We start from the raw sequence: 57,025 nt of genomic DNA, 5'->3' as shown, positions 1-57,025 counted from the left end.
ACCGTGTTCTTGGTGGTGTCGGTCGGCAGGCAGTTGGCGTTCGACCCGGACAGATGCACGTCGGACATGTCACCGGAGAGGGCGACCGAGACGTTCAGGTCCTTGATGTGGTGGGTGTCGCCGTCCCGCGTGATCCTGACGACGCGGTTCTCTGCCTTGCCGTACTGATTCTGGCCGAGAATCGTGGGCATGTCTGCTAGCTCCCTCGGTAAACGGAGTAGCCGAACGGGTTGAGCAGCAGCGGTACGTGGTAGTGCTCGCCCGGTACGACGGCGAAGGTGATCGCCACCTCGGGGAAGAACACGCCGCTGTCCCGTAGCGCGGGGGCGTCCTGCTGTGCCTCGGCTTGCTTCTTCTTCACGAAGTACGTCTCGGTCTCGAAGTCGAGACGTACATGGGTCGTTCCCTCCGGCAGCGCCGGCAGGTCCTTGCAGCGCCCGTCCGCGTCGGTCGCCGATCCGCCGAGCGGCGCCCACTGCGCGTCCGGGCCGCTGCGGGCCGACAGCGCGATGGCGACGCCCTCGGCGGGGCGGCCGATGCTGGTGTCCAGGATGTGCGTCGACACCGTGCTGTGCGGCGATGCCGCGGTTTGCGTGCTCATGCGCTTGCTTCCTCTGCGAGCTCTACGAGGCGGGTCAGCCGGATACGGTTGATCTTGCCCAGTTCGGTGCGGACGGTCTCCCGCTCCTGCTCGGGCGAGTTCTCGATCCGCTCGCGGACGGCGTCCCTCATCTGCTCACCGGTACGACCGGTGGCGCAGATCAGGAAGACATGACCGAACTTCTCCTGGTAGGCCAGGTTCAGTTCGAGCATCTCGGCCTTGAGCGCCTCGGACGCCCCGGCCATGCCGCTCTGTTCGCGGGAGGAGGTCGGGTCACCGGGCTTCGGCCTGCCGATCGGCGGGTGACCGGCCATCGCCTCGGCCAGGTCGTCGGCGGTCAGCTCGGCCATGGCGGCGTCACTGGCCTCGAAGAGGGCTTCGATGTCGGCGTACGGCCGCTGGGCGAGGATCTTGCTCCCCCAGGCCGAGCTGGCGCACACCTCGTGCAGCGCGGCCTGGGCCGTGCTGTCCTCGGAGGCGTTGAACCGGGCGAGGCCCGGGTTCGAGAGTGAAGTCACGGGAGCCTCCGTGGCTTGTTCATCGTGGTGCGTCGGACGGGCTGCGGATAGCTAACGCCCTCCGGAACACGACGTCAACACTTTGTTGAAAACTCGCGTACACAAAAGCCGCCGCCCGAAGAGCCGGACGGCGGCGACAGCCGGCCGGCGCTCAGTCGCCCTTGGCCGCGTTCTCCCTGTTCAGGTAGTTGTAGACGGTGAAGCGGCTGACGCCGAGAGCGCCCGCCACCGTCTCGACGCCGTGGCGTACGGAGAACGCGCCCCGCGCCTCCAGTGTCCTGACGACCGACTGCTTCGTCTTGCGGTCGAGTTCGGCGAGGGGCTTGCCGTGCTGCCGCTCCAGCGCCGCGAGAATGTGGTCGAGGGAGTCCGCGAGCTGCGGCAGGCGCACGGCGACGACCTCCTCGCCCTCCCAGCTCAGCACGACATCGTCCTCGGCGGCCTCACCGGGGGTGATCAGCACTCCGCCCATGGCGTCGACGAGAGGCTTGACCGCCCGGGCGAGCGCGTGGTCCGCAGGCCCGGTCATTCCTCCCCCTCCACCACGTTGACCTGCAGGGACACCCGGGTCGCACCGGTCTCCAGCGCCTTGCGCAGCAGCGCGTCGACAGCGCCGAGCACCTGGTCGGCCCCACCCTCGGCGGTGTTGCCGAAGGGGCCGACGTCCACCTTGTCCAGACCCGCGCCCTGGACGACCTCGCGGACGGCGATCGCGTGGGCGGGCGGTTCGTCCAGGTCGAACGGCTCGGTCGTGAACTCCACTCTCAGTCGCACCATGCCCCCACGGTAGCCGCGGCCCTTCCGCGCGGGGACCCGGCCCCGGAACCCTGCTCCGGGGCCTGCCCGGGGGGCCTCTGCCATGCGGAACGCGAAAAACGTGCGGGGCATGCGACGGACCCGCGGCGGCTGTGCGTAGAGCAGGTGACGGGAGCCGCGGACGGACGTCCGGTGGGCGGAGGCAGGAGGGGTCTGCAGATGGCAGGACGTACGCGCAGAGGCGTCAGGGCGACAGCGGTCGCGACCGCGGCGATGGCGGCGCTCACCGCGTCGCAGGGGCCGGGGGCCGCCGCGCCCTCGGGGCAGCGGAGCGCCGAGCCCTCGCAGGGGCCGAGCGTGTCCGGGGACGGCACGTACCGCACCGAGCTTCCACCGCTGCGGGTGCCGGGCGCGGGCGGTGCCGGGGAACGGCCGGCGGGGACGCCGGCCACGGCGTCGGTCGGCTCGCTGCCCGCCACGGTGTTCGCCGCGTACCGGGCCGCCGAATCGGAGCTGGCCCGCAGCGCCCCCGGCTGCGGGCTGCGCTGGCAGCTCCTCGCGGCAATCGGGCAGGTCGAGTCGGGACAGGCTCGCGGCGGCCGGGTGGCCGCGGACGGCACCACGCTCACGCCGATCCTCGGGCCGCGCCTGGACGGCAACGGCTTCGCTCTCATCCGGGACAGCGACGGCGGCCGGTACGACGGGGACACCGAGTACGACCGGGCCGTGGGCCCCCTGCAGTTCATCCCCTCCACCTGGGCGAGTTGGGGCGCGGACGGCAACGGCGACGGGCTCCGCGACCCGGGGAACGTCTTCGACGCCGCACTCGCCGCGGGGCGCTACCTGTGCGCGGGCGGGCGCGACCTGTCCGACGCGGGCGACCTCGACCGGGCCCTGCTCGGCTACAACCGCTCCACCGCGTACATGCTCACCGTGCGGGCGTGGTTCGCGTACTACCTCGACGGGCACACGGTGGTGCCCGACAGCGCGGCCGCCGGAGGGCCGCGCGGCGAGGCACGTCCCTCGCCGGAGCCGACACGCACCGCGAAACCGGCGGCGTCCGGCACCAAGAAGCCGTCGCCCGCGCCGTCGCCGTCGTCCGCGGGCCCGTCGCGGTCGGCGACCCCCTCGCCGTCGCCGTCCGCGCGCCCGACCGAGCCGGCCGGCACAACCGGTCCCGCACAGCCGCTGCCGTCCCTGCCCGTCCCTGTCCCAGTGCCTCCTGGAGCCACTCTGCCCACCTCACTGACCAGCGGAGACTGATCCCCACGCCCCCTCCGGCAACAGAAAGGACTCGATGGGGCTCTCCCCCTCCACAACTCCGGATACCGGGCGGTAATGTCGCCATCCGCCGGACAAGCACGCGGACGGTGGTGAGAGCAAGGGGGCCCTCATGGCGACGGACACACAGCCTGAGCACTCCGGTGGACAGGGCGCCGAGCAGGCGCACGAGCGCTGGCAACGCGCCTGGAGCCACCGGGAGCAGTTGCTTCGGGTCGCCCGGCGCCGGTCCGTCAGCATGGAGGACGCCGAGGACGCCGTGCACGAGGCGATGCTCCGTGCCGCGGAGCAGCCCCACCTGGACGACGAGCGGCTGGGCGCCTGGCTGACGACGGTGACGATGCGGCTGTGCGTCGACCGGCACCGCCAGGTCAGCCGCGAGGCCGAGGTCCGCACGAGCCCGACGCTGCACCCGCCGCGGCCGGCGCCGGTGGACGAGGCGGTGTGCGACCGTGCGGAGGCGCGCTGGCTGGCCGTACGCAGCGGTGAGCTGCCCGCCCGGCAGGCCGAGGCGCTGTGGCTGAAGTCGGAGGACCTCGACGTCGGGCAGGTCGCCATGAAGATGGGCCTGAGCTACCGGACCGTCGAGTCCCTGCTGGCCAGGGCCCGGCGGACGCTGCGCAACTCACTGGCGGCGACGCTCGGTCTCGCGCTGTGGCTGTGCGGCCGCGGCCGGCCGCGGGGTGGCCACGCGCAGGCGGTCGCCGTGGCGTCGACGGCGGCGACGCTGGCGGTCGCCGGTCTCGTTCTGCCGTACGCGCCCGGTGGGGACACGCCCGGCCCGCGCCCGGCGACGCCGGCGGTCGCGACGTCGCAGGAGCCGGGGCCGGGTGGGCCCGGTCCGACCGCGCCGTCGCCTCTCGGCTCGCGGGAGGAGCAGCCGGTGCCGTCGGGCGGCGCGAAACGGCGGTCGGAGCCGGTGCTGCCCGAGCTGCCGCTGCCGGAGGTGTCGCTGCCCCCGCTGCCGCTCAGGACGTCGTCGGTGCCGCGGCTGCCGGTACTGCCGGAGGGCGTCGAGGTCCCCGAGGTCCCGGTCCCGGACGTCCCGTCCGCGACCTCGCAGCTCCCGGAGCTCACGCCTCCGCCGGTGCCGACGCCGTCGGTGCCGGTCCCGGTGCCGACGCTCCCGTAGGTGACGTTTTCCCCTCCCGGCCCTCCCCCTACGGCCTCGCGGCCGTGGGCGGTACCCACATCCCGCACGTGGGGCCCCGACCCCAGACCCCGCACCGTGCCTCGCGCGCCGGAAGGGAAAGGCGCACGGGCCCGGCAGCCCGCGCCGCCGGACTCTTTGCGTTCGCGACGCCGTGACTCCGCCCGGGCCCCTGCGCCCTGCCGGCCACGCCTCTGAGCCCCCGCCCCGGCCCGTGCCGCGCCTCGCGCGGTGTCCCCATCCCCTTCGGCCTCGCGGCCGTGGGCCTTCAGGGCTCCGCCGCGGTCCCGTACCGCGTCTCGCGCGGTGGCCTCGCGCCGGACGCGCTGACTTCGCCCAGCGAAATGCCAGCCCCGCCACCGCTTGACGCCTCGGGCCTGGGGCGGAGCCCCAACGAGCGCGCCTCGGACAACAAGCCCCGCCGGCGATTGAGGCGCGGGGCTTGGGGCGGCGCCCCAACGGGGGCGGTGGCGCGAAGCCAGAGATTGGGGCGCGGGACGTCCGGAGCAGCGCCCCCGGAGGCGTCGCCCGGCATCCTCCCGTAACGCGCCCGAAAAAAATTTCGCCTCGTCGCGACGGACGCGGCGGCCCTCCCCGTAGAGCAGGTGTCGGACCGCTCCACAGCTGAAGGGTGAACCGGATGGGTGTCGAGATCTGTGTGGAAGGGCTCACGAAGTCCTTCGGGCACCAGGTCATCTGGCAGGACGTCTCCCTGACCCTGCCCGCCGGTGAGGTCTCGGTCATGCTCGGGCCCTCTGGCACCGGCAAGTCGGTCTTCCTCAAGACCCTCGTCGGGCTGTTGAAACCCGAACGCGGATCGATCCGCATCGCGGGCACGGACATCACCACACTGCGCGAACACGAGCTCTACGAGGTCCGCAAGCTCTTCGGCGTCCTCTTCCAGGACGGCGCGCTGTTCGGGTCGATGAACCTCTACGACAACATCGCCTTTCCGCTCCGCGAGCACACGCGCAAGCCGGAGAGCGAGATCCGCCGGATCGTCCTCGAGAAGATGGACATGGTCGGCCTCATCGGCGCCGAGGACAAACTGCCCGGCGAGATCTCCGGCGGCATGCGCAAACGCGCCGGACTCGCCCGCGCCCTCGTGCTCGATCCGGAGATCATCCTGTTCGACGAGCCGGACTCGGGACTCGACCCGGTGCGCGTGGCCTACCTCAACCAGCTCATCGTCGACCTGAACGCCCAGATCGACGCCACGTTCCTCATCGTCACGCACGACATCGCCTCGGCCCGGCAGGTGCCGGACAACATCGGGCTGCTGTTCCGGCGGGAGCTGGTGATGTTCGGCCCGAGGGAGCAGCTGCTGACCAGCGACGAACCGGTCGTGCGGCAGTTCCTGAACGGCCGCATGCAGGGCCCGATCGGGATGGCGGAGGAGAAGGACGCCGCCCAGGTCGAGCAGGAGCTCGCCCAGCTGGGCGACGCCGACGACGAGCAGCAGGGCATACCCGACCTGACACCCCGGCTGCTGCCCACCAAGGGCATCGACCGGCCTCCCCGCTGGGAGGCGATCGCCGAGCGCGAGTCCCTGCGACAGATGCGCGCAGCCGTGCGCGGGAAGGCGGCGGGCGCATGAGCTTGTCCCCCACGGGTGCCCTGCGGCATTCCGGCAGTCTGTTCGCGATGGGACTGGACGTCCTGCGGACGATCCCCAAACGGCCTTTCCAGGTGCGGGAGTTCATCCAGCAGGCCTGGTTCGTCGCGAGTGTGACGATCCTGCCGACCGCCCTGGTGTCCATTCCGTTCGGCGCGGTGATCGCCCTGCAGATCGGCAGTCTCACCCGGCAGCTGGGCGCACAGTCGTTCTCGGGCGCGGCCTCGGTGCTGGCCGTGCTGCGGGAGGCGTCACCCATTGTGACGGCGCTGCTGATCGCGGGGGCGGGCGGCACCGCGATCTGCGCGGACCTCGGCGCGCGCAAGATCCGCGAGGAGATCGACGCGATGCAGGTGCTCGGCATCGATCCGATCCACCGCCTGGTGGTGCCGCGGGTGCTGGCCACGATGCTGGTCGCGGTGCTGCTCAACGGCCTGGTGTCGGTGGTCGGTGTGGCCGGCGGCTACTTCTTCAACGTGGTGCTGCAGAACGGCACTCCGGGCGCCTATCTCGCCTCGTTCACCACACTCGCCCAGCTCTCCGACCTGTGGGCGGCGGAGCTCAAGGCACTCGTGTTCGGGGCGATCGCCGCGATCGTCGCCTCGTACAAGGGCCTGACCGCGAAGGGTGGTCCGAAAGGCGTCGGTGACGCGGTGAACCAGTCGGTGGTCATCACCTTCATGTTGCTGTTCGTGACGAACTTCGTGATGACCGCCGTGTACTTCCAGATCGTTCCGCAGAGGGGCTGAGCGATGCCGCTGATGAACCGTCTGCTGCCACCTCAGCTCGAGGAGCTGGGCCGGCAGCTGTCCTTCTACGGCCGTTCGCTGGCCTGGACCGGGCGCACCGTGCGCCGCTACAAGAAGGAGATCCTGCGACTGCTCGCGGAGGTGAGCTTCGGCCGTGGCGCGCTCGCCGTCGTCGGCGGGACCGTCGGTGTGATCGCGTTCCTGTCGTTCTTCACCGGCACCGAGGTCGGCCTGCAGGGATACGCGGCGCTCAACCAGCTCGGCACGTCGAACTTCGTGGCGTTCCTGTCCGCGTACTTCAACACCCGTGAGATCGCCCCTCTGGTGGCGGGCCTGGCCCTCTCCGCGACGGTCGGGGCCGGGTTCACCGCGCAGCTGGGCGCGATGCGGATCAGCGAGGAGACAGACGCGCTCGAGGTGATGGGCGTCCCGTCGCTGCCGTTCCTGGTGACGACGCGGATGATCGCCGGGTTCGTCGCGGTGATCCCGCTGTACGTGATCGGGCTCCTGTCCTCGTACTTCGCCGCCCGCACCATCACCACCGGCTACTACGGACAGTCCACCGGCACCTACGACCACTACTTCCAGCAGTATCTGCCGCCGGTCGACGTGCTGTGGTCCTTCGGCAAGGTGATCGTCTTCGCCGTCGTGATCATCCTGGTGCACTGCTACTACGGCTACTACGCGAGCGGTGGCCCGGCCGGTGTCGGCGTCGCGGTCGGGCGTGCGGTGCGGACCTCGATCGTGGCGATCAACATTCTCGACTTCTTCCTCAGCCTGGCGATCTGGGGCGCCAACACGACCGTACGGATAGCGGGGTAGGGGCCGATGAGCATCCAAGGAGGCGCCGCGGCGCGCAGTGGCAGGCTGCGGCTGTACGGCATCGTGTTCCTCGCCGTCATCGCCCTGCTGCTGTCGCTCTCCGTGGCCGCGTACCAGCAGGTGTTCACCTCGGTGGTGCGCATCACGCTCGAGGCCGACACGCTCGGCAACCAGCTCGACCCGCGGGCCGACGTGAAGCTGCGCGGACTGCTCGTCGGCGAGGTGCGCGAGGTGCGGGCCGACGGGCAGAAGGCGACGCTCGACATCGCTCTGAAGCCGGAGCACGTCGAACGGATCCCGGCCGATGTGCAGGCACGGCTGCTGCCGAAGACGCTCTTCGGTGAGAAGTTCGTCGATCTCGTGGCGCCGCCCGGCTCGTCCGGCCGGCACATCCGGGCCGGTGACGTGATCACCCAGGACCGCACCAGGGCCGGCATCGAGGTGCAGCACCTGATGAACGACCTGCTCCCGCTGCTGCGCGCCGTGCGGCCCGCGGATCTCAACGCCACGCTGCACGCGTTCTCCACCGCGCTGGAAGGACGCGGGGACCGCATCGGCGACAACCTGGTCCGGCTGGAGCGCTATCTGCGCGAGCTCAACCCCCATATGCCGTCCATGCAGGAGGACATCTCCCGCTTCGCCGATGTCGCCGAGGTCTACGGGGACGCGGCACCGGACCTGATGAACATCCTGCGCAACTCCGTCACCACGAGCCGCACGATCGTGGCGAAGCGCGAGCAGCTGGCCGCCGCCCTGACGGGAACGGCAAAGGTCGCGGGCACGGCGGAGAAGTTCTTCGACGACAACGGGGAGCGGCTGATCACCCTGGGCCGTGTCTCCCGCCCGACCCTCGACCTGTTCGCCCGCTACTCGCCCGAGTACCCGTGTCTCCTGGACGGCCTCGAGCGCCAGACCAGGGAATCGGAGAAGGCGTTCAGGGGCGGCGAGATGCGTATCACCCTCGAATTCGTCCATCCGCGACCCGCGTACCGACCCGGTGAGGAACCGCGCTATGCCGATCGCTCCGGCCCCAACTGCAGAAGCATCCCCAACCCTTCCGTACCGTCGGGACACACCAAGCTCGACGACGGTACGAAGGATGTCGCTGCCGGCGGCCCGCCCGGAGCCGGGCCGGTCTCGGCGACTGCGGCCGAGCAGCGGGCCGTCGGCTCGCTGGTCGCGCCGGTCCTCGGGGTGCCTGCCGACCGGGTGCCGGCCGTGGCGACGCTGCTCTTCGGGCCCATGGCGCGCGGGACGGCGGTGAGTGTGGCATGAAGGCATCAGGAGCCACCGCGACCGCGGCACCGCTGGTCAAGTTCCTTCTCTTCGCCGTGGTGACGATCCTGGCCACGACGCTGCTCGCGGCGACGATCGTCAACCTCTCCTTCACTCCGGAGCACACCTACCGTGCGGTGTTCAGCGATGTCACCAGCCTGGAGGAGGGCGACGACATACGCGTCGCGGGAGTGCGGGTCGGCGAGGTGCAGGACATCCGCATCAAGGACCGCACCCTGGCGGAGGTGACCTTCACCGTCTCCCACGACCGGCCGCTGCTGACCAGCACCGGTGCGGTCATCCGCTACCGGAGCCTGGTCGGCCAGCGCTATGTGGCGCTCACCGAGGGCGCGGGCGACGGGACGCGGCTGAAGCCGGGCGGGACGATCCCGCTGGCCCGGACGCAGCCGGCGCTCGACCTCAACGCGCTGCTGGGCGGCTTCAAGCCGCTGTTCGCCGCGCTCAGCCCGAAGGACGTCAACCAGCTCGCGACCGAGATCATCAAGACGCTGCAGGGCGAGGGCGGAACGGTCAACAGCCTGCTCGCGCACACCGCGTCCCTGACCACGACCCTCGCCGACCGGGACGAGCTGATCGGCTCGGTGATCGACAACCTCAACACCACGCTGCAGACCCTCGACAAGCGCGGCGCGCGTTTCTCCGGGCTGCTCAAGCAGCTGCAGCGGCTGATCTCCGGACTGTCCGCCGACCGCAAGCCGATCGGGTCCTCACTGGAGAACATCGGCTCGCTGACCGAGGCGACCTCCGGTCTGCTCGAGGATGCCCGGCCGCCGCTGAAGGGCGACATCGCCGAGCTGAGGGACCTCACCAAGACGCTGAACGACAACGAGAAGACCGTGGAGGGCGTGCTGAAGCGGCTGCCGAACAAGCTCAACAAGCTGACGGGGACCGCCTCGTACGGTTCCTGGTTCAACTTCTACCTCTGTGACTTCGACGGCCGGATCGTGCTGCCGAAGACCCGAGAGGTGATCACTCCGGAGCTGCACGTGGCGCGAGCGAGGTGCGGCGGATGACGACACGGCTCCTGCCCAGGCTCGGCCCGTTCCGCGACAGGAACCCGGTGGTGATCGGCGCGGTCGGTCTCACCACGCTCGCCCTTCTGGCGACGGCCGCGTTCAACGCCGACGACCTGCCGGTCATCGGCAGCGGCGACACCTACAGCGCCGCGTTCTCGGAGGCCGGCGGGCTCAAGCCCGGCGACGAGGTGCGCATCGCCGGGGTCAAGGTCGGCAAGGTCGACGAGGTCGATCTCGACGGCGACCATGTGAAGGTCGTCTTCCGCGTCAAGGGGGACCCGAAGTTCGGCACGAGGACCGGCGCGGCCATCCGGATCAAGACGATCCTGGGCTCGAAGTACCTGGCCCTGCAGCCGAAGGGGTCCGGGCAGCTGCCGCCCGGCAGCGAGATCCCGCTGGAGCGCACGACCCCGGCGTACGACGTCGTCCAGGCGTTCAGTGATCTGACGACCACCAGCGAGAAGGTCGACACCGAGCAGCTGGCGAAGGCCCTGGACACCATCTCGACGACCTTCGAGGACTCGCCGGAGGAGGTACGCGCCTCGATCAAGGGACTGTCGAAGATCTCGAAGACGGTGGCCTCGCGTGACGAGGACCTGCGCGAGCTGCTGAAGCACTCCAACTCGGTCACCAAGGTGCTCGCGGAACGCTCCGGTGAGTTCACCACCCTGGTGAAGGACGGCGACGCACTCTTCAAGGAGATCTCCCGCCGCCGGGCGGCCATCCATGCGCTGCTCAAGAGTTCGGCGGCGCTCGGCATCCAGCTGTCGGGCCTCGTCAGGGACAACGAGAAGGAGATAGGCCCTGCGCTCAAAGGGCTGAACCAGGTGGTGCGGATGCTGGAGCGCAACCAGGCCAGTCTCGACCGCAGCGTCGCCCTGCTCGCCCCGTACGTGCGGGTCTTCACCAACACCCTCGGCAACGGCCGCTGGTTCGACAGCTACATCCAGAACATGGTCGCCGCACCGGTGGTCCCCCGGACAGGAGGGTCGCGATGAAGGGCCGCATCCGCTTCAACCCGAAGGGCCGTACGGCCCGGCTGACGGCCGCCGCCGTCGCCACGGCGCTGCTGGTCTGCGCCGCGGTCGTGCTGTGGCCGCGCGAGGAACCGATGCGCGTCACGGCGTACTTCCCGCGCACGGTGGGCATCTACCCGGGCTCCGACGTGCGGGTGCTCGGCGTACGCGTCGGTGAGGTCATCGAGATCGTCCCCGAGGGCGGCCGGGTGCGCGTGGAGCTCGCGTACGAGCCCGGGCGCAGGATCCCCGCCGATGCCCAGGCCGCCATCATCAACTCGTCGGTCGTCAGCGACCGTTACGTACAGATGCTGCCGGTGTACCAGGGCGGGCCCGTGATGCGCGACGGCGCGGTGATCCCCGAGAGCCGCACGGCGGTGCCGGTGGAGCTGGACCGGGTCTTCGACAGCCTGCACACGACGGCCGAGGCGCTCGGCCCGAAGGGTGCCAACAAGGACGGCTCGCTCTCGCGGCTGCTGGGGGTGAGCGCCGACAATCTGGACGGCCAGGGCGAGCAGATGCACCAGACGGTGGAGGACCTGTCCCTCGCGGTCACCACGCTGTCCGACGGCCGGCAGGACCTGTTCGGCACCGTACGCAATCTGCAGGTGTTCACCGCGGCGCTCGCCGCCGACGACAAGAGCGTGCGGTCGTTCAACGACAGTCTCGCCGCCGTCGCCGATCAGCTCGCCGGGGAGCGCAAGGACCTCGCGGCGGCGCTCAAGCACCTGGGGGTGGCGCTCGGGGACGTGTCGAGGTTCGTGAAGAACAACAAGAAGGCGCTGACCGACGACGTGAAGGGACTCAGCAAGGTCACCAAGGTGCTGGTCACCCAGCGGGCGGCACTGGCGGAGCTGATGGAGGTCGCGCCCACCGGCCTGTCGAACCTCCAGAACGCGTACAACCCCTCGTCGGGCACTCTCGACACCCGCAACAACCCCGACCATCCGCAGGACCCGGCGGCGCTGCTGTGCTCGCTGCTGAAGACCACCGGCGACGCCGGGGGCAAGAACCCCGACTGCGCGGAGCTGGACAAGCTGTTCGACTCGCTGCCGAAGGTGCCGCATGCCGGCCCTGTGTCGGGCACCGGCCAGGTCGACCGGACGCTCGGCGGAATCCTGGAGGCACGCGCATGAGTGCACCCCGCAGGCGCAGGGCCGTGGCCCTGGTGACGGCCATGGGCTCCGTGCTGCTCACCGGCTGTGAGTTCAACGGCCTGTACGACGTGAACCTGCCCGGCGGCGCGGCCGCCGACGGCAACGCCTACCACGTGACGGCCGACTTCAGGGACGTCCTCGACCTGGTCCCGCAGTCGGCGGTGAAGGTCAACAACGTCACCGTGGGCGCGGTCGAGAAGGTGGAACTGGTGGGCTGGCACGCCCGGGTGCGGCTGCGTATCGCCGACGATGTGAAGCTGCCCGGCAACGCGATCGCCGAGCTGCGGCAGACCAGCATGCTCGGGGAGAAGTACGTGGCCCTGTCCCCGCCGGTGGGCATCGAACCCAGCGGGCGGCTCACCGACGGTGCGCGCATCCCGCTGTCGCGCACCGGGCGCAACCCCGAGATCGAGGAGGTGCTCTCCGCTCTCTCCGCGCTGCTGAACGGCGGCGGTGTGGCGCAGCTCAAGACGATCACCGTGGAGCTGAACAAGGCGCTGGAGGGCCGGGAGAACCGGGTCAAGGACCTGCTCGGCGAGCTGGACACGTTCATCGGCGGGCTCGACAAGCAGCGCAAGGAGATCGTCCGGGCGCTCAAGGGCATCGACCGGCTGGCGAAGCGGCTGGCCGCGGAGAAGAAGACGATCGCGCAGGCCGTGGACACGATGCCCGGCGCGCTGAAGGTGCTGGCCGACCAGCGCCGCAATCTGACGGCGATGCTGACCTCGCTCTCGGAGCTGGGGAAGACGGGCACCAAGGTGATCAACACTTCCCGCGCGGACACGGTGGCCAACCTCAGGAGCCTGCAGCCGATCCTGCAGGAGCTGAACAAGGCCGGCAGCGATCTGCCCAACTCGCTGGAGATCCTGACGACTTATCCGTTCCCACGGAACGCGACCGGCGCCATCAAGGGCGACTACGTCAACCTCAAGATCACCGCGGACCTGGACCTCGCGAGCATCTACGGCAACCTCGCGGAGGAACCGAAGAAGCCCGGCACCCCGCAAGAGCCCGGGCTGCCGGAGGTTCCCGGCACGCCCGAGGTGCCCGGCCTGCCACAAGCGCCTCTGCCGTCCGGGCCCCCCTCGGTTCCCGGCGCACCGACGCCGGGCGCTCCCCCGCCCCCCGGCGGCGACGGACCGCTGTGTCCGCCGGTGTGCACCGGCAGCCACGCCTCCTACGAGGAGGCGTCCGGCGACGGACGCCGGCTGCCCGCGGGGATCGATCTGGCACTGGCCGAACTGATGCTGAAGGGGATGCAGCCGTGATCACACCTACGGTCAGGGCCCAGTTGATCGCCTTCGCCGCGGTCACCGCCGTCGGGTGCTCGTACGTCGGCGCCCAGTACACCGGCCTGGTGGACAGCCTGCTGGACCGCGGATACACCGTGCGGGCCGACTTCGCCGACTCCGGCGGCATCTTCCAGGGCGCCGAGGTCACCTACCGGGGCGTTCCGGTGGGCCGCGTCGGTGACCTGCGGCTCGGCGGCGCGGACGGTGTCTCGGTGGCCCTGGAGATCGAGGACGGGACCCGGATACCGGCGGACACGCTGGCCGTGGTGGCGAACCGTTCCGCGGTCGGCGAGCAGTACGTCGACCTCCAGCCCCGCCGGTCCGGCGGCCCGTATCTGCAGCAGGACAGCGAGATCCCGCGCGCCGACACCAGGGTCCCGCTGCCCACGACGGCGCCCGTCCTCAGCCTGGACCGGCTGGTGAACTCGGTCGGCAAGGACGATCTGCGGGTCACGGTCGACGAACTCGGCAAGGCCTTCGCCGGCACCGGGCCGCATCTGAGCAAGCTGGTGGACTCCGGGAACCTGCTGGTCGAGTCGGCCTCGGAGAACCTGCCGGAGACGACCTCGCTCATCGAGGACTCGCGGGTGGTGCTGAAGACCCAGAGCGACAAGGGGTCGGCGATCACGTCGTTCTCCCGCGACCTGGCCGCGCTGACCGCGGAGCTGAAGGCACGTGACGGCGATCTGAGGCGGCTGGTCGGCAACAGCGCCCCGGCGGCGCAGGAGGTCGACTCGCTGCTGAAGTCCAACGAGACGCATCTGCCGGTGCTGCTCTCCAATCTGATCAGCGGCGGCCAGGTCACCGTGGCCCGCCTGCCCGGGGTGGAGCAGGCGCTGGTGACGTTCCCGGTGATCGTCGCCGGCAGCTACACCGTGATCCCCGGCGACGGCACCACCCACTTCGGCATGGTCGTGAACGCCGACGACCCGCCGCCGTGCCGCCAGGGTTACGGCACCCAGCGGCGCGACCCGGCGGACACCTCTCAGCGGCCCGCCAACACCGGGGCACGCTGCACCGAGCCGCGCGGCAGCGCCACCTCGGTGCGCGGCGCCCAGAACGCGCCCGGCTCCTCCTCGGGGTCGGGCGGCGCGCGGCAGGCGGCGCACGTCACCCCGTACGACCCGGAGACCGGCACCCTCGCCGGGCCGGGCGGCACGCTCGTCGAGATCGGCTCGACGGGCGGCGAACAGAGCACGTTCGGAAAGGACTCGTGGCAATGGCTGCTCGTGGGACCGATGGCATGACCGACAACGCCACGGCGGCGCGCGACCGCCTCGAGGCGGCGCCCGAGGCGCCGGATGCACAGGCGGCTGGGGTCGCGACGCAGGACCGCGCCGACAAAGGCCCCGAGAGCTCGGGCGCACAGGCGGCGCGTGCATCGTCGACCGCGGGCGCGCAGGACGAGCCGGAGGCCCCGGAGGCCGTCGGTGGGCAGGACGACTCGGACGCTCCGGGGGCGCGAGACGCTGACGAGGGCGAGAGGGCGGGCGCTCGCGGGGCCCGCCTGCGCGGGCTGCGGCGAGCCGCCGGGCGGGTGGCGCACGGCCGGTTGACGGCCGCGGCGCTCGCCGTGGGGACCGTCGTCGTGACCGCGCTCAGTGGGTGGCTGTGCGTCGAGGTGTACGAGCAGCGTGCCGAGACGCAGCGGCAGCAGGACATCCTGGCCGCCGCCCGCCAGTCGGCGCTGAACTTCACCTCCCTCGACTACCGGCACTACGAGCGCGACAGCGCGAACGTGCTCAAGGGCGCGACCGGCGACTTCAAGGAGCAGTTCGCCGCGCAGACCGCCGAGCTGACGAAGCTCGTCGCCGCCAACAAGTCGGTGTCGCAGGGCCAGGTGCTGGAGGCGGGCATCGCGCGGGCGGACGAGCGGTCGGCCCGGGTGCTCGTCGTCGCCGACAGCAAGGTGACCAACACCGCCGCACCCGAGGGACAGGCGCGCACCTACCGGCTGCAGCTCGACCTGGTGCTCGAGAGCGGTCGCTGGCTCACCTCCAACGTCGAGTTCGTCGGCTGACAGCCCCGACGCCCACCCCCGTACCACCAGCAGTGAGGAGCAGGACCATGGCGAATCCGACGACCCGGGGGCGCGGCACCGCGTCGGGGCAGCGCACGATGGCCGCCGCCGCGCGGGCGGCGGCCAAGAGGACCGAGCGCGTCAGGTCCGGTGCGCCGGGCTCCTCGGGCGGTCCGCGCGGTTCGGGCCTCGCGGCGGCGTCCCGTGCCGTGCCTCTCAAGGAGGTCCCGGCCGAGGCCCCGGACGACGTCTCGCAGGCGCGCAGGCCCGATGAGCCGCACGTCGGGCGGGTGCTGGTGGCCGCGGATGTCACGCGGGGACGCCGGATCACGCGCGGGCGGGTGTGCGCCGCGCTGGCGGTGCTGCTGGTGGCGGCCCTGGTCGCGGCCTGCGTGCTGGGCCGGGAGTACGTCCGCGGCCGGGACACCGACGCCGCGCGGACCGAGGCGCTGGCGGCGGCCCGCAAGGCGGCGCCCGTGGTGCTGTCGTACGACCACCGTCGGCTGGACAAGGATTTCGCGACCGCACGCACCTGGCTGACCGGCTCGTTCCGCGACGAGTACGGCAGGACCACGAAGACGGTGGTCGCGCCGACGGCGACGAAGTACCGCGGCACGGTCAAGGCCTCCGTGGTGCGCCCGCCGGACGGCGGCGCCCCTGCCGCGTCGGTGGTGTCGGCGTCGCCGGACAAGGCGGTCGTCCTGCTGTTCGTCAACCAGGTCACCACCAGCACCCAGGTGACGGGCTCGCGGGTCGACCTCAACCGGGTGCGGATGACGATGACGCGTACGGACGCCGGCTGGAAGGTGAGCGCCGTCGACGCCCTCTAGAAGCCCCAGCCTCCTCCTCCCGCGCCTCCGGGCCGGGACGGCAGCAGCCCCGCAGGCCGCGCCGTCCCAGCTCGGAGGCGCTTTTTTGCGTCCGTGTCTTGACAGCTCAGCCCACCGCTCGACAGAATTCCATTAAGCAGAAAGAAACTTCCGCAATACGGAAGGAGCGCACAGCCCTCATGGGATACGCGGACCAGCGCTTCGATGTGAACCTCTCGATCCTCTTCACGGAACTCCCGCTCCTGGAGCGTCCCGCGGCAGCCGCCGCGGCGGGCTTCACGGCGGTCGAGCTGTGGTGGCCCTGGATCGAGACCCCCACCCCGCCGCAGGCGGAGCTCGGCGCCCTCAAGAAGGCGCTCGACGACGCCGGCACCCAACTGGTGGGCCTGAACTTCTACGCCGGGCAGCTGCCGGGCCCCGACCGCGGCGCGCTCTCCGTGCCGGGTGAGGAGTCCGACCGCTTCCGGGCCAACATCGAGGTGGCCGCCGACTTCGCCGCCTCGGTGGGGTGCAAGGCGCTCAACGCGCTCTACGGCAACCGCGTCGACGGCGTCGACCCGCAGATCCAGGACGCTCTCGCCCTGGAGAACCTGGTCCTCGCGGCCCGCGCGGCCGACCGCATCGGCGCGATCCTGCTGGTCGAGACCCTGAACAAGCCGGAGTCGCCGCTCTACCCGCTGGTGAGCGCGCCCGCCGCGATCGAGGTCGTCGACAAGGTCAACGCGGCGACGGGCCTCGGCAACGCCACGTTCCTCCTGGACATCTACCACCTGTCCATGAACGGCGAGGACGTCTCCCAGGTCATCGCGGCCTACGCGGACAAGACCGGTCACGTCCAGATCGCCGACAACCCGGGCCGCGGCGCTCCGGGCACCGGCTCGCTCCCGCTGGAGCAGCTCCTCGACGAGCTGAAGAAGGCCGGATACGAGGGCTGGGTCGGCCTGGAGTACAAGGCCGGCGACCGCCCGAGCGCCGAGTCGTTCGACTGGCTGCCCGCGGCGGCCCGAGCGGCCAACTGACTCACCCCGCAAGCTTTTTGAAAGAGGTACCCTCATGAGCACTCTCGCTGAATCCTCCCGCCCGGCGGTCGCCTGGATCGGGCTCGGCATCATGGGCTCGCCCATGTCCGAGAACCTGCTGAAGGCCGGTTACCAGGTCACCGGCTTCACGCTGGAGCAGGACAAGCTGGACCGCCTCGCCGCGGCCGGCGGCACTGCGGCCGCCTCGATCGCCGAGGCGGTCCGGGACGCGGACGTCGTGATCACCATGGTTCCGGCGTCGCCCCAGGTGGAGGCCATCTGCTACGGCCCCGACGGCATCCTGGAGAACGCGAAGCAGGGCGCGCTGCTGATCGACATGTCCTCGATCACCCCGCAGACCTCCATCGATCTCGCGAAGGCCGCCGCCGACAAGGGCATTCGCGTGCTCGACGCCCCGGTCTCCGGCGGCGAGGCGGGTGCCGTCGAGGCGGTGCTGTCCATCATGGTCGGCGGCGAGCAGGCGGACTTCGAGACCGCCAAGCCGATCCTGGAGGCCCTCGGCAAGACCATCGTGCTGTGCGGCCCGCACGGCTCGGGCCAGACGGTGAAGGCCGCCAACCAGCTGATCGTCGCGGTCAACATCCAGGCGTGCGCCGAGGCGGTGGTCTTCCTGGAGAAGTCCGGCGTGGACCTGAAGGCCGCGCTCGACGTCCTGGGCGGCGGTCTGGCCGGTTCCACCGTGCTGACCCGCAAGAAGGACAACTTCCTGAACCGGGACTTCAAGCCCGGCTTCCGGATCGACCTCCACCACAAGGACATGGGCATCGTCACCGACGCCGCCCGCAACGTGGGCGCCGCCCTGCCGGTCGGCGCGGTCGTGGCCCAGCTGGTCGCCTCCCTGCGCGCCCAGGGCGACGGCGGCCTGGACCACTCGGCCCTGCTGCGCGCCGTCGAGCGCCTCTCGGGCGCGCAGGTCTGACGACCTGCCACAGCTGCCCCAAAACGCAGGCCACGAGCGGTCCACCCCGGGATAAGCCCCCACCGGGCAGAAACCACCGAGGCCCCTGCCCAGGCAGGCCACGGCCCCATGAGCCCCGGCCCACCCCGGGATAAGCCCCCACCGGGCAGAAACCACCGAGGCCCCTGCCCAGGCAGGCCACGGCCCCATGAGCCCCGGCCCACCCCGGGATAAGCCCCCACCGGGCAGAAACCACCGAGGCCCCTGCCCAGGCAGGCCACGGCCCCATGAGCCCCGGTCGGTGTCGGCGCTGACACCTGTCCTGTCGCGCCCAGGCGCCGGCACCGGCCGGAACACCCTCCTTCAATTTCAACAAACTGTTGACGTGGGGTCGGGGGCGTCCTTACGCTCCTCGCACCGCCAGCAGCTCCCGTACGTATCGGAAGGTCACGATGTCGAAGCGCGTGCTTACGACCGAGTCCGGCGCCCCGGTCGCCGACAACCAGAACTCCGCCACCGCCGGCGTCGGTGGCCCGCTGCTCCTGCAGGACCAGCACCTGCTGGAGAAGCTCGCCCGCTTCAACCGTGAGCGCATCCCGGAGCGCGTGGTCCACGCCCGCGGCAGTGGCGCGTACGGCTACTTCGAGGTGACCGACGACGTCACCGGCTGGACGAAGGCCGACTTCCTCTCCGAGGTGGGCAAGCGCACCGAGACCTTCCTGCGCTTCTCGACCGTGGCCGACTCGCTCGGCGGCGCGGACGCGGTCCGCGACCCGCGCGGCTTCGCGGTGAAGTTCTACACCGAGGAGGGCAACTACGACCTCGTCGGCAACAACACCCCGGTGTTCTTCATCAAGGACCCGATCAAGTTCCCCGACTTCATCCACTCGCAGAAGCGCGATCCCTTCACGGGCCGTCAGGAGCCGGACAACGTCTGGGACTTCTGGGCGCACGCCCCCGAGGCGACGCACCAGGTGACCTGGCTGATGGGCGACCGCGGCATCCCCGCCTCGTACCGCCACATGAACGGCTACGGCTCGCACACCTACCAGTGGACCAACGAGGCGGGCGAGGCCTTCTTCGTGAAGTACCACTTCAAGACCAACCAGGGCATCCGCTGCCTGTCGTCCGAGCAGGCGGCCGAGCTGGTCGGCAAGGACGCCAACTCGCACCAGACGGACCTGCTGCAGGCCATCGAGCGCGGTGTGAACCCGTCCTGGACCCTCTACGTCCAGGTGATGCCGGCCGCCGAGGCGGCGGACTACCGCTTCAACCCGTTCGACCTCACCAAGGTGTGGCCGCACAGCGACTACCCGCTGCAGCGCGTGGGCCGCCTGGTCCTCGACCGCAACCCGGACAACGTCTTCGCCGAGGTCGAGCAGGCCGCGTTCTCCCCGAACAACTTCGTGCCCGGCATCGGCCCGTCCCCGGACAAGATGCTCCAGGGCCGCCTCTTCGCCTACGCGGACGCCCACCGCTACCGCCTCGGCGTCAACCACACGCAGCTGCCGGTGAACGCGCCCAAGGCGGCGGTCGCGGACAACTACGGCCGCGACGGCCTCATGGCCACCCGCAACGGCTCGCGCCACGACAAGAACTACGAACCCAACTCGTACGCGGGCCCGGCCCAGACCGACGCGGCGCTCTCCGCTCCGCTGGCCGTCACCGGCTGGACCGGCACACACGCGGCGCCCGCGCACGTCAAGGACGACGACTTCTTCCAGGCGGGTGAGCTCTACCGCCTGATGTCAAAGGAGGAGAAGCAGCGCCTGGTCGCGAACATCGCCGGCGGCCTGTCGCAGGTCACCCGCGACGACGTGATCGAGAAGAACCTGGCCCACTTCCACGCCGCCGACGCCGACTACGGCAAGCGCGTGGAGGAGGCGGTCCGCGCCCTGCGCGAGGACTAGTCACAGACGGCGCACCGGAGCCGGCGTCCTGCCGGCGACGGTGCGCGGTCCGGATCGGTGGCCCGGATGAGGGGTGGTCACCGGTGCGGACAGCTTGAGGACCGCGGCGGCCGTGCGATGCCAGTGCGGTGGTGAAGGCGCCGGTCCCCCTCTCCGACCTGACGTGAGGAGGACCGGCGGCCGATCGCCCCGCCGCGGTCCCGGGCGATTCCCAGGTCCCGCCCGGCGGCGCGAACGTCCTGTCGCGCCAGCCTCGCACCGTCGGGCGGCAACAACTTCACAGACAGAGCGCGGAGTCGGTTACGGTCCCGTACTTCGCGCTCGGTGATCAGGGCCCGGTCTGCGCACAGAGACCGGGCCCTGACCCGTCTACGCCTCGCCGTCCCTGTCCCCGCCGGCGGCTCCCTCGCGGCGACGCCCGTGCCAGTGCTCCCAAGCGTCCTCCGCCACGGAGAAGACGCACAGGCACGCCGCTGCCACCACCGCCGTCACGGTGGCCTCCCTGGTCCCCAGGTCCTCGACGTACGCGACCCACAGCCACAGCACCGCCACCACCGGCGGCAAGGCGACCAGCAACCCCCGCCGGTCCGGCCGGAATCCCGCCACGGCGTCCTCCCCCGTCGATCCGCGTCGCCGCGGTGACCGCGGGCGGCGTGTGCCGCCCAGGGCAGAGACAGAGCGGGAGCCGTGGCGGTTCCCCCGCACTCCCGGACTGCCCCGCCCGCGTTCCCGCACCTCCACCGCCACGCCCCCGACGGCCTCGGCGAGAGCCGCGAGAGAGGTGCGAGAGGGAGACCCCTCAAGGGCCCTGCGACCGCGCCGGGCGCCCGAGGACGACGAAGGCCCGGTCCGCGGCTGCGGACCGGGCCTCCTCGCCCCGCAGGGCGGCGGATCAGACCTTCAGGGGCTTGATCGCGGTCGGGGCGTGGCCGGGCTCGGTGGCGAGCTCCTCGAACTCCGTCACGTCGCTCATGTCGACCGTCTTGCTCATCGAGATGTTGGTGACACGCTCCAGGATGGCCTCGACGACCACCGGGACGCTGTACTCGGCGGCGAGCTTCTTGGCCTCCTCGAAGGCGGCGCCCAGCTCGTTCGGGTCGGTGACGCGAATCGCCTTGCACCCGAGGCCCTCGACGACCTTGATGTGGTCGACACCGTAGACGCCGATCTCCGGGGTGTTGATGTTCTCGAATTCCAGGTTGACCTGGAAGTTGATGTCGAGGCCGATCTGCGCCTGCCGGATCAGGCCCAGGTAGGCGTTGTTCACCAGGACGTGGACGTAGGGGATCTTGTGCTGCGCGCCGACCGCCAGCTCCTCCAGCATGAACTGGAAGTCGTAGTCGCCGGAGAGCGCGACGATCGGAGTCTCCGGGTCGGCGGTGGCGGCGCCCAGCGCGGCCGGGATCGTCCAGCCGAGCGGGCCGGCCTGGCCGCAGTTGATCCAGTGGCGCGGCTTGTAGACGTGCAGCATCTGCGCGCCGGCGATCTGGGAGAGGCCGATGGTGGTGACGTAGCGGGTCTCCGGACCGAACGCCTTGTTCATCTCCTCGTAGACGCGCTGCGGCTTCATCGGGATGTTGTCGAAGTGCGTGCGGCGCAGCAGGGTGGCCTTGCGCTCCTGGGTGGAGGCGGCCCACTCGCCGAAGTCGGGCAGCTTGCCCTCGGCCTCGAGGTCCTTCGCCACCTCGATGAAGAGCTCCAGGGCGGCCTTGGCGTCGGAGGCGAAGCCGTAGTCCGGGGCGAAGATCTTGCCGATCTGGGTGGGCTCGATGTCGACGTGGACGAACTTCCGCCCCTTGGTGTAGGCGTCCAGGTTGTAACCGGTGTGACGGTTGGCCCAGCGGTTGCCGATGCCGAGGACGAAGTCCGACTCGAGGAACGTCGCGTTGCCGTAACGGTGCGAGGTCTGCACACCGACCATGCCGGCGCTCAGCTCGTGGTCGTCCGGGATGGTGCCCCAGCCCATCAGGGTGGAGATCACCGGGACGCCGGTCAGCTCGGCGAACTCGACCAGCAGGCCGGAGGCGTCGGCGTTGATGACGCCTCCGCCGGCGACGATCAGCGGACGTTCGGACTCCAGAAGGAACCGGATGGCCTTCTCGGCCTGGGCGCGGGTGGCCTGCGGCTTGTAGACCGGCAGCGGCTCGTAGGTCTCGGGGTCGAAGTCGATCTCCGTCTGCTGGACGTCGATCGGCAGGTCGACGAGGACCGGGCCGGGGCGGCCGGAGCGCATCAGGTGGAAGGCCTCCTGGAACACGCCCGGGACCTGGGCGGCCTCCAGGACGGTGGTGGCCTTCTTGGTGACGGGCTTCGCGATCGCGGCGATGTCGACGGCCTGGAAGTCCTCTTTGTGGAGCTTCGAGACCGGGGCCTGGCCGGTGATGCACAGGATCGGGATCGAGTCCGCGATCGCGGAGTACAGGCCGGTGATCATGTCGGTGCCGGCGGGGCCGGAGGTACCGATGCAGACACCGATGTTGCCCGCCGTGGCACGGGTGTAGCCCTCGGCCATGTGCGAGGCGCCCTCGACGTGACGCGCGAGCGTGTGGTCGATGCCACCGCCCTCCTTGAGCGCCCGGTAGAAGGGGTTGATCGCGGCGCCCGGCACTCCGAACGCGTGGGTGACGCCTTCACGCTTGAGGATCTCAACTGCCGCTCGGGCGGCGGTCATACGAGGCATGGGGTGCTCCTGCTCCGGCCTTGGGGATCGGCTCTGTCGCGCCACCTGAGAGCGTCGTCCCGCGTCGGTGTCCAGTATCAGATTCCGCAATACGGAAGCCTAGTTCTGCTATACGGAAGTAATGTAAAACGAGCCCGGTCCGGCGTCAAGGGAGGCGGGAGGCCAGGGGCGGCGCCGGAGCGCAGGGGGAGCAGTCCGGGAAGTGGCTCGCCAACTCCCGGCCGTTGGTGGACGATGGACGGCAGCGAGGAGGGGGAGGTGTCGTGACGATCGAAAGCGTGCCGGTGCGCTGTCCGGCCTGCCGCCGTGACCATCTGTACGCACCGCCCGTGTACCCGTGCGCCTGCGGCGCGCCGCTCGCTCCCCCGCTGCTGCGCGGCGCACCCCCCGAGCCGATCACCCATCGCACCTGGACCGACGACTGGGTGACCGTGCGCTGCCCCTTCTGCGAGCGGCAGGACCAGTGGCCGCAGCCGGAGCTCGGCTGCGCCTGCGGAACCGTGCTGCGCATCCTGGTGCGCCCCGTGAGTGCACCCACCCCTGACGGCGCGACCGCAAGGCCGGACGCGCCCGGCCCCGCGCACATGCCGCTGCCTCCCACCGCGACGGCGGCCCGTCCCGTGTTCCGTCCGGTGACCATCCGCACCGCACGCGACGCGGTGACGGCCGCCGCGATGTATCTGAGGTGGCTCGGCTTCAAGGACGTCGTCCAGCCGGAGGTCAGACCCGTGTCCGGCATCGACCTGCGCGGGGAGGGCGTGGTGGCCCAGGTCGATCCGTCGACCCGGCCGGCCGGTCTCCGCGACATCGAGTGCCTGTGGCTGAACGGACTCAGCGCGTCCGCGCAGAGCGTCTTCTTCTCCCTCGCGGGCTACGCGGACGACGCGCGGGCTCGCGCGGACAGGCTGGGCATCCCGCTGTTCGTCATGGACCTCACGGGCTCCCCCCAGCCGGTCAACGCACCCGCGGACGAGTTGCTCACGATCGGCACGTAGCCTCCGCAACCGGTGTGAATCTCAAATAAAGCTCAGAATCGGCCGTTTCGGGCTTCAGGCCCCCGTACGGACGGGCACATATCTCCTACAGCCGCGGACACGGCTCGGGGGAGGTGGGCGTGATGCCCCTCGACATGTGGTGGTTCACCGGAGCGGCGTGCGTGGTGCTCGCGGCGGCGGCCGTGCTCCTGAGGGCCGGTACGCCCGGGCCGGACGCGACCATTGCGCCCGGCCCGCAGTCCGTCGCCCTCCTGCGCGGCGGTCGCCGGGCGGCCGTGACCGTGGCGCTCGTCGCCCTCCAGCAGCGCGGTGTCGTCACCAGCGGGCGCAGGGGCACGGTACGGATCGACGGCTGGGCGGCCGCGGTCCGCGATCCTCTGCAGCTCGCCGTCCACACCTCACTGCGCCGCCCGGCGGGCATCCAGGTGCTGCTCACCGTGCCGCGGGTGCAGCGCGCCCTGGACGGCCTGCGCGACCAGTGCGCGGCCCAGGGCCTGCTGCGGCCCCGCAGGCGCTGGCACGCGGCCCGTGCGCTGCTGGTCGCGGTGCCGGTGACGGTCCTGGCCGGCCTCATGGTCACGACCGGCTCCCCGGCGGCGACGGCCGCCGCGGCGGCGCCGGTGGCGGGAGCCGTCGCGCTCTGGTTCGTACCGCGTCAGACGCCGGCGGCGCGCCACCTGCTGGCCTCACTGCGCGAGGCCCACCCGCTGCCGGGCCGGCCGCTGCGCGGCAGCGCGAGTGTGCCGCGCGTCCAGATGTCGGTGGCGCTGCACGGCGACCGGGCGCTCCTCCTGCACCTCCCCCACTTCGCGCGGGACGGCGGCCTTCTGGCGCGCGGCAGCCGCGAGACGGGCTTCATGGCGGACGGGACGTCGCCGGGCCGGGGCGGGGCGCCGTCGTGCGGGGGCGGCCCGGGGTGACGGGCACGGTGCCCTCTCCACCCCCGCCTTCTGCGAACCGGGAGCTCCGCCCCCGAGGGGGCGCCCCGGGGCCCCGGTCAGCTGAAACGGTCGCGGAGCTCGACCTTGCGGACCTTGCCGCTCACCGTCATCGGGAAGTCCGGCAGGATCTCCACCCGGCGCGGAATCTTGTAGTGCGCCAGGCGCTCCCGGCAGAAGTCCGTGATCTCCTCCAGCGTCGGCGGGTCCTCCGCGTCGCGCGGGATCACGCAGGCGAGGATCTCCTCCCCGTACCGCTCGTCCGCCACCCCCACCACCTGCACGTCCGCGATCTTGGGGTGCGTGTAGAGGAACTCCTCGATCTCGCGCGGGTACACGTTCTCCCCGCCCCTGATGATCATGTCCTTGATGCGGCCCACGATCTGGACGTAGCCGTCCTCGCGCATCACGGCCAGGTCACCGGTGTGCATCCAGCGGCCCGCGTCGATGGCCTCCGCCGTCTTCCCCGGCTCCTTCCAGTAGCCCAGCATGACGCTGTAGCCGCGCGTGCACAGCTCGCCCGCCGCTCCGTGCGGCAGCGTCACGCCGGTGACCGGGTCGACCACCTTGACCTCGACGTGGGGCATGACGCGGCCGACCGTGCCCGTACGGCGTTCCAGGTCGTCGTCGCGACGCGTCTGCGTGGAGACGGGAGACGTCTCCGTCATGCCGTAACAGATCGACACCTCCGCCATGTTCATCTCCGCGACAACCCGCTTCATCACCTCCACCGGGCAGGGGGAGCCCGCCATGATGCCGGTGCGCAGCGAACCGAGATCGTAGGCGGCGAAGTCGGGGAGGTTGAGCTCCGCGATGAACATGGTCGGCACCCCGTACAGCGACGTGCACCGCTCGTCGGCGACGGCCCGCAGGGTCGCGGCCGGGTCGAAGGAAGGCGCGGGGATCACCATGCACGCGCCGTGCGAGGTGGCCGCGAGGTTGCCCATGACCATGCCGAAGCAGTGGTAGAAGGGCACGGGGATGCAGACGCGGTCCTGCTCGGAGTAGGCGATCATCTCGCCCACGAAGTACCCGTTGTTGAGGATGTTGTGGTGGGAGAGCGTCGCTCCCTTGGGGAATCCGGTCGTCCCCGACGTGTACTGGATGTTGACGGGGTCGTCGCAGGACAGCTCCGCCTCACGCGCGGCGAGCCGGTCCTCCGTGACGGACGCGCCCGCCGCCACCAGCGCGTCCCAGGAGGCGTCGCCGATGTAGTGCACGGACCGCAGCCGCGGACACGAGGCGCGGACGGCGTCGACCATCGCCCGGTAGTCGCTCGTCTTGTGCGTCTGCGAGGCGACGAGGACCGAGATCCCGGCCTGGTTCAGGACGTACTCGAGCTCGTGGGCGCGGTAGGCCGGGTTGATGTTCACCATGATGGCGCCGATGCGGGCGGTGGCGTACTGGATCAGCACCCACTCCGCGCAGTTGACGGCCCAGATGCCGACCCGGTCTCCCTTGGCGACGCCGGAGCCGAGCAGTCCGCGCGACAGCAGGCGCACGGCCGCGCCGAACTCGGCGTACCTCCAGCGGCGGCCCGACGCCACGTCGACGAGCGCCTCCCGCTCGGGCCAGGCCTCGACCGCGCGGTCGAGGTTCGCGCCGATCGTGTCGCCGAGCAGCGCGGTGCCGCTCGTGCCGTGCGCGTAGGACAGGTTCATCGCAGGTCCCCTTCCACGTACTCGGCGGACGAGCCCTCCGCGGTGAGACGGCGCAGCTCGACGCGGCGGATCTTCCCCGACACCGTCTTGGGCAGCTCGGCGAACTCCAGGCGGCGGATCCGCTTGTACGGGGCGAGGACCGAGCGCGAGTGCTCGAAGAGCACCTTGGCGGTGTCGGGCCCCGCCTCCCAGCCCTCGGCGAGGACGACGTACGCCTTCGGCACGGCGAGGCGCACCGGGTCGGGGGCGGGCACGACCGCGGCCTCGGCCACCGCCTCGTGCTCCAGCAGCGCGCTCTCCAGCTCGAAGGGGCTGATCTTGTAGTCGCTCGCCTTGAACACGTCGTCGGACCGGCCCACGTACGTCAGGTACCCGTCGTCGTCCCGGGCGGCGATGTCCCCGGTGCGGTAGTAGCCCCCTGCCATGGCCTCGGCCGTACGCTCCGGGTCGCCGTGGTACCCGGTCATCAGGCCGACCGGGGAGGTGGACAGGTCGAGCGCGATCTCGCCCTCCTTCGCGCCCGGTTCGCCGGTGACGGGGTCGAGGAGCTCGACCGTGTAGCCGGGGCTCGGGCGGCCCATGGAGCCCGCCTTGAGCAGCTGGCCGGGGCTGTTGGAGACCTGCACGGCGGTCTCCGTCTGGCCGAACCCGTCGCGGATGGTCACGCCCCACTCGCGCCGCACGGTCTCGATGACCTCGGGGTTGAGCGGCTCACCGGCGGCGACGACCTCGCGCGGGCGCCGGGCGAGACCGCCGAGGTCGGCCTGGATCAGCATGCGCCACACGGTCGGCGGCGCGCAGAAGCTGGTGACGCCTGCGCGGTCCATCTCGGCCATGAGCCGGGCCGCGTCGAAGCGGGTGTAGTTGTGGATGAAGACGGTCGCCTCCGCGTTCCACGGGGCGAAGAGGTTGGACCAGGCGTGCTTGGCCCAGCCGGGCGAGGAGATGTTCAGGTGCACGTCGCCGGGCCGGAGGCCGATCCAGTACATCGTCGCCAAGTGGCCGACGGGGTACGACACATGGGTGTGCTCGACGAGCTTGGGCCGGGCGGTGGTGCCGGAGGTGAAGTACAGCATGAGCGGGTCGTCGGCGCGGGTGGGCCCGTCGGGCACGAAGGGCGCGCACGCCCCGTACGCGTCCTCGTAGGCGATCCAGTGGGGAACGCGGTCGCCGACCGCGATACGGGTGTAGTCGCCCGGCGCCTCCGCGAACTTGGCGGTGTCCTCCGAGCGCACGATCACATGGCGCGCCCGGCCGCGCTCCACCCGGTCCCGCAGATCGGCCGGCCCGAGCAGCGGGGTCGCGGGGATGACGACGGCCCGCAGCTTCATCGCGGCGAGCGCGGTCTCCCACAGCTCGACCTGGTTGCCGAGCATGACGACGACCCGGTCGCCGGGCCGCACCCCCAGCCCGCGCAGCCAGTTGGCGACCCGGTCGGAACGCTCCGCCATCTCGGCGAAGGTCCGCGTGGCCTCGCCGCCGTCCTCCTCGACGATGTGCAGCGCGGTGCGGTCGTTGTCCCGGGCGATGGCGTCGAACCAGTCGAGGGCCCAGTTGAAGTGCTCGAAGCGGGGCCACGCGAAGCCCTCGTAGGCGCCCGCGTAGTCCTCCCGGTGCTCCAGCAGGAAATCCCGCGCAGTCCGGAACCTCTCGGTCGCGCCGCCAGACGTCAAGCTTCCTCCTCGTTGCGGGACGGGCCTCGCACATCGTGTAATCGGTGACCTGGGTCTCACTACCCCCATACGGGGGTGTCGTCCCGGAGCTGGGCACCGGCGGGAGGAGCTGCGCGTGGGCGGACCGGACGAAGCGGTCGAGATGCGGGCAGCACTCGTACGCCTGCGGCGGGCGACCGGGCTGCCCGTCGCCTTCGGCGGACTGGTGCACGACGCGCGCCCGCTGCGCATCGCCGAACTGACCGGAACGGCGACGAACGCGCTGCGCGGACTCGCCATCCGCACCGGCAACGGGCTCGGCGGGAAGTCGATGGCCCTGTCCCGGCCGTGCACCGTGACCGACTACCCGACCGCCCGGCACATCAGCCACGAGTACGACGCGGCGGTCGCGGCGGAGGGACTGCGGTCGGTCGTCGCGGTGCCGGTCGTCGTACGCCGACGGGTGCGCGGCGTGCTGTACGGCGCCCTGCGCCGGCCCGTGGCGCTCGGCGACCGGGTCCTCGACGAGGCCGTGGCCGCGGCGCGCGACGTCGAACAGGCGCTCCTCCTGCGGGACGAGGCGGGGCAACTGCTGGCCGGGATACGCGGACCGGGGACGGGCGCCGGCCCGGGGGTGGAAGGGGACCGGCGGTCCTGGGAGACGGTCCGCGAGGTGCACGGCGAGCTGCGGGCGCTCGCCCCGAGAATCGCGGACCCGGCGCTGCGCGCGGAGCTGCTGGCGGTGTGCGGCCGGCTGGCCTCCGCCGACGCCGCCGCGCCTGCGGCAGGGGTGCCACTCGCCCCGCGCGAGATCGACGTGCTCAGCTGCGTGGCGTCGGGTGCGACGAACGCGGCGGCGGCGGAGCGGCTGGGTCTGAAGCCGGAGACGGTGAAGGCGTACCTGCGCTCGGCGATGCGGAAGCTGGGCGCCCACAGCCGGGGCGAGGCGGTCGCTGCGGCACGCCGGGGCGGCGTACTGCCGTAATCGAATGGGGTAGAGGCGGGCGCACCCCGCGACGGTCAGCCCGTCTCCCCCACGGCCCCGAAACGGACGTCGTGCGAACGCGCGGAGGTCATGGTCGTGAGCAGACCCGTGGCCTCCTCGGTCAGTTCGGCGCGCTGTTCCCGCGTCAGCGGGGCGAACGGCTGGACCGTCAGCGTCGCGGTGTCCCTCGTCACCTGCAGCCGCCAGATGCCCGCCAGGAAGCCGTCGACCAGGAAGGTGCGGTAGGCCTGGTTCCCCTTCCAGGTGCGCGTCCGGTGCTCCGCGGGCACGACCCGGCTCCGGTCCGCGTGCGAGAGCAGCAGGTTGTCGAACTCCGGCAGGAAGCGCGGCGGCGCCGGGGTGTCGCGGTCCGGCCGGGGTGCTTCCGGCACGTCGAACAGTTCGGTGCCCTGGTCGTCCTGGAAGACGAGGAGATCCGGCCGCAGCCGCTCGAACGCCTCGCGCGTCCGGGTCAGCCCCGACCACGTCTGGAAGTCCTTGACGGAGGCGGGCCCGAAGGCCGCGAGGTAGCGCAGGACGGTGTCGTCCGGTGCCGGCACCGGCTCCGCCTCCCTGCCGAACCAGTGCTCCGCCGTGGTCAGTGCCACCTGCCCGCTGCTCCCCCACAGGCCGCGCGGGGTGACCTGCACGAGGGGCAGGGTGCAGCGGGCTGCGACCGAGAGGGCGAACGGGTCGGCGTCCGGCCAGTGCACGAGCAGTGCCTCCCGCAGCTCCTTCATCGTCCGCGGCTCCTCCTCCACGAGGTCGCGCACGAGTGCCGCCAGCCGCCCCAGGTCCACGCCCGTGAGCCCCTTCCTGAACTGGCCCAGTTCGCGGTCGCGCGCGGCCTGCACCAGGGGCCGCAGCGCCATGCAGTCGTCGGCAGTGTGCGTGTGGATGGTGGAGCGCATGGTCACCATGCGGGCGACCCGGCGCTCGGCCATCGCCGCGGACAGCTCACCCGGGTCGAAGCCGTCGAGGCGGGCGGCGAGCGCGTAGTACGGCGGCTTCACGTTCTGCGCCTGGAGCCCGACGAGATGCCGCACGGCGCCCTCGGCGGTCGTCGCCGACCGGGGTGCGCGGCGCAGCAGCATCTGCCGCTCCAGGGTGGCGCGGTTGAGCGCGCGGGTGCCGAGCCTGGGATACGTCGTCTTCACCGTCTTGGTCGCCATGGCGCGTACGCTACCCAGCCTTGCGGACAGGTTCTGTCCTCGACGGATGCCGGGGCCGGCCACGTGTGTGGATATCCTGCACCGGGCCAGGCGCACGTCCCGCTCGGCCGTACGACGAGGTGGGAGGCGAGATCGCGATGGCACGTTCGCCCAAGCGGCACCACTGGCGCCGCCGGCCCGCCGCTCCCCCCGCGAAGCGTCCCGCGGGCCGCGCACCGGGGGCGGAGCCGCCCGTGGCCCCGCCCGTCGCCAGGGACCAGGGCAGCGTGGTGCAGGCCGTGCTGTACCGCGACGGGCGGCGCGTGGCGAACCCCGAGTCGCTGGCGGAGACGTTCGGCCAGCTGCGCCAGTACCCGGGCGGCATGGCGTGGATCGGCCTGCACCGGCCGAGCGAGGCCGAACTGCACTCCCTGGCGGCCGAGTTCGACCTGCACGAACTGGCGGTCGAGGACGCGCTGGAGGCCCATCAGCGGCCCAAGCTGGAACGCTACGGCGACACGCTCTTCGTCGTCCTGCGGGCCGCCCGCTATCTCGACGCCCAGGAGGAGGTCGAATTCGGCGAACTTCACGTCTTCGTCGGCAAGGACTTCCTGATCACGGTCCGCCACGGCGCGGCCCCCGACCTGTCCGCGGTGCGCCACCGCATGGAGCAGACGCCCGAACTGCTCGCGCTGGGCCCGGAGGCGGTGCTCTACGCGATCCTGGACGCGGTGGTCGACGGCTACGCCCCGGTCGTGGCCGGAGTGCAGAACGACATCGACGAGATCGAGACGGAGGTCTTCGGCGGCGACCCGGCGGTCTCGCGCCGTATCTACGAACTGTCCCGCGAGATGGTCGAGTTCCAGCGCGCCACCCGGCCCCTCGTCTCGATGCTGCACGGATTGATGGCGGGCTTCGCGAAGTACGGCACGCACGAGGAACTGCAGCGCTATCTGCGCGACGTCGCCGACCACGTGACCCACACCAGCGAACGCGTGGACGGCTTCCGCCAGGCACTCGCGGACATCCTCACGGTGAACGCGACGCTGGTGACCCAGCAGCAGAACGCGGAGATGCGGGCGCTGGCGGAGGCGGGCTTCGAGCAGAACGAGGAGATCAAGAAGATCTCCTCGTGGGCCGCCATCCTCTTTGCACCCACACTGGTCGGAACCATCTACGGCATGAACTTCGACGCGATGCCGGAGCTGAACTGGACCTTCGGGTATCCGTTCGCGATTCTGCTGATGGCAGCGGTGTGCACGAGCCTCTACTTCATCTTCAAACGACGGGACTGGCTGTAGGTGCCGGCCCGAGACGGTTGATCCTCGGGGCGGTGTGAGGTGGTCAGCGTTTGATGCGGCTGCGGACGGCCAGGACGGCCAGGCCGAGGAGGACGGGCTCGGCCAGCCGGGAGGTCGTCTCGGTGTAGGTGCCGGCGGTGGTCAGGTTCTGACCGGAGGAGCGGAACACCACCGAATTGATCACCACCCGCAGTGCCTTCTCGAACCGCTCGGTGGTGACGCGGCGGGTCCACGAACCGGTGGGATTGGCCGGGTCGGGAGTATCGGCGGTGAGGGTGATCTGCGGCTTGGGGTCATCTGCGGGCAGGCCCCACAGCACCGTCACCGCGACCGTGACGATCATCGCTGCCGCCAGCCACGCCAGAGCCGGGAGGCGCGCAGCCCGTAGCCGGAGATGGCCCAGTAGGCGGTCAGCAGCGACCGCTCACCCCAGGGCCGGGTGGTCTCGTGGCGGGCGCATCTCGCACTCGCCTGCCCCAGCCGGGTAATAGGTTGGCAGCCTACTCAAAGCGGGGGCAACTGTGCTACCAATAGGTTGGTAGGAAACATATTGGTAGCCATTCAGGAGGGGTCCCGGTGACCAAACTGCTGCTCTCGGTGCACGTGTTGGCGTCGATCGTGACGATTGGGCCGATTACTGTGGCGGCGTCGATGTTCCCCCGCTTCGTCAAGCCGCAGACCGGTGACGACCCGAGCGGCGAGGAGCGCACCCCCGCCACCGCGGCTCTGCTGCACCGGATCTGCCGGGGGTACACCGTCGTCGGCGTCGTCGTGCCGGTCTTCGGTATCGCGACCGGCGCCCGGATGGGCGTGTTGGGCGACGCTTGGCTCCTCGTCTCGATCGTCCTCACCGCGATCGCCGCGGGCCTGCTGCTGATGGCGATTCTGCCCGGTCAGGAACGGCTGCTCGCCCGCCCCGAGGCCGCAGGCGTCGGCCCGGGCACGGGTGTGGACACGGACGTGGACACCGCCACCTCGGAGGCGACGCGCTCGGCGGCGGCCCGCCGCCTGGCCATGGTCACCGGCATCTTCAACCTCCTCTGGGCCGTCGTGGTGGTCCTGATGGTCGTCCGCCCCGGCTCCACGACCGGCGCCTGACCGCCGTACGCCGCGACCACCCCCACCGAGAACCTGGTCCGGCTGGACGGCCCACGACGGTGATCACGAACATCCGTCACCTCGGCGGAGCCCCCGGCTTCACCGTCGGGCCTCGCGGCCGGAAATGACGCCACGGCAGACCGCCCGGACGGTTCTCCCAGCCGTCCGGGCGGCCGGGCAACCGGGCAACCGGGCCGGTCCTGTCACCGGTGATTCCGGGGCCGCGCCCCGACGGGTTCCGTCACGACGCGGGAGGGCGAGGCCGACGATGCTCCGGCCGGCGACGTCCCGGACCTGCCCGGCGGCCGGTACCGTCGAACCGCCCGCCGACGCAGGGGCAGCGCCAGGCGGCGTGCCCTTCACATGGCGCCGGTCCCCGCTGCTCGCTGCTCAGGTCCGGGCGCCGCTGTCCGGTTGGCCGTCCGTGGTCGTCAGGCGCGCACAGCGGCGGCAGGACCGGGCCGAACCGGCCACCAGGGCGTGCGAGGTGGCGGCGAGGGCTCCGGCGAACGCGAGCAGCAGCCAGTCGGTCGCGAGGGAGGCCGAGACGGCGAGGGCGAGGGTGGCGAGGGCCATGGACACGCTGGCGCCGGTGCCCGCCCACGCGACCGTGAGGGGCAGCCGGTCCGGTGTGGGCAGCCAGCGGGCGAGCGTGCCGGTGGCCGCCAGGGCCACGGCGGCGAGCAGTGCAGCGAGCGCCGAGACGCCGGCCAGGTGGACAGCCAGCAGCTGGGCCGTGCGCGGCAGTTGCCAGGTCGGCTCGTTGCCGGCGCGCTGGACGAGATACCAGCAGGCAATCACGAAGGGGAGCGTGAGGGCGATGGCTCGCGCGGTGTGCCGAGCCTGCGCGATCGTCAGCTCGCGCTGCCAGCTCCCCACGAGCTCGTCCGCGGTGCCGAACTCCCGCACCGCCTGCTGTGCGGCGCGCTGATACGTCAGCCCGACGCGAGTGCGTTCCGACACCGCGTCCGCGAGGCCCTCGCGCACCTCGGCCACCATGCGCGCCTTGGTCCGCTCCGGGCCGTGCAGGGCGGCGGAGAGAGCCGATACATAATCCTCGATGGGGTCGGTCCGAGGGCTGACGGCGCTCATGTGGCGGCTCCGGGCGGCGTGACGGGATTCAGGACCGATCCGATGGCGGTGGTGAATTCCTGCCATGCCGACCGCTCGTGTGCCAGCGTCCGGCGTCCGGCGTCGGTGAGCTCGTAGCAACGCCTCCGACGCTCCCCGGTGCTCTGCCAACTGCTGCGCAGCAGCCCGACTCGCTCCAGCCGGTTGAGCGCGGGATAGATCGTGCCGGTACGCAGCTCGAGCGCCCCTCCGCTGCGCTGCTGGACGGCAGTGATGATCGCGTAGCCGTGCAGGGGACCCGGTTCCAGTACGGCCAGCAGCAGTCCGTCCAGGTGACCGCGCACTGCATCCTGTCTCATAAGTCGGCAGCCTACACAATGAAGCATTGGCGCTCTGTCCATGGGAAACCAATGCGTCCCTTGGCCGTACGCACAAGCGCCCAATGCCGTCCATGACCGGCCTCTGGACGTCGATGAGCGCAAGTCGGCAGGTGCTCCTGGGCGAGTGCTGGCCTTCCTCCTCCGCGTTCGGGGTTGCCCGTGGGGCACGCCAGCCCGTGCACGAGAGGGGCCCGGCCGTCAGACGGCGTCCAAGGCCGGGGAGAACAGGGTGAAGGCCCGGTCGATCAGTGCGGTGTGGTCCTCGGCGCTGTCGCTGTCGCTCCACCGTTGCAGCACGGTGTTGAAGGCGGTCAGCGCCATCCCGACGGCCATCTGCGGGTACAGATCGGTGTCGGGGTCGAGCCCCAGGCGGTGTGCCAGCTCCGCCGGGAAGACGTTCATGCGCGACAGTGCAGCTCGATCAGCGCGAGTGGCTGCGGCGGCGGTATGCGTACGCGAGCACCGCTGTCGCGGCAACCGAAACGAGGCTGCCGACCGTGACCATGGCCATCCGGCTGTTTCCGCCGCCCCGGCGGGCCGACTGCGGCGTGCCGATGCTGATGCGGCCGCTGGTCTCTCGTGTGACGAGTCCGCTGGCGAGGGTCAGTTGTGCGGTCCACGCCCCGTCCGGCAGCCGCGGGTCGAGTGAGGTCGTCGCCGGCGCCGAGCGGCCTGGGCCGACGGTGACGGCCTGGACGTTGAACGGGCCTGCGGACACTCCGCCCGGCCCATGTGACAGGGTGAGTTTGCCCGTGAGGTCGAGGGCCCGCCCGCCGGTGTTCTTCACTCGGGCTGTGACCACCGGTACGCCGTTCTTGGCGCGTGCGCCGGTCAGATCTTCGATGCGGAAGTCCGAGCGTGGTTCTCCGCCGGGCCCGACGGACAGATAGATGCGCACCCCGGCGCGGGCCACGTGGTGCACCTGCTGTGAGGGGTCGCGCTTGGGGCTGATCTCCGCCCAGATGACACCGTAGTGTTCGCCGCCCGTCGCATCCTTCGCCACGGTGATCTCGGTCCACACTGTCGCCGTCTCGTCGGGTTCCAGGACGAGTTCGCTGTGCTCGAGCGTCACCCATCTGGTGAGCTCGTTGCCCCTGCGACCGGGGGCGAAGGTGAAGCCGTCCTTGTGGACCGCGGCGGCCGCGGGGTAGAGCCGCACGCGGTGTCGCGTGTCCGACAGGTTGGTGACCGCGATCCGCCTGCGAATCTGCTCGGCCGGTTTGATGTGATCGATGATGTACCGGTGGGCACGGTTGTCCTCGCGGCGGCTGACCGGCGCGTCGACGAGCCGGATGCCGACGCTCAAGTCGTCGGAGGCCCGCCGCGGCTCCTCTGCGGCCACGGGCGCGACAGATCCGACGAGCAGGGACACCGCAAGGAGCAGTCCGGCCACGGGCTCACGAAACCGAATGGGTCACCGTCCCGCTGTAGAGCCCGCCGACGGCCTCGTTCGGGATGGTGATCTCCAGGGTGGGGTTCCAGCTCGCGCTGTTGTTCCCGCTGCCCGTGGTATGGGAGAACGCGGTGCGCGGCCGCTCCAGGCTTTGCCGGTCGGCACGCGTGGGCTGGCCGGGCACGAAGTCGCCGGTGCCAGTGGTGGAGGTCGCCGGCCCGGACCAGTAGTCCACCAGGTTCGGCGGGACGGTCTCGGAAGGCGCGTCCGTTCCGGTGTCGAACTGCGTCGCGACCACCTGCGCTGTCCACGTGGCGTCCGCCGCGGCCCGCTCGTCGTCCACTGTCACGGTGCCGAGCTGACCGCTGATCGTCTGCCCCGGGAACCCGGACCCCAGGTCGCGGGAGGAGGGCACCTCGATCGTGAGGTTCGCCGTTGCCACGGTGAACGTCACGGTCGTGTCCCCCGACGGCCCTTGGGCGACCGCGGGCAGCGAAGCCGCGCCGACCACGGCCACGGCGATGGCACACGAAAGCATTGCTCTTCTTCTCACAGGGACCACCGTATGCAGACTGAGCAGAAATGCTGACATTTACTACTCCAGTGAAGATCCGTGTCCCGAGCCGGTTCTTCTTCGGCGGCGGCAGGGCTGGCGGGTGGCTTGGTGGTGTCTGCGCCCTGATCACGGCTACAGGCCGCTGGCAAGGAAGACGACGAGGAGCACGAGCCCAGCGATCGCCACGCCCACCGCAGCACTGACAGCCATAATCCTCAGAGTCTCTCTGCGACCTTGGTCCACGTCTGCAACGTACTGTCCGCCCCGGCGGATGAAGCGCTACTCGACGAAGGCCCGTGTCGCCGCGTCTTCCCGTCACGCCACCAGGACGATGACACCCGACGGCGGGTGACCACAGTTCGGCGGCGCGAACGCCATTCCCGGTTATGCGACTGAGTGGGTGACCGTCCCGGTGTAGGTGCCGCCCACGGCGGACGCGGGGATCGCGACGATCAGCGTCGGCTGCCAGGCGGTGGTGTTGTTCCCGTTGCCCGACGTCTTGGCGAACGCCGTACGGGGCACGCTCAGGCTCTGTGCCTGCGCGCTCGTGGCCTGGCCCGGTACGCGGGTGCCCGGGCCCATGGTGCTGGTGGCCTGACCCGACCAGTACGAGACCTGGCTCCTGGAGATCTGCCGGGCAGCGCCGCCGCCCGGCGTGGTGAAGTCGCTCGCCGCCACCGTCGCCGTCCAGGTCGCCGGCCGCCTGCCCCGCGTATCCGCCACCCGGACCTGGCCGAGCTGTCGGCTGATCGATGAACCGGGGAAGGCCGTGCCGAGATTCACCGCGGCCGGCACGGTGATCGACAGCGCGCCCGGCGGTTGCGCGACGCCTTCCACAGCGTCGTTCGTCACCGGCTCAGCTGCCCCGGGCAGCACCGTCACCATGACCACCGACCCGACGCCCAGCAGCGTCCACAGTGTTTGCACGCCGCGACTATAGATGCCGTTGAGGATGGTTTTGATTCACCGTCACCCGTTCAGGCGGTTTCTGTCCGGCTGCGACCGGTTAGCGTTCCTCGACCGATTTTACCCGTCCGCACCCCCGGGGGGCGGATCTTCGTCCAGGAGCCCCCATGCGCAACTCCGCACGCGCCGCGACGTACACCGTCCTCGCCCTGTCCCTCGCCGCCGCCGCCAGCCCCGCCCTGTCCATGCCGGCGCACCAGGGCCGCACGGAACCGACCCGGCTCGCCAGCGTCAGCGAGGACCACGAGCCCACGCTGATCCGGCTGCGCACCCGTACCTTCGATCCGACCACACCGAAGGCGGAGCGCACCCGGCCGCAAGGAGCCATGCGGTCGGTGGGCGGCCGCGCGTACCTGGTGCAGTTCTCGACCACGCCGCTCGACAAGCACCGCGCCGAGCTGGCCGCCCTCGGCGCCCGCGTCGGCGCCTACATTCCCGACGCTGCGTACGTGGTCCGCATGAACGCCGCCGCCCGGGCACGCGTCGCCGCGCTGCCGTACGTGCGATGGGTCGGCCGGTACGACGCCGGCGACAAGATCGAAGGCGGGGCCGCGCCGTCCAGCACCCGCCGGTACCTCATCACCCTGGTGGAACGGAACGCCGCCGACCAACGCGCGGTGGTCGAGAAAATCACCAAGCTCGGCGGGAAGGTGCACGTCGCATCGGCGAGCCGGCAACTGATCGACGCAACCCTCAAGCCGGCACAGGCGCTCGCCGTGGCGCACCTGGACGCGGTCCTCGCGCTCGACGCCTGGACGGCACCCGAAGTCGACATGAACAACGCCCGCGAAGCGGGCGGCGCCAACACGGTCGAAACCGCACAGGGCTACCTCGGCCAGGGCGTACGCGGTGAGGTGATGGACACCGGACTGCGCACCACCCACCAGGAGTTCGCCGCATACCCGCCGATCATGCACACCGCCAACACCACCAACATCAGCCACGGCACCTCCACGTACGGGCAGATCTTCTCCTCCGGAGTCAACGCCACTGCCCGCGGCCTGCTGCCCCAGGCACAGCCCATCTTCGCGAACAACCAGGTGTCCGACCGGTGGGCGCACACCGCGCAGCTCGTCGACCCGACGGGCCCGTACCGGGCGGTGTTCCAGTCCAACAGCTGGGGCAGCGCGCTGACCTTCGGCTACAACTCGACGTCGGCGGCGATGGACGACATCGTCTTCGACCACGACATCCTGATCTGCCAGGCCCAGGGCAACACCGGTAACCGCTCCGGCCGGCCACAGGCCTGGGCGAAGAACGTGGTGTCCGTCGGCGGTGTCCACCACTACGACACCCTCTCCCGCACCGACGACGCATGGAACGGCGGCGCCGGCATCGGCCCTGCCGCGGACGGGCGGATCAAGCCCGACCTGTCGAACTACTACGACGCGGTCCACACCACCGCGAGCGGCAGCAACACCGCGTACACCAACACGTTCAACGGCACCAGCGCCGCCACCCCGATCACCTGCGGCTACGCAGGCCTCATCCACCAGATGTGGGCCGACGGCGTCTTCGACGGCGGCCCCGGTCAGAACCGCGACGTCTTCGCATCCCGGCCGCATGCCGCCACCGCCAAGGCATTGCTGATCAACTCGGCCGACCAGTACACCTTCACCGGAGAGTCCCACGACCTGGCCCGAATGAAGCAGGGCTGGGGCACGGCCAGCGCCGACAACCTCTACCAACAGGCACAGGACAACAACTGGCAGCTGCCCGTCCTCGTCGACGAGACCGACGTGCTCACGCAGGGCCAGACCGCGACCTACACACTGACCACCGACGGCAGTTTGCCGCTGAAGGCGACGATGGCCTACACCGACCCGATGGGCTCGCCGTCGGCGGCCCAGGCGCGGGTCAACGACCTGACCCTCAAGCTCACCGCCCCGGACGGCACCGTGTACTGGGGAAACAACGGACTCGCCGCAGGCAACTGGTCAACACCGGGTGGCTCGGCGAACACGATCGACACCGTCGAGAACGTGTTCGTCCAGAACCCGGCCTCCGGCACCTGGACCATCCAGGTCGTCGCCAGCCAGATCAACGCAGACGGACACGTGGAAACCCCCGCGACCGACGCCGACTTCGCCCTGGTCACCACCGGAAAAGTCACCAGCTAGTCCACAGCCGTCAAACGCTCCCCGAGCCGGCCCTCGGGCCTGGTCCACGGAACTTCCAGACGGCGGCCACCGGCAGCATCCATGTCGTGGCGGGCGGGAGCGGCCGCCGGCCCGGCCCGAGCTGCGGGCCGCGAGCAGGGGTGGCGGCACGGAGGGCTGCCGGACCTGTCTCTGACTCCGGTCCGGCAGCCCTGCACGCCACGACGAGCGGACGGCGCGCCCGGCGGACGGATCAGAGGGCGCCCTGGGACCAGGGGCCGGTGATCGCGAACGTGATGCCGGGGGTCTGGATGTTCACGAACAGCCAGTTGCCGTTCTTGGGCTCGAAGACCGAACCGGCCCACTCGGACCCCCGGTGGTCGGCCGCCGCGACGTTCTTGCCGGCGGTCCCGCCTCGCAGGTCCACGTTGTTGGCGGCGAAGCGGAAGATCTCGCCCTCCACGGTGAGCCCGTGGACGTACTCGGTGCCGCCGCCGTCCTCGCAGAGCACCAGGCCTCCGCGGGGACTGACGCACATGTTGTCCGGCGCGTTGAGGACGTCGGATCCCGGGGAGGCAAAGAGCACCCGGAACTCGTCGGTCGCCGGGTCGAGTTCGAAGACCTGGCCCTGCCGGGCGGGTCCACCGTCGGTCGTGATCACGTAGATGCGGTCGTTGCCGTACCAGGCGCCCTCGAGGCGGCTGAACACCGCGGCGCCGTTCGCCTGCGCCTGGAGCCGTACCGTGTCCGTCGCCGGGTCGACGTCGTCCACGGGCACCCAGGAGACGGTGCCGTACGCCTTCGCCCCGTCGCCGCGGGTGTCGTACGTGGTGGTGCCGATGCGCAGGGCCTCGAGCCGGCCGCCCTTGGACAGGTCGCCCGGGACCGCCGGGACGAACCGGTAGAGCGACGCGTCGCCGCGGTCCTCGGTCTCGTAGACGTAGCCGGTCGCCGGGTCGATGGCGACGGCCTCGTGGTTGAACCGCCCCATGGCCCTGTAGGGCTCAGGGTTGCCCTTGCCCTCCGAGGCCACCTCGAAGATGTAGCCGTGCCTCTTGCCGGCAGTCGTGGAGAAGGTCTCCTCACAGGTGAGCCAGGTGTTCCACGGGGTGGGACCGCCGGCGCAGTTGCGCATGGTGCCGCCGAGGCTGCCGTAGGACTCCAGCCACTGGCCGGCGTCCGGGTCGAAGACCAGCGTGGTGGTGCCGCCGCCGGCCTCGGGGTTGTAGGCGGGGGCGGTGAAGGCGGGTCCGGCGCCGCGCTCGTGGTTGCGGACGAGGTGGACCCGGTCCCCGTACCGGAAGGCGGCCATCCCGTCGTGCGCGCCCGGGGTGCGGACCCCGTCGTCCATGAGGTCGTTGGTCCAGCCGTAGGAGATGTACTCGAACCCGCGCGGCAGGTGCAGCAGTTCCAGGCCGGTCGCCTGGTCCTTGACCGGGCCCAGCGGGCCGTACCCGGCATCGAATTCCAGCTTGACCGGCGCGGCTGCGGCTGTCCGCGCCGTGAGGGCCTGGAAGGGAACGGACGCGGCCGCAGCCACGGCGGCCCCGCGCAGGAGGGTGCGTCGTTCAAGACCGGAACCGGTCGGTCTTCCGGCGGACTTGCCTGTCATGGGAGTCCTCTCGATGCATCTGAACGGGGGCGGTGCGAGCCACCCTAGGAGCAGTCACTCCGTCCCTCTCCCAACGGAAAGTGAGCGTTGGGAGAACCTCTTTCAGCCACCGTTCGGGGACCGTCCTGGCGCCTCCGCCGTATGCGGCGGAGGCGCACGTGTCGATCACTGGCGTGACGCGGACTCAGTCGTCCCCGCCCAGCGCGTTCGTGACCTTGCCCAGGTCGACGAACTTGAAGTTGGTGTTGTCCCGGACCTCGCCGTCCCCGTCCGTCTCGTCCGGGGTGTTGTGCCCGTCCTGCACCACGAGCAGACCGTTCGGATAGCGGGAGCCCAGGGGGACGTTCAGCACGGCGGCGCCGTCGCACTCCTCGGAGCCGTCGACGGTGCCGGCGGCGATACGGAAGCCGCTCTCGTACTCGTTGTCGTCCGCCACCTCGCGGTCGTAGGCGGCGAAGGTGTTGTCGCCCTGGCTGGAGGAAAGCAGGTAACCGTCACCATCGCCCTCGTCGAGGATGGTCAGGCCCTCGACGTCGGCGGACAGGTGCGTGCCTCCGTAGCCGGGGTCCGCGCCGGCGACGCACTCCTCGGTCGCCTCGTCGTAGGTCCCGGGGACGCCGTACTCCCGCACCTTGTCGATCAGCTTCGGCTTGCCGCCGAGGTCGGCGGGCATCCGCCAGATGCCGACGTCCTCCTGGCCGGCGTAGAGCACCTTGTTCACCGGGTCCACGACCATGCCCTCGACCTGCGGGAGGTCACCGGGGTCGGCGCACGGGGTCCAGGACCGGCCGTTGGGGAGGGTGAAGGAGGACGGCAGGTCGTATGTGCGCACCTGCTGGTAAGTGACCGCTCCGGTGGCGGTCGTCCTCAGCTCCAGCAGGGCCAGCCGGGTGCGGCTGCGCTGACTGACCACCGCGTAGGAGCGCCCGGTGGACCTGTCCTTCCAGGTGGCCAGGCCGTAGGGGGTGGTCTGGTCGTTGACCTCGTCCAGGGTCTTGGAGAAGACCAGCGGGGCGTCCGGGTCGGTGATGTCCGTCAGCGGCTGGGCGGCGCCCGGGTTGATGCGGTAGACGCGCAGGTGGTCGCGGCCCCGGTCGGTGACGACGGCGACATCGGCACGGCCGGTCGGCAGCGGGAATCCGGAGACCAGGTCCACGTTGTTGAAGCGGCCCGGCTTGTCGTCGGGGGTCGGGGCGGGCGGTGCCGGTATCGACTGCACCTCCTTGCCGGCCAGGTCGTACACGCGCAGGCCGCCTTCCTTGGCGGTGGCGATCACCAGGCTGGCGTCCGGGTCGGCGTCGTTGCGCCAGATCGCCGGGTCGTCGGCGTCGGAGTTGCCGCCGGCGTCGTCGCCGTACAGGGCCGGGGTCTCGGTGGTGGCGGTCAGGCTCGAAAGCCCGGAGTCGGCCTGGGCCGACGTGGGCAGAACCGCCACGCTGGTCAGGGCCGCGACGATCGCGGCCATCTGTGTCCCGCGCAGGTTGCGCACAGTACCTCCACGAAGGGGGGAAGAACGACGGACAAGTCCCGGTGGGGCCACGCCGGGGAGCGATCCCGCGTCGGGCACCACCGAGATCATCGGTACCGAAGGTGAAGCGTTGACCGCTGTGCGGTGACGAGGCCAGGCCTCGCGGGTGAGGACTTGGGCGCCCCGTCCCCGGCCTCAGGACAGAAGCGTCGTCGCCGCCCGCACCTGCCTGCGTGACCACGAAGTCGCGACGGCGGGGCGGGACTCGGCGCCGACGGCCACCGGCGCTCATACTCAGGCGAGTTCGTCGTCCTCCAACCGATAGCCCTGTCCCCGCACTGTGGTGATCCTGGACGCGCCCAGCTTGCGGCGGAGGTAACGGACGTACACGTCGACGATGTTGGAGCCCTCCGACGCCTCGTACCCCCACACGTCGCAGAGCAGGTCCTCCCGGCCGAGCACCCTCCCGGCGTTGCGCATGAGGTGCTCCAGCAGGGCGGCCTCTCGGGCGCTGAGCTGGATGATCCGGCCGTCGACATAGGCCTGGCGGGTGCGGGTCTCCAGGGCGATTCCGGCGCGGCGCAGGACGGAGCTGTCGGTCTCGCGCAGGCGCAGGCGCAGGCGGACCCGGGCGAGGAGTTCTTCGAAGCTGAAGGGTTTGGTCATGTAGTCGTCGGCGCCGCCCTCCAGGCCGTACACCGTGTCGGCGACGGTGTCCCGGGCCGTGAGGATGATGACCGGGAGGGCGCTGGATGCCGCGCGGAGGCGGGTGACGACGGTGAAGCCGTCCTCGCCGGGCAGTCCGATGTCCAGGACCATCAGGTCGTATCTGCCCGACATGGCCGCGCGCCGGGCCGTCTCCCCGTCGGTGACGACTGTGGTGCGGAAGCCGTGGGCGGTGAAGCGTTCCGAGAGGTAGGAGGCTATGTGGGCCTCGTCCTCGGCGATGAGGAGATGGCGGCGGGGCTGTCTGCTCCGGCTCATGGTTTCCGAAGGCCGCCGTTCAGGGCGTGCGTGACATACGGGATGCGCAGGGTGAAGGTCGCGCCTCGACCCGGGCTGCTGTCCACCTGGACCTCGCCGTGGTGCGCCTCGGCTATGGCCTTGACGATGGCGAGTCCGAGCCCGGCCCCCGTCCGGCCGCGGCTTTCCTCCGCCCTCGTGAACCTCTCGAAGATGCGTTGCTGGTCGGCGTGCCGAATGCCGGGACCGGTGTCCTTGACCCACAGCTGGACCCTGTCGGCTCCGGCCCGGCCGCCGATCCAGATACGGCCGTGCTCCTCGGTGTGCTGAGCGGCGTTCTGGGCCAGTTGGATCATGGCCTGGGTGAGGAGCTGGCGGTCGGCGTGGAGGGTGTCGCGGTGCGGGTCCTCCACGAAGTCCAGGAGCCAGCGGCGTTCGGCCAGCGCGGCGGCCTTCACGTACACCTCCTCGATCAGTTCGGAGAGGCTGAGGTCCTCGGGGCGCAGGGCGTCCGGGCGGCGGGCCTTGGCCAGCATGAGGAGTTCCTCCGCCATGCGGTGCATGCGGTGCAGTTCGTCGGTGATGACCGCGACGGTCTGGGCACGGTCCGCGGGGTCGTCGGGGAGCGCCTCCAACTGGCTGAGCACGATGGTGATGGGCGTGCGCAGTTCGTGGCCCACGTCGTTCATGAACTGCCGCTTGGTGGAGAAGGCGTCGTCCAGGTGGTCGAGCATGTCGTTGAAGGTGCTTGCCAGTTGACCGATCTCGTCCCTGTCCTCGACGGGGATGCGGCGGGTGATGTCCGACTCGTGGATCGAACGGGCGGTGTCCCGCAGGACCCGCAGCGGAGCGACGATACGGCTGGCGAAGATCCAGCCGACGCACGCGGAGAGCAGCATGGCGCCGAGGCCGAGATAGGTCTGGGTGCGGATCGACTCGTTGATGTGGTCGCGTTCCTGCTGGGTGAAGGTGGCGATGACGAGCACGCCCCGCGCCCGGTCGCCCGCCACCACGACGGGCACGGCCACGTACCGCACGGAGCCCGCCGGGCTCTGCGCGTCCCCGTAGGAGGGTGAGCGGACCCCGGCGGCTCTGCCCATCAGCGCGTGGTCGGTGTCCAGGCGGGCCGGCGGCTCCTCGGCGGAGCGGCGGTACGGAGCTCCGTCGACCAGGGTGATCAGGGTCTGGCCGTGCTCCGGCAGGTAACTCTTCAGGTAGGAGACGAAGAGTGCGCGCACCCCGCCGGGGGCCGGCCCCGAACCGCCTGCGGTGTCAGTCGCGAAGGAGCGGAACGCCTCGATGTCGTGGGCGAGTTCGCGGTCGACGCGTTCGTTCAGGCGGGCCGTGAGGATGAACGACTCCGCACCGGTGAGGCTCGCCAGCGTCAGTCCTACGAGCACCAGCATCCGCCCGAGCAGGCGCGCGCGGATCGACCGGAGCGGGTGGCGCCCGGGCGTGCCGACGGCCTGCTTCGGCGGTGCGGACTCAGCCGTCCTCACCGGTGTCATCGTCGTCTCCGTCGTCGTCCGCCGGTGTGCTCGGCGTCCCAGGGGTGGCCGGTGCCGCGGGGCTGTAGGTGGGCGTCCGGTCGTGGTCGGAGGCATCCCCGGCGGGCACGGGGGCCTTCGGTGACACGGGCTGCGCCGTGTCCGTCCGGGCGGGGTCCGTGGCGTCCGCCTTCTCCGCGCCGGTGGGCGCGGAGGCGACGGCATCCTCGCCGCCGTACTCGTCCTCGTGCGCGTCCGCGGTCCCTTTCGTGGCACCCGGGGACGGTGAACGGTTCGGGGTCCGCTCCGTCGCCCGGCCGTCCGGAGACGGTTTGGAACCCCTCGTGGGTCCGGGTCCCGTGCGGCCGACGACGACGGGCTCGCCGAGATCCGGAGGGGGCACCTGATGAGCTCCGGAGACGGGGATTCCAACGAGCAGAATCGCGCCGGCCGCGAGAGCGGCGAGACGCTGGCTGCGGGTCACGCGGGTACAACCTCCTCGGTGTCCTTGCGCAAGGGCCTTCCGACATCGGACCCGTCCTGAACAGCTACCAGCGGAGTCCGGCGGCGGCCTGCTCGGCGCATGACCTGCTCCTGAACTTTGTGTATGAGCCATGCGCCGACGGTGTGCGCGGGGGCGGCACCCCGTACGGCGCCGCCCCCGCGTCCGCTCAGACGGCCATGATGACCTTGGCCGATGCGGTGTCGGCCACTCCGTGTCGCTCCGCCCAGTTCTCCAGGGCCGTACGGCAGGCGTGGTCGAGGTGGTGCACCCGGGACAGATCCAGCTCGACGGGGCGGTCCTGCGGGATCGACTCCAGGGTGTCGAGGATCTTCGGCAGCCTGAGGAAGGTGGCGTTGCCGGTCAGGTGTGCCTGAACGGGGCCCGCGCCCTTGTCGACGATCTCCAGCTTGACGTGGGACGCCTCCCAGGCCGTCTTCACCACAGCGAGCGCGAGACCGATCAGTACACCCTCGAACATGCTGATCGCCACGATGGAGAGCGCGGTGACGACGAGGATCACGGCTTCGCCGCGGTGTCCGCGCCAGAGGGTGGAGAGGCTCTTCAGGGGGATCAGCTTGAAGCCCGAGTAGATCAGGACGGCCGCGAGCGCCGGGATGGGGATGACGCCCAGCGCGGCCGGCAGCAGGGCGGCGAACAGCAGCAGCCAGGCGCCGTGCAGGACCCGGGAGGCCTTGGTCCGCGCCCCGGCCTGGACGTTGGCCGCGCTGCGCACGATCACCGCGGTCATCGGCAGCGCGCCGAGCACGCCGCAGACCGCGTTGCCCACGCCCTGGGCCATCAGCTCCTTGTCGTAGTCGGTGCGCTGACCGTCGTGCAGCCGGTCCACGGCCGCCGCGCTGAACAGGCTTTCCGCCGAGGCGATCAGCGTGAACGCCAGGATCGTGGTCACCAGCCCGATGTCCGCCAGCTCCGCGAACCCGGAGGGTGCGGGCGGCTGGATCGCCGAGAACAGCCCGTGCACCGTCACCTTCGTGACGGGGAGGGCGAAGGCCGGCGAGGCGACGGTGGCGAGCGCCACGGCTACGAGCGGGCCGGGCACGAGGCGTATCTTCTTCGGCATCCTCGGCCACAGCACCAGTACGGCGATGGTGCCGACGCCCAGCAGCAGCGAGGCCACGGCCGCGGAAGAGTGCAGCGAGTCGAGGAGCATCTCCGGAAGCCCGGCGATCTTGTCGATGCCGGACGACGGAGCCTTGCTGTGCGTCATCGCGTACATCTGGCCGGCGATGAGTACGAGGCCGATTCCGGCGAGCATGCCCTCGACCACGGCGACGGAGATGGCCCGGAACCAGCGCCCCCAGCGCAGTGCCCCCATGCCGAGCTGCAGCAGACCCGTGGCGAGCACGATCACGCCGAGCGCGCCGAGCCCGTGCTCGTGCACGGCCTCGAAGCACAGCACGGTCAGACCGGCGGCCGGGCCGGACACCTGGAGGCTGCTGCCCGGCAGCATGCCCGTGACGAGACCGCCGACGATGCCGGTGACGATACCGAGTTCGGCCGGTACTCCGGAGGCGACCGCCACGCCGACGCACAGGGGAAGGGCGACCAGGAACACGACGACGGAGGAGGCGAAGTCCTGCTTCAGATATCTGGTGTTCATCGGGGCACTCACAGCGTCTCGAAGGAGTCGGATTCGGTCCGGTACGCCAGCACGCTGCCGGTGTGGACCTCGTAGAACCAGGCGTGGACCCGAAGACGCGCGTCGTGGAGACGGGTCTCCACGCACGGGTACGACTTCAGCCGGAGCAGCTGGGCCAGCACGTGGTGCTGGACGGCCTCGGCGACGAGCGGGTCGTCCTGCGCGCCGGCCGGCATTCCGGCGGCGTGAGTGAGCCAGTCGCGCACCGCCGGTACGGCCGACAGGTCGTCGCCGCGTACCAGCGCGCCGACCGCGCCGCAGTGGGAGTGGCCGCAGACCACGATGTCGGAGACGCCGAGCACCTCGACGGCGTACTCGATCGTCGCGGCCTCGGAGGTGGGACCCGCGTCGTACTGCGGGACGACGTTCCCCGCCGTACGCAGCTCGAAGAGCTCGCCGGGGCGGGCACCGGTGATGAGCGAGGGGATGACGCGCGAGTCGGAGCAGGTGATGAAGAGGGCGTACGGCGACTGCCCCGCGGCGAGCCTGCCCAGTTCGGCGCCCTGGGAGCGGGCGAAGGCGCGTGCGTGTGCGATGAGGGTTTTCATGTCAGCTTCCTCGAGAGGGGAGGTGTCACTGGCAAGGGGTCGGCAGCGGCGCGCCGTTGAGCCGCTGCCGTCGAACTGGTCGAGCCGTGGGGGGAGTAGGAGGGGGAACCGGCGGAACTAGTCGTCGTCGCCGTCGTCGCCCGACCACGGGCCGGTGACGGCGACGAGGATGCCGGGTTCCTGGATGTTGGCGAACAGCGTCCTGCCGTCCGCGGAGAAGGTGACGCCGGCGAACTCGCTGTACTCCGGTGCCTCCGGGGTGCCGACGTTGAGCTCGTTGCGGGCGATGGGGTAGGTCTGGCCGTCGGCGGTGGCGCCGAAGAGGTGCGACACGCCCTCGCCGTCCTCGGCGATCACCAGGCCGCCGAACGGGGAGACGGTGATGTTGTCCGGGCCGTCGTAGGCGCCGTCCCGGGACACGTCGGTGTTCACCGCCAGCAGGACCTTGAGGGTGATGGTGCTGCTGCGCGGGTCGTAGAACCACACCTGCCCGTCGTGCGGGGTGCCGGGGCTCTCGGTGCGGGCGTAGCTGGAGACGAAGTACGCGCCGCCGTCGCCCCACCACATGCCCTCGAGCTTGCGGGAGCGGGTGATCTCACCGGCCAGGAACTGCTTGCGCACGGAGGTGGTGACGGCGTCGCGGTCCGGGACCTTCACCCAGTCCACGCGGTACACGGTGCCGACCTTCGTCGCGCGGGAGAGGTCGTCGACGTACTGGCCGGCGGCGTCGAAGCACTTGAACGCCTCCAGCACGCCCGCGTTGTCGGCCAGGGCCCGCAGCTTGCCGGGGCCGTGGGTGAAACCGACCGGCGGGGTCCAGCGGTAGAGCAGGCCGTTGGGCTTGGAGGCGTCCTCGGTGAGGTACAGGTGGCCGCGGTAGGAATCGACCACGACCGCCTCGTGCGCATAACGGCCGAGGGCCTTGATCGGCTCGGGGCCGAGGTTGGCCGAGCTGCCGTGCCGCGGGTCGACCTCGAAGACGTAGCCGTGGTCCTTGGTCATGCCGCCCACGCCGGCCTTGTCCTCGGTCTCCTCGCAGGTGAGCCAGGTGCCCCACGGGGTGACGCCGCCGGCGCAGTTGGTGGAGGTGCCGGCGATGCCGACCCATTCGCGCACGGAGTCGTCGGCCACCTCGACGACGGTGCAGCCGCCGGCGGCCGCCGGGTCGTAGACGAGACCGTCCAGGTGCGGCACGGGGTGCTCGGCGACACCGAGCGGGTCGTCGATCTCGTGGTTGTTCACCAGCAGGGTCACGGCGTCGTCGTCATCGTCGTCGCCGCCGGCCGCGAAGGCGCCCGTGCCGTCGTGGTTGCTCGGCGTGGTCTGGCCGGACTCCAGCGTGGTGACGCCGGTGCGGGTCAGGATCCGGTAGGAGAAGCCTTCGGGCAGGGCGAGGATGCCCTTGGGATCCGGGACGAGCGGGCCGTAGCCGACGGCGCCGCCCGTCGCGGCCGTGTCGGCGACGGCACCGGGCGCCGTCAGCAGTGCCTCCACACTGCCGATGAGCATGACCCCGGCGCCGGCCAGCGCCGATCGGCTCAGCAATTCCCTGCGGTTCAGCGGCATCTCGTCTCCCGGATGGCGGAGTGTGCGAAGCGGTGAGCTGTGCTCGCCGACCGAGCGGAGGTCGGCACTCCGCCATGCTGGCCAGCCGGGAAGAACCTCAGCGGAAGTCAAGGAGAAGTAATGAATGTGCTGTTCTCATGTTTCTCATCTCGACGAACGAGGGAATCCGCCAGGACGCGGAGTGCCTTACGGTCGCTGCCGGCCGGCCGGTCTCTGTCCGGCGGCTGAGCAGACTGCGGTGACTGCGGTGAGGACGTCGCCACCAAGGTCTCGGACATCCAAGTCCGCCTGGAGAAGCGCGCCTTGCTCAGTGCGACGCGCGGTCCAGCCGTTCACGGGATCTCCTGTTCGGCCCAGATGATCTTTCCGCCGGCCGTGTACCGAGCACCCCACCGATGCGCGAGTTGGGCCACCAGAAACAGGCCACGACCGCCTTCGTCCGTGCTCCTGGCATGTCTCAGCCGCGGGGCGGTGCTGCTGGCGTCGGCGACCTCGCAGGTCAAGCGGGAGTCGCGGAGCAGTCGCAGCCGTATGGGCGGTGCGGCGTAGCGAATCGCATTGGTGACCAGCTCGCTCACGACGAGCTCCGTCGTCATGGCCAGTTCTCCGAGACCCCAGGCCCCCACCTGGCGAGTCGCCCCGGCCCGGACGTCGGCGACGGCGGACGGATCCGCGGGCACGTCCCACGAGACGACCTGGTCGGCGCCCAGGGCGTGGGTGCGCGCCAGGAGAAGGGCGATGTCGTCGGGCTGAGGCACGGGCACGAGCTGCTGCACCGCGGACGTGCACAGTGCTCCGAGGTCGGGGTCCGGCCGGCTCAGCACGTCGCCGAGTCGGGACATGCCCCGTTCCATGTCGCGGTCGGCTCCCTCGATGAGCCCGTTGGTGTAGAGGCCGAACAGACTGTTCTCGGCGAGCTCGATCTCGGTGGCCTCGAACGCCATCCCTCCCAGCCCGAGCGGAGGGCCTGCGGGAGGTTCCGGGAAGTGGACGTGCCCGTCGGGTGCGACGACGACAGGTGGCGGATGGCCTGCCCGGGCCATCGTGCAACGCCTCGTGACCGGATCGTAGACGGCGTACAGGCAGGTTGCTCCGAGGAAGGTGGTCATGTGCCTGTCGGCCGCGTCGCCACCGCTCTCCTCCTCGCCCAGCCGCAGCACGAGGTCGTCGAGGTGAGCCAGCAATTCGTCGGGAGGCATCTCCATGTCGGCGAGGGTCTGGACCGCTGTGCGCAGTCGGCCCATCGCCGCCGCCGCAGTGATGCCGTGGCCCACCACATCGCCGACGACGAGGCCCACGCGGGCGCCGGACAGAGGGATCACGTCGAACCAGTCGCCGCCTACCCCGCCCGGTGCGTCCGCCGGAAGGTAGGAGGAGGCCACCTCCAGCGCCGTTCCGCCCGTCAGGGCGTGGGGCAGGAGACTGCGCTGAAGGGTGACCGCTGCCGCGTGTTCCCGGGTGTAGCGGCGAGCGTTGTCGACGCACAGCGCTGCTCGTGCCACCAGCTCTCGGGCCAGCAGGACGTCGTCGGCCCGGAACGCGACGGGGTTGAGCGACCGTACGAACGTGGCGAGGCCGAGAGCTGTGTTCCGCGCCCGCATCGGCACGGAGATGAGGGAGTGCAGTCCGAACTCGCGGATGCTTGCCGCTCTCGCGGGCTGTTCGGAGACCCACAGGTCGTCGGAGGGGTCGAGGACCGGGATGAGGATCGGCTCGCCGTCGATGAGCAGACCCACGTCGTGCGGTGGGGGGAGGAAGTCCACCTTGTCACCGATCCCGGCCACGGCCTCCGGGCAGCCCTCGCGCACCGAGCTCATGCCGGCGCGGCGCATCACCGGCTTGGCGGGGGCCAGGCCCGCATCGGTCAGCCACGCTCCGTGCCCCTCCGCGCTGAGGACGGGCTCGAGGAGATCGACCACGACGAAGTCCGCGAAGCGGGGAACGGCGAAGTCGGCGAGCTCCTGAGCCGTCCGCATCACGTCGAGGGTCCTGCCGATCCTGGTCCCGGCTTCGTTGACCAGCGACAGGAGCTGGCGGGCGTTCCACCGCTCGGTGACGTCCAGAACCATGTAACAGACGCCGGTGACGGAGTTGTCGGCGTCCACCAGGGGGAAGAAGGACGTGGAGTAGGCGTGTTGGCGGTGGGGATCGGCCCAACTCCATCCCACGTATTCGTAGTCGGTCACCGGGACTCCGGTCGCCAGCACCTTGCGCATCAGCCCCTCGATGGTGTCCGCCTGCAGCCCCGGCAGCAGCTCGCTCAGACGTCGCCCCAGCCGCTGCTCACGGGGCACACCGCCGAAGCGCTCCAGGGTGTCGTTCAGCCACACGTAGCGCAGCTGCGCATCCATCACCGCCATGCCGACCGGAGAGCGGGTCAGGAACCCGTCGAGGACGGACTGGCCCACCCTCCATTGCTGCCTCTGCTCCCGTGCCGAGATCAGGAAGCACTCGTCGCCGCCCATGCGGAAGGACGCGGAGACCCGCAGGTCCACGTCGATGCTGCGGCCGTCGCGGTGCCGTACGGGGATGAGACCGCTCCACCCCATTCCGGCTCGGCATCGCTCCGCGATCCCGGCCACTCGTACCGGATCCCCGGGCATCGCCAGCAGACGCGCGACGGAGCCGCCGACAACCTCCGGCGCAAGGTACCCGAGGAGTTCTTCGGCACCCCGGGTCCAGCCGACCACGACGCCGTTCGCGTCCACCACCGCAGCCGCGTCGGTGGACGCGTCCAAGAGATCGCGCGGCCCTGCGGACGCAGCCACATCGGAACCTTTTCGCGCAGAATCCATGGATCCCATCCTCTACACGACCATGTTCCTGCTACTCCGCCCGATGTGCACGGTCCCGGCGGGCGGTGGCCGCGCCGCCTCGGCAGGCTCCCGATCGGGCCCGCAGGGAGCCGCCGACAGCGCCGCACCCCTCGCCTCCGCCCGGACAGGCCAACGCGCCGGGCTGGGCAAGGCGGACGGCCGGGGGCAGCATGGAAGTGCCGGCAGTCAGAACCCGGGTGTGCGCCGATGGGCCCGAGGCCGGCACGTTCTGCGGGGCGGTGGAGGAGGAGGATCTGGATGAAAGCCGAATCCTTCCGCTCCCACGATGATGCGTACAGCCCCGACCCGCCCCGGCCGACCGGTCTTCTGGATGTGCTCAGCGTTGCCGCGGTGGTCGTCGACGCCGACGGGCGCATCGTGTTCTGGACCCCTCAGGCCGGGGAGCTCTTCGGCTACACCGCGGAAGAGGCCCTTGGCAAGTACGCAGCGCGACTCCTCGTCCACCCCGAGCACCTGCAGGGGGTCGTGAGTCTGTTCGCGGAGGTGCTCCAGACCGGCCGGAGCTGGGCCGGCGCCTTCCCCGTCCGGCACAAGGACGGCAGCAGTCGCCTGGTGGAGTTCCGCAACATGCGGCTGCTGGACGAGATCGGAGATGCCTACGCCCTGAGCATCGCAGCCGATCACGCCCTGCTCCAGCGCGTCGAGACCGACCTGGCCCTGTGCGAGCGGCTGATCGACCAGTCCCCGATCGGGCTTGCACTCATGGGCCCCGACCTGCGATATCTCCTGGTCAACCCGGCACTGGAGCGAATCGACGGCATACCAGCCGAAGACCACATCGGCCGTCACCTGAGGGAGACCCTGCCCCTGCCCGACATCGACACCATCGAGTCCGCACTGCGTCAGGTGCTCACCACCGGCACCCCGCTGCTCGACCAGTACCACGTGGGCCGCCCCCCGGCCGACCCCGACAACGAGCACGCCTGGTCCCTTTCCTTCTACCGGCTGGAGGACCCAGGCGGCCGGGTCCTGGGTGCCGCCACCTCGGTCGTCGACGTCACCGAGCGGCACCGTGCGGCCGCCGAGGCCGACCGGGCCCGGCGACGCCTGGCCCTCATCGCCGACGCCTCCACCCGCGTCGGCACCACTCTGGACGTGGAGCAGACAGCCCAGGAACTGGCCGAGATCGCCGCCCCCGAGCTCGCCGACGTGGTCGCCGTGGACGTACTCGACTCCGCCCTCGCCTGCCGCCGCACGAGCAAACCGGACGACGGTCCGGAGCTCTTCCGCGCCCTCGCCCTCAAAGCGGCCCACCCCACCGTGGCTCTGGACGCCGCCGACCCTCCCGGTGACCTGGCCGCCTATGACGGCGACCGCCTGGTCACCCTGTGCGTCCACACCGGGCGGCCGTTGCTGGTGCGCCACGTCGGCGACCGCGATCTGCCGCGCATCGGCCGTGACGCCGAGGCCACCGCGCTCCTGGCCCGCGCCGGCGTCCACTCGTATCTCGCCGTGCCGTTGATCGCGCACGGCGAGGTGCTCGGCGCCCTCGACCTCAAGCGCACCCGCAACCCACTGCCGTTCGACGAGGACGACGTCGTACTGGCCAGTGAGCTGGCCGGCCGCGCCGCCGTGGCCATCGACAACGCCCGCTGGTTCCAGAGCGTGCGCAACACGGCCCTCACTCTCCAGCGCAGTCTGCTGCCCGACCACCCGCCCCACCTCACGGGACTGGAAGTCGCCTCCCGCTACCAGCCCGCCCAGGCGAGCAGCGAAGTCGGGGGCGACTGGTACGACGTCATCCCCCTGAGCGACGACAAGACCGCGCTGGTCGTCGGCGACGTCATGGGCAACGGCATCGACGCCGCCGCCACCATGGGCCGGCTGCGCACCGCCACCTGCGCCTACGCAGACCTCGACCTCGACCCGGGCGCCGTGCTCCAGCACCTGGACAAGATCACCTGCGATCTGGAGCACTACATCGTGACCTGCCTCTACGCCGTGTACGACCCCCGCACGGGGCAGTGCCGCATCGCCAACGCAGGGCACATGCCGCCCGCGATGGCCCGCCCCGGCCACGTCCCCGCGCTGCTCGATCTGCCCACCGGAGTCCCGCTCGGCGTCGGCGGCATCCCGTTCGAGACCATCACGGCCGACTTCGGCCCCGGTGACCTGCTGGTCCTCTACACCGACGGCCTCGTCGAGACGCGGCACCACTCCATCGACGACCGCCTAAACGTCCTCCTCGGCTTCCTCGACGAACCCCACCGGCCCCTGGAGGAAGTCTGCGACCTCCTGCTGCACGGCCTGCGCCACCCCGACGACCACGACGACGTCGCCCTCCTCGTCGCCCGTGCTCGACAGGCCGCGTGAGGGCGCGCCCGTCCTGCCCGGCACGGGACCGGGCGCCCTCGGACCGCGCACGCTCACGGCGCTCCGCGACGGCCTGCTCGCGCATGCGGGCGGCCGGGCCGACTGCACGACGACGCGGCTCTGCTCCTGCTCCGGATACCGCCCGTCCCGGAACGGCCGTCGCCCCCTGGTGCGGTGATCGGTCGGGGCGGCGATCCTGCGCAGCCCGTCGGCGACGCCGAGGCGGCGGGCGTCAGCCGCCTCGCGGTGCGTACATGATCACTGCCATGCCGGCGAGGCAGATCAGCGCGCCCGCGACGTCGAAGCGGTCGGGGCGGTAGCCGTCGGCGGCCATGCCCCAGGCGATCGATCCGGCCACGAAGACGCCGCCGTAGGCGGCGAGGACGCGCCCGAAGTTCGCGTCCGGCTGGAGGGTTGCGACGAATCCGTACAGGCCGAGCGCGATCACGCCCGCTCCGATCCAGATCCATCCGCGGTGTTCCCGCACTCCCTGCCACACGAGCCACGCGCCGCCGATCTCGAAGAGGGCGGCGACGGCGAACAGGGCGATGGAGCGGGCGACGAGCACGGGGAGTACGTCCTTCGGTCGTGGGGCGGGCCCGGTGGGCGGTGGATCAGGCGGCCGGGCGCCATTCCAGCACGGCGTCAGCCGGCCGGACCGCCTCGCGGTCGCGGCCTGCCGACAGGCGTACGCCGCGGGTCCGCGTCAGTGGCCCGCGCCGAGCCGGCCGGCGAGTCTGGCGCGTATCTCGGCGCTGGGCGCGTTCAGGCCGACGACGGTGACCTTCTTGCCCAGCCGGCCGTACTTGGCCTCGATCGCGTCCAGCGCCGCGACCGAGGAGGCGTCCCAGATGTGCGCGCCGGTGAGGTCGATGACGATGTCGTCCGGGTCGTCCCTGTAGGCGAACCGCGAGACCAGGTCGTTGGAGGAGGCGAAGAACAGCTCTCCGGTGACCGCGTAGACGACCTGCTTGCCGTCGGGGTCGACCACGGCCGAGACGTGGGCGAGGCGGGCGACGCGCTTGGCGAAGACCACCATGGCGGTGACCGAGCCGAGCACCACACCGATGGCCAGGTTGTGGGTGGCGACCACGGCGGCGACCGTCACGACCATGACTGTGGTCTCACCGGCGGGCATGTGCTTGAGGGTGGCCGGCCGGACGGAGTGCCAGTCGAACGTGGCGACCGACACCATGACCATCACCGCGACGAGCGCGGCCATGGGGATGTCGGAGACGACCGGTCCGAAGACGATGCACAGGACCATCAGGAGCGCACCGGCGAGGAAGGTGGACAGCCGGGTGCGGGCGCCGGACACCTTCACGTTGATCATCGTCTGTCCGATCATGGCGCAGCCGCCCATCCCGCCGAAGAAGCCGGTGACGATGTTGGCGACGCCCTGGCCGATGGACTCGCGGGTCTTGTCGGAACGGGTGTCGGTGATGTCGTCGACGAGCTTGGCGGTCATCAGCGACTCCATCAGCCCGACCAGCGCGAAGGCGAACGCGTACGGGGCGATGACGGTCAGGGTGTCCATCGTGAACGGCACGTCCGGCAGGCCCGGCACCGGCAGCGAGGACGGCAGATCGCCCTTGTCGCCCACCGTGGGCACGGCGATGCCGGCGGCGACGGTGATGACGGTCAGGACGACGATGGAGACCAACGGGGCGGGAACGGCCCTGGTGATCCTCGGGAACAGCACCATGAGCGCCAGACCGCCGGCCAGCAGCGGATAGACGGCCCAGGGCACGTCGTGCAGCTCGGGGACCTGCGCCATGAAGATCAGAACGGCCAGGGAGTTGACGAAGCCGACCATGACGGAGCGGGGGACGAAGCGCATCAGCTTCGCGACGCCCAGCGCGCCGAGGACGATCTGGATGAGACCGCCGAGGACGACGGCGGCGACGAGGTACCCGAATCCGTACTGGTGGTTGAGCGGGGCGATCACCAGCGCGATGGCGCCCGTCGCAGCCGAGATCATCGCCTTGCGGCCACCGACGACGGAGATCACCACGGCCATGGTGAACGAGGCGAACAGGCCGACGGCCGGGTCGACCCCGGCGATGATCGAGAAGGAGATCGCCTCGGGGATCAGCGCGAGCGCGACGACCAGGCCGGCCAGCACCTCGGTACGGAAGACCTTCGGGGAGGCGAGCCAGTCGGGCCTTCCCGGGTTCCCCGGGAAACGGGCGCGCGTCGTGGGGACTGCGGACAGCGGTGAGGACATCCAACCGTTTCTGTTCGGGCACGCGCATCCACCGGCTGGATGCGCGTGCGTCGTACCGGGCTCCGTGCGGGGCGCGATCCCCGACGGCCCGCCTCGGCAGGGGCCCTGTCGGAGCACAGCCCGGCCTCCCCGCCTGCGGCGTAGGGGGCCCGGGCTGCGGGTCGGGCGTCGTGCCCGGAAGTGTTCGGGAGCCGGTCGGGCCGGCTGGGATTCCGGACGGCAAAAGGGATCGCCGAACCGCCTGCGGCGTACGGAACCCGGGACGATTCTACCGGCGGGCGCGACGGCCTCCGCCGCGTCAGCGGGGCGGTGCCAGGCGGTCGACCAGCGTGTGCCAGCCCGCCTCCAGGCGGTCGAGCGGCATTCCCCGTCCGGTGACCAGGTGGTGGACCAGGGCGGTGTCGAGGTAGCCGAGCAGCGTGTGCGCGATCAGTTCGGCGTCACCGGCCGCGCCCGTCGCGCGCAGCAGCATCATGACGTGGGTCAGGCGCAGCCGTGCCGCCGGCACGCTGTACGGGCGGACCGGGTCCGTCCGGGCGGCCAGGATCACCTCGTGGTGGTCGCGTTCGTGGCGCAGCACGGCCGGTCCGAAGGCGTGCAGGCGCTCGTCGGCCGGGGCGTCCGGACCGAGCGGCGGCGGGCCGGACAGGAAGGCGGCCTGGAGCTGCCGCTCGCGGTGGTCGAGCAGGGCCAGGAACAGACCGGCCCGGTCGCCGAACCGCCGGAAGACGGTGCCCTTGCCGACTCCGGCCGCGGCGGCCAGCGCCTCCATGGTCAGGTTCGCCGCCCCGCACTCGGCGACCAGTCCCGAGGCGGCCTCCAGGAGCCGCGTGCGGTTTCGGGCCGCGTCCGCCCGCAGGGCCGGCGGTCCGCCGGCCGGACCGAGGGCGGGATCCGTCGCGCCCGTCACGCCGTCGGCGTCGGGCGGAAGGAGGGGCAGGGACGG

General features: G+C 71.1%; 51 protein-coding genes and 1 pseudogene (2 of these 52 only partly in view). 23 read left to right on the top strand and 29 right to left on the bottom strand.

The annotated features are described in order from the left end of the window. From pucL to HW130_RS09755, 5 genes are all read right to left on the bottom strand, one after another. Positions 1-191, bottom strand: partial view of a factor-independent urate hydroxylase gene (pucL, locus tag HW130_RS09775; protein ID WP_177149063.1) — the 5' portion only. The gene continues 733 nt to the left of window position 1, outside the view; the window shows 191 of its 924 coding nt (coding positions 1-191); its start codon is at positions 189-191; the stop codon falls past the left edge of the window. 5 nt (positions 192-196) lie between these two features. Continuing rightward, a complete protein-coding gene (gene uraH / locus HW130_RS09770) occupies positions 197-601 on the bottom strand; it encodes a hydroxyisourate hydrolase (RefSeq protein ID WP_177149062.1) in 405 nt (134 codons plus the stop codon). After that, positions 598-1,119 carry a 2-oxo-4-hydroxy-4-carboxy-5-ureidoimidazoline decarboxylase gene (gene uraD, locus HW130_RS09765; RefSeq protein ID WP_177149061.1) on the bottom strand — a complete coding sequence of 174 codons (522 nt, stop codon included), beginning with the start codon at positions 1,117-1,119 and terminating at the stop codon, positions 598-600. The genes uraH and uraD overlap by 4 nt, the downstream gene beginning before the upstream one ends. Before the next feature lie 151 nt (positions 1,120-1,270). Then, positions 1,271-1,648, bottom strand: a complete 378-nt coding sequence (locus tag HW130_RS09760) for a helix-turn-helix domain-containing protein (RefSeq protein ID WP_177149060.1) — start codon at positions 1,646-1,648, stop codon at positions 1,271-1,273. Beyond that, on the bottom strand, positions 1,645-1,893 hold the full coding sequence (locus HW130_RS09755; protein ID WP_177149224.1) for a hypothetical protein: 249 nt from the start codon (positions 1,891-1,893) through the stop codon (positions 1,645-1,647). Before HW130_RS09755 ends, HW130_RS09760 begins: the two co-directional genes overlap by 4 nt. 201 nt (positions 1,894-2,094) lie before the next feature. Between HW130_RS09755 and HW130_RS09750 the strand changes: the two genes are divergently transcribed. The 16 genes from HW130_RS09750 (at position 2,095) to HW130_RS09675 (ending at position 19,967) form a co-directional block, all read left to right on the top strand. Beyond that, complete coding sequence (locus HW130_RS09750; RefSeq protein ID WP_256355993.1) at positions 2,095-3,138, top strand: lytic transglycosylase domain-containing protein; 1,044 nt, start codon at positions 2,095-2,097, stop codon at positions 3,136-3,138. 130 nt (positions 3,139-3,268) lie between these two features. Beyond that, on the top strand, positions 3,269-4,288 hold the full coding sequence (locus HW130_RS09745) for an RNA polymerase sigma factor (RefSeq protein WP_177149059.1): 1,020 nt from the start codon (positions 3,269-3,271) through the stop codon (positions 4,286-4,288). A 658-nt stretch (positions 4,289-4,946) separates the two neighbouring features. Further along, positions 4,947-5,903: an ABC transporter ATP-binding protein gene (locus tag HW130_RS09740; protein ID WP_177149058.1), complete on the top strand. Its 957-nt coding sequence runs from the start codon at positions 4,947-4,949 to the stop codon at positions 5,901-5,903. Further along, positions 5,900-6,670: an ABC transporter permease gene (locus HW130_RS09735; RefSeq protein WP_177149057.1), complete on the top strand. Its 771-nt coding sequence runs from the start codon at positions 5,900-5,902 to the stop codon at positions 6,668-6,670. Before HW130_RS09740 ends, HW130_RS09735 begins: the two co-directional genes overlap by 4 nt. Before the next feature lie 3 nt (positions 6,671-6,673). Then, positions 6,674-7,492, top strand: a complete 819-nt coding sequence (locus HW130_RS09730) for an ABC transporter permease (RefSeq protein ID WP_177149056.1) — start codon at positions 6,674-6,676, stop codon at positions 7,490-7,492. Between the two features lie 6 nt (positions 7,493-7,498). Continuing rightward, a complete protein-coding gene (locus HW130_RS09725; RefSeq protein ID WP_177149055.1) occupies positions 7,499-8,767 on the top strand; it encodes an MCE family protein in 1,269 nt (422 codons plus the stop codon). Beyond that, positions 8,764-9,801: an MCE family protein gene (locus tag HW130_RS09720; RefSeq protein ID WP_177149054.1), complete on the top strand. Its 1,038-nt coding sequence runs from the start codon at positions 8,764-8,766 to the stop codon at positions 9,799-9,801. Before HW130_RS09725 ends, HW130_RS09720 begins: the two co-directional genes overlap by 4 nt. Next, positions 9,798-10,802, top strand: a complete 1,005-nt coding sequence (locus tag HW130_RS09715; protein ID WP_177149053.1) for an MCE family protein — start codon at positions 9,798-9,800, stop codon at positions 10,800-10,802. Before HW130_RS09720 ends, HW130_RS09715 begins: the two co-directional genes overlap by 4 nt. Further along, on the top strand, positions 10,799-11,956 hold the full coding sequence (locus HW130_RS09710; protein WP_177149052.1) for an MCE family protein: 1,158 nt from the start codon (positions 10,799-10,801) through the stop codon (positions 11,954-11,956). The genes HW130_RS09715 and HW130_RS09710 overlap by 4 nt, the downstream gene beginning before the upstream one ends. Beyond that, positions 11,953-13,245, top strand: a complete 1,293-nt coding sequence (locus tag HW130_RS09705) for an MCE family protein (RefSeq protein WP_177149051.1) — start codon at positions 11,953-11,955, stop codon at positions 13,243-13,245. Before HW130_RS09710 ends, HW130_RS09705 begins: the two co-directional genes overlap by 4 nt. Next, a complete protein-coding gene (locus HW130_RS09700; RefSeq protein ID WP_177149050.1) occupies positions 13,242-14,516 on the top strand; it encodes an MCE family protein in 1,275 nt (424 codons plus the stop codon). The genes HW130_RS09705 and HW130_RS09700 overlap by 4 nt, the downstream gene beginning before the upstream one ends. A gap of 290 nt (positions 14,517-14,806) precedes the next feature. Beyond that, positions 14,807-15,289, top strand: a complete 483-nt coding sequence (locus HW130_RS09695) for a hypothetical protein (protein WP_177149223.1) — start codon at positions 14,807-14,809, stop codon at positions 15,287-15,289. A gap of 47 nt (positions 15,290-15,336) precedes the next feature. Next, positions 15,337-16,119, top strand: a complete 783-nt coding sequence (locus tag HW130_RS09690; RefSeq protein ID WP_177149049.1) for a hypothetical protein — start codon at positions 15,337-15,339, stop codon at positions 16,117-16,119. A gap of 179 nt (positions 16,120-16,298) precedes the next feature. Beyond that, complete coding sequence (locus HW130_RS09685) at positions 16,299-17,138, top strand: TIM barrel protein (protein WP_177149048.1); 840 nt, start codon at positions 16,299-16,301, stop codon at positions 17,136-17,138. Positions 17,139-17,172: 34 nt separating this feature from the next. After that, a complete protein-coding gene (locus tag HW130_RS09680) occupies positions 17,173-18,078 on the top strand; it encodes a 2-hydroxy-3-oxopropionate reductase (RefSeq protein WP_177149047.1) in 906 nt (301 codons plus the stop codon). Between the two features lie 431 nt (positions 18,079-18,509). Next, positions 18,510-19,967: a catalase gene (locus HW130_RS09675; protein ID WP_177149046.1), complete on the top strand. Its 1,458-nt coding sequence runs from the start codon at positions 18,510-18,512 to the stop codon at positions 19,965-19,967. Positions 19,968-20,336: 369 nt separating this feature from the next. Here HW130_RS09675 and HW130_RS09670 read toward each other — a convergent pair whose 3' ends face one another. After that, positions 20,337-20,573 (bottom strand): hypothetical protein, encoded by a 237-nt coding sequence (locus tag HW130_RS09670; RefSeq protein ID WP_177149045.1) that lies wholly within the window; start codon positions 20,571-20,573, stop codon positions 20,337-20,339. A 286-nt stretch (positions 20,574-20,859) separates the two neighbouring features. Further along, the gene (gcl, locus tag HW130_RS09665) at positions 20,860-22,647 is read right to left on the bottom strand and encodes a glyoxylate carboligase (RefSeq protein ID WP_177149044.1); all 1,788 of its coding nucleotides are present in this window, start codon (positions 22,645-22,647) and stop codon (positions 20,860-20,862) included. 269 nt (positions 22,648-22,916) lie between these two features. Here gcl and HW130_RS09660 point away from each other — a divergent pair, with 269 nt between their 5' ends. After that, entirely contained in the window at positions 22,917-23,642 is a 726-nt protein-coding gene (locus HW130_RS09660) for a hypothetical protein (RefSeq protein ID WP_177149222.1), read from the top strand. Between the two features lie 122 nt (positions 23,643-23,764). Continuing rightward, a complete protein-coding gene (locus HW130_RS09655) occupies positions 23,765-24,562 on the top strand; it encodes a TIGR04222 domain-containing membrane protein (RefSeq protein ID WP_177149043.1) in 798 nt (265 codons plus the stop codon). Between the two features lie 77 nt (positions 24,563-24,639). Here the strand turns inward: HW130_RS09655 and HW130_RS09650 are convergent, their stop codons facing one another. Next, positions 24,640-26,241, bottom strand: coding sequence for an AMP-binding protein (locus tag HW130_RS09650; protein ID WP_177149042.1), 1,602 nt, complete (start codon positions 26,239-26,241; stop codon positions 24,640-24,642). Next, a complete protein-coding gene (locus tag HW130_RS09645) occupies positions 26,238-27,914 on the bottom strand; it encodes an AMP-binding protein (protein WP_177149041.1) in 1,677 nt (558 codons plus the stop codon). Before HW130_RS09645 ends, HW130_RS09650 begins: the two co-directional genes overlap by 4 nt. Positions 27,915-28,056: 142 nt before the next feature. On the opposite strand from HW130_RS09645, the gene HW130_RS09640 reads away from it, so the two are divergent. After that, complete coding sequence (locus tag HW130_RS09640; RefSeq protein ID WP_177149221.1) at positions 28,057-28,878, top strand: helix-turn-helix transcriptional regulator; 822 nt, start codon at positions 28,057-28,059, stop codon at positions 28,876-28,878. Positions 28,879-28,913: 35 nt separating this feature from the next. On the opposite strand, the gene HW130_RS09635 is transcribed toward HW130_RS09640, so the two are convergent. Further along, complete coding sequence (locus HW130_RS09635; RefSeq protein WP_177149040.1) at positions 28,914-30,050, bottom strand: winged helix DNA-binding domain-containing protein; 1,137 nt, start codon at positions 30,048-30,050, stop codon at positions 28,914-28,916. A gap of 137 nt (positions 30,051-30,187) precedes the next feature. Here HW130_RS09635 and HW130_RS09630 point away from each other — a divergent pair, with 137 nt between their 5' ends. After that, positions 30,188-31,330 (top strand): magnesium and cobalt transport protein CorA, encoded by a 1,143-nt coding sequence (locus HW130_RS09630; RefSeq protein WP_177149039.1) that lies wholly within the window; start codon positions 30,188-30,190, stop codon positions 31,328-31,330. Positions 31,331-31,373: 43 nt separating this feature from the next. Here HW130_RS09630 and HW130_RS09625 read toward each other — a convergent pair whose 3' ends face one another. After that, positions 31,374-31,673 (bottom strand): hypothetical protein, encoded by a 300-nt coding sequence (locus tag HW130_RS09625; protein WP_177149038.1) that lies wholly within the window; start codon positions 31,671-31,673, stop codon positions 31,374-31,376. 233 nt (positions 31,674-31,906) lie between these two features. On the opposite strand from HW130_RS09625, the gene HW130_RS09620 reads away from it, so the two are divergent. Further along, on the top strand, positions 31,907-32,428 hold the full coding sequence (locus HW130_RS09620; protein ID WP_177149037.1) for a hypothetical protein: 522 nt from the start codon (positions 31,907-31,909) through the stop codon (positions 32,426-32,428). A gap of 390 nt (positions 32,429-32,818) precedes the next feature. Here the strand turns inward: HW130_RS09620 and HW130_RS09615 are convergent, their stop codons facing one another. The 6 genes and pseudogenes from HW130_RS09615 to HW130_RS09590 all read right to left on the bottom strand — a co-directional run bounded on the left by HW130_RS09615 (position 32,819) and on the right by HW130_RS09590 (position 36,755). Then, on the bottom strand, positions 32,819-33,520 hold the full coding sequence (locus HW130_RS09615) for a permease prefix domain 1-containing protein (RefSeq protein ID WP_177149036.1): 702 nt from the start codon (positions 33,518-33,520) through the stop codon (positions 32,819-32,821). Continuing rightward, the gene (locus HW130_RS09610; protein WP_177149035.1) at positions 33,517-33,858 is read right to left on the bottom strand and encodes a PadR family transcriptional regulator; all 342 of its coding nucleotides are present in this window, start codon (positions 33,856-33,858) and stop codon (positions 33,517-33,519) included. The genes HW130_RS09615 and HW130_RS09610 overlap by 4 nt, the downstream gene beginning before the upstream one ends. Before the next feature lie 219 nt (positions 33,859-34,077). Next, positions 34,078-34,266 (bottom strand): annotated as a pseudogene (locus tag HW130_RS09605) (TetR family transcriptional regulator); the annotation flags it as partial. A 34-nt stretch (positions 34,267-34,300) separates the two neighbouring features. Then, a complete protein-coding gene (locus tag HW130_RS09600; RefSeq protein WP_177149033.1) occupies positions 34,301-35,272 on the bottom strand; it encodes a hypothetical protein in 972 nt (323 codons plus the stop codon). A 4-nt stretch (positions 35,273-35,276) separates the two neighbouring features. Beyond that, positions 35,277-35,810, bottom strand: a complete 534-nt coding sequence (locus HW130_RS09595; protein ID WP_177149032.1) for a hypothetical protein — start codon at positions 35,808-35,810, stop codon at positions 35,277-35,279. Positions 35,811-36,212: 402 nt separating this feature from the next. After that, the gene (locus HW130_RS09590) at positions 36,213-36,755 is read right to left on the bottom strand and encodes a hypothetical protein (RefSeq protein ID WP_177149031.1); all 543 of its coding nucleotides are present in this window, start codon (positions 36,753-36,755) and stop codon (positions 36,213-36,215) included. 146 nt (positions 36,756-36,901) lie between these two features. On the opposite strand from HW130_RS09590, the gene HW130_RS09585 reads away from it, so the two are divergent. Continuing rightward, positions 36,902-38,914, top strand: a complete 2,013-nt coding sequence (locus tag HW130_RS09585) for a S8 family serine peptidase (protein WP_218183329.1) — start codon at positions 36,902-36,904, stop codon at positions 38,912-38,914. 232 nt (positions 38,915-39,146) lie between these two features. Here the strand turns inward: HW130_RS09585 and HW130_RS09580 are convergent, their stop codons facing one another. The 9 genes from HW130_RS09580 to HW130_RS09540 all read right to left on the bottom strand — a co-directional run bounded on the left by HW130_RS09580 (position 39,147) and on the right by HW130_RS09540 (position 51,497). Further along, positions 39,147-40,505, bottom strand: a complete 1,359-nt coding sequence (locus tag HW130_RS09580; RefSeq protein WP_177149030.1) for an alkaline phosphatase PhoX — start codon at positions 40,503-40,505, stop codon at positions 39,147-39,149. Positions 40,506-40,689: 184 nt separating this feature from the next. Then, on the bottom strand, positions 40,690-41,970 hold the full coding sequence (locus HW130_RS09575; protein ID WP_177149219.1) for a phytase: 1,281 nt from the start codon (positions 41,968-41,970) through the stop codon (positions 40,690-40,692). 297 nt (positions 41,971-42,267) lie between these two features. After that, positions 42,268-42,957, bottom strand: coding sequence for a response regulator transcription factor (locus HW130_RS09570; protein WP_177149029.1), 690 nt, complete (start codon positions 42,955-42,957; stop codon positions 42,268-42,270). Further along, on the bottom strand, positions 42,954-44,435 hold the full coding sequence (locus tag HW130_RS36705; protein WP_177149028.1) for a HAMP domain-containing sensor histidine kinase: 1,482 nt from the start codon (positions 44,433-44,435) through the stop codon (positions 42,954-42,956). Before HW130_RS36705 ends, HW130_RS09570 begins: the two co-directional genes overlap by 4 nt. Beyond that, the gene (locus tag HW130_RS09560) at positions 44,422-44,907 is read right to left on the bottom strand and encodes a hypothetical protein (protein WP_177149027.1); all 486 of its coding nucleotides are present in this window, start codon (positions 44,905-44,907) and stop codon (positions 44,422-44,424) included. Before HW130_RS09560 ends, HW130_RS36705 begins: the two co-directional genes overlap by 14 nt. 187 nt (positions 44,908-45,094) lie before the next feature. Continuing rightward, complete coding sequence (locus HW130_RS09555; RefSeq protein WP_177149026.1) at positions 45,095-46,549, bottom strand: SulP family inorganic anion transporter; 1,455 nt, start codon at positions 46,547-46,549, stop codon at positions 45,095-45,097. Between the two features lie 8 nt (positions 46,550-46,557). Continuing rightward, a complete protein-coding gene (locus tag HW130_RS09550) occupies positions 46,558-47,136 on the bottom strand; it encodes a carbonic anhydrase (RefSeq protein WP_177149025.1) in 579 nt (192 codons plus the stop codon). Between the two features lie 117 nt (positions 47,137-47,253). Beyond that, a complete protein-coding gene (locus HW130_RS09545) occupies positions 47,254-48,702 on the bottom strand; it encodes an alkaline phosphatase PhoX (protein WP_177149024.1) in 1,449 nt (482 codons plus the stop codon). A gap of 332 nt (positions 48,703-49,034) precedes the next feature. After that, positions 49,035-51,497 (bottom strand): SpoIIE family protein phosphatase, encoded by a 2,463-nt coding sequence (locus HW130_RS09540; protein WP_177149023.1) that lies wholly within the window; start codon positions 51,495-51,497, stop codon positions 49,035-49,037. Positions 51,498-51,776: 279 nt separating this feature from the next. Between HW130_RS09540 and HW130_RS09535 the strand changes: the two genes are divergently transcribed. Beyond that, positions 51,777-53,852, top strand: coding sequence for a SpoIIE family protein phosphatase (locus tag HW130_RS09535; protein ID WP_177149022.1), 2,076 nt, complete (start codon positions 51,777-51,779; stop codon positions 53,850-53,852). Positions 53,853-54,084: 232 nt separating this feature from the next. Here the strand turns inward: HW130_RS09535 and HW130_RS09525 are convergent, their stop codons facing one another. The 3 genes from HW130_RS09525 to HW130_RS09515 all read right to left on the bottom strand — a co-directional run. Continuing rightward, on the bottom strand, positions 54,085-54,420 hold the full coding sequence (locus HW130_RS09525; RefSeq protein ID WP_177149020.1) for a YnfA family protein: 336 nt from the start codon (positions 54,418-54,420) through the stop codon (positions 54,085-54,087). Positions 54,421-54,558: 138 nt separating this feature from the next. After that, on the bottom strand, positions 54,559-56,079 hold the full coding sequence (locus HW130_RS09520; RefSeq protein ID WP_177149019.1) for a SulP family inorganic anion transporter: 1,521 nt from the start codon (positions 56,077-56,079) through the stop codon (positions 54,559-54,561). Positions 56,080-56,377: 298 nt separating this feature from the next. Next, positions 56,378-57,025: the 3' portion of a TetR/AcrR family transcriptional regulator gene (locus HW130_RS09515; RefSeq protein ID WP_177149018.1), read on the bottom strand. 15 nt of this gene lie beyond the right edge of the window; only the last 648 of its 663 coding nucleotides appear in the window; the start codon falls outside the window, past its right edge — the gene reads right to left on this strand; its stop codon occupies positions 56,378-56,380.

Source organism: Streptomyces sp. PKU-EA00015, assembly GCF_013387495.1.
GTDB lineage: Bacteria > Actinomycetota > Actinomycetes > Streptomycetales > Streptomycetaceae > Streptomyces.
The sequence above is the reverse complement of the archived record's forward strand: the minus strand, read 5'-3'. Positions and strand labels throughout refer to the sequence as shown.

Excerpts from the sequence above, each read along its gene's own strand:
- HW130_RS09570 (WP_177149029.1), bottom strand. The coding sequence starts at position 42,957 with ATGAGCCGGAGCAGACAGCCCCGCCGCCATCTCCTCATCGCCGAGGAC.
- HW130_RS09580 (WP_177149030.1), bottom strand. The coding sequence starts at position 40,505 with ATGACAGGCAAGTCCGCCGGAAGACCGACCGGTTCCGGTCTTGAACGA.
- HW130_RS09625 (WP_177149038.1), bottom strand. The coding sequence starts at position 31,673 with ATGATCGTCACGGTCGCGGTGACGGTGCTGTGGGGCCTGCCCGCAGAT.
- HW130_RS09710 (WP_177149052.1), top strand. The coding sequence starts at position 10,799 with ATGAAGGGCCGCATCCGCTTCAACCCGAAGGGCCGTACGGCCCGGCTG.
- HW130_RS09715 (WP_177149053.1), top strand. The coding sequence starts at position 9,798 with ATGACGACACGGCTCCTGCCCAGGCTCGGCCCGTTCCGCGACAGGAAC.
- HW130_RS09740 (WP_177149058.1), top strand. The coding sequence starts at position 4,947 with ATGGGTGTCGAGATCTGTGTGGAAGGGCTCACGAAGTCCTTCGGGCAC.
- uraH (WP_177149062.1), bottom strand. The coding sequence starts at position 601 with ATGAGCACGCAAACCGCGGCATCGCCGCACAGCACGGTGTCGACGCAC.
- HW130_RS09725 (WP_177149055.1), top strand. The coding sequence starts at position 7,499 with ATGAGCATCCAAGGAGGCGCCGCGGCGCGCAGTGGCAGGCTGCGGCTG.
- HW130_RS09690 (WP_177149049.1), top strand. The coding sequence starts at position 15,337 with ATGGCGAATCCGACGACCCGGGGGCGCGGCACCGCGTCGGGGCAGCGC.
- HW130_RS09635 (WP_177149040.1), bottom strand. The coding sequence starts at position 30,050 with ATGGCGACCAAGACGGTGAAGACGACGTATCCCAGGCTCGGCACCCGC.
- HW130_RS09630 (WP_177149039.1), top strand. The coding sequence starts at position 30,188 with ATGGCACGTTCGCCCAAGCGGCACCACTGGCGCCGCCGGCCCGCCGCT.
- HW130_RS09685 (WP_177149048.1), top strand. The coding sequence starts at position 16,299 with ATGGGATACGCGGACCAGCGCTTCGATGTGAACCTCTCGATCCTCTTC.
- HW130_RS09730 (WP_177149056.1), top strand. The coding sequence starts at position 6,674 with ATGCCGCTGATGAACCGTCTGCTGCCACCTCAGCTCGAGGAGCTGGGC.
- HW130_RS09655 (WP_177149043.1), top strand. The coding sequence starts at position 23,765 with ATGCCCCTCGACATGTGGTGGTTCACCGGAGCGGCGTGCGTGGTGCTC.
- gcl (WP_177149044.1), bottom strand. The coding sequence starts at position 22,647 with ATGCCTCGTATGACCGCCGCCCGAGCGGCAGTTGAGATCCTCAAGCGT.
- HW130_RS09610 (WP_177149035.1), bottom strand. The coding sequence starts at position 33,858 with ATGAGACAGGATGCAGTGCGCGGTCACCTGGACGGACTGCTGCTGGCC.
- HW130_RS09680 (WP_177149047.1), top strand. The coding sequence starts at position 17,173 with ATGAGCACTCTCGCTGAATCCTCCCGCCCGGCGGTCGCCTGGATCGGG.
- HW130_RS09650 (WP_177149042.1), bottom strand. The coding sequence starts at position 26,241 with ATGAACCTGTCCTACGCGCACGGCACGAGCGGCACCGCGCTGCTCGGC.
- HW130_RS09640 (WP_177149221.1), top strand. The coding sequence starts at position 28,057 with ATGCGGGCAGCACTCGTACGCCTGCGGCGGGCGACCGGGCTGCCCGTC.
- HW130_RS09705 (WP_177149051.1), top strand. The coding sequence starts at position 11,953 with ATGAGTGCACCCCGCAGGCGCAGGGCCGTGGCCCTGGTGACGGCCATG.
- HW130_RS09675 (WP_177149046.1), top strand. The coding sequence starts at position 18,510 with ATGTCGAAGCGCGTGCTTACGACCGAGTCCGGCGCCCCGGTCGCCGAC.
- HW130_RS09555 (WP_177149026.1), bottom strand. The coding sequence starts at position 46,549 with ATGAACACCAGATATCTGAAGCAGGACTTCGCCTCCTCCGTCGTCGTG.
- HW130_RS09595 (WP_177149032.1), bottom strand. The coding sequence starts at position 35,810 with ATGCTTTCGTGTGCCATCGCCGTGGCCGTGGTCGGCGCGGCTTCGCTG.
- HW130_RS09520 (WP_177149019.1), bottom strand. The coding sequence starts at position 56,079 with ATGTCCTCACCGCTGTCCGCAGTCCCCACGACGCGCGCCCGTTTCCCG.
- HW130_RS09750 (WP_256355993.1), top strand. The coding sequence starts at position 2,095 with ATGGCAGGACGTACGCGCAGAGGCGTCAGGGCGACAGCGGTCGCGACC.
- HW130_RS09575 (WP_177149219.1), bottom strand. The coding sequence starts at position 41,970 with ATGGCCGCGATCGTCGCGGCCCTGACCAGCGTGGCGGTTCTGCCCACG.
- HW130_RS09540 (WP_177149023.1), bottom strand. The coding sequence starts at position 51,497 with ATGGATTCTGCGCGAAAAGGTTCCGATGTGGCTGCGTCCGCAGGGCCG.
- HW130_RS09545 (WP_177149024.1), bottom strand. The coding sequence starts at position 48,702 with ATGCCGCTGAACCGCAGGGAATTGCTGAGCCGATCGGCGCTGGCCGGC.
- HW130_RS09720 (WP_177149054.1), top strand. The coding sequence starts at position 8,764 with ATGAAGGCATCAGGAGCCACCGCGACCGCGGCACCGCTGGTCAAGTTC.
- HW130_RS09760 (WP_177149060.1), bottom strand. The coding sequence starts at position 1,648 with ATGACCGGGCCTGCGGACCACGCGCTCGCCCGGGCGGTCAAGCCTCTC.
- HW130_RS09585 (WP_218183329.1), top strand. The coding sequence starts at position 36,902 with ATGCGCAACTCCGCACGCGCCGCGACGTACACCGTCCTCGCCCTGTCC.
- HW130_RS09615 (WP_177149036.1), bottom strand. The coding sequence starts at position 33,520 with ATGAGCGCCGTCAGCCCTCGGACCGACCCCATCGAGGATTATGTATCG.
- HW130_RS09745 (WP_177149059.1), top strand. The coding sequence starts at position 3,269 with ATGGCGACGGACACACAGCCTGAGCACTCCGGTGGACAGGGCGCCGAG.
- HW130_RS09550 (WP_177149025.1), bottom strand. The coding sequence starts at position 47,136 with ATGAAAACCCTCATCGCACACGCACGCGCCTTCGCCCGCTCCCAGGGC.
- HW130_RS09735 (WP_177149057.1), top strand. The coding sequence starts at position 5,900 with ATGAGCTTGTCCCCCACGGGTGCCCTGCGGCATTCCGGCAGTCTGTTC.
- HW130_RS09535 (WP_177149022.1), top strand. The coding sequence starts at position 51,777 with ATGAAAGCCGAATCCTTCCGCTCCCACGATGATGCGTACAGCCCCGAC.